Origin of the sequence: Dyella nitratireducens, assembly GCF_014642835.1 — a bacterium.
GTDB classification, from domain to species: Bacteria; Pseudomonadota; Gammaproteobacteria; order Xanthomonadales; family Rhodanobacteraceae; genus Dyella_B; species Dyella_B nitratireducens.
Genome location: NZ_BMJA01000002.1, coordinates 553776 through 608505 on the forward strand (window position 1 = coordinate 553776; position 54730 = coordinate 608505).

Annotated in this window: 61 protein-coding genes (1 of these 61 running past the window's edge); 37 read left to right on the forward strand and 24 right to left on the reverse strand. The window is 61.2% G+C overall.

All coding sequences use genetic code 11. The features are described 5' to 3' along the window. The first annotated feature begins 146 nt into the window (after positions 1-146). The gene (locus IEX75_RS13450; protein ID WP_188794808.1) at positions 147-521 is read left to right on the forward strand and encodes a YkgJ family cysteine cluster protein; all 375 of its coding nucleotides are present in this window, start codon (positions 147-149) and stop codon (positions 519-521) included. On the opposite strand, the gene IEX75_RS13455 is transcribed toward IEX75_RS13450, so the two are convergent. Continuing rightward, positions 502-1278 carry an anti-sigma factor family protein gene (locus IEX75_RS13455; RefSeq protein WP_188794809.1) on the reverse strand — a complete coding sequence of 259 codons (777 nt, stop codon included), beginning with the start codon at positions 1276-1278 and terminating at the stop codon, positions 502-504. The two genes, IEX75_RS13450 and IEX75_RS13455, sit on opposite strands and share 20 nt — an antisense overlap. Beyond that, positions 1265-1828 carry a sigma-70 family RNA polymerase sigma factor gene (locus IEX75_RS13460; RefSeq protein ID WP_188794810.1) on the reverse strand — a complete coding sequence of 188 codons (564 nt, stop codon included), beginning with the start codon at positions 1826-1828 and terminating at the stop codon, positions 1265-1267. The genes IEX75_RS13455 and IEX75_RS13460 overlap by 14 nt, the downstream gene beginning before the upstream one ends. A 124-nt stretch (positions 1829-1952) precedes the next feature. Here IEX75_RS13460 and IEX75_RS13465 point away from each other — a divergent pair, with 124 nt between their 5' ends. Beyond that, complete coding sequence (locus IEX75_RS13465; protein WP_188794811.1) at positions 1953-2900, forward strand: metallophosphoesterase family protein; 948 nt, start codon at positions 1953-1955, stop codon at positions 2898-2900. Further along, positions 2897-3244, forward strand: coding sequence for a cupredoxin domain-containing protein (locus IEX75_RS13470; protein ID WP_188794812.1), 348 nt, complete (start codon positions 2897-2899; stop codon positions 3242-3244). The genes IEX75_RS13465 and IEX75_RS13470 overlap by 4 nt, the downstream gene beginning before the upstream one ends. Here the strand turns inward: IEX75_RS13470 and IEX75_RS13475 are convergent. After that, a complete protein-coding gene (locus tag IEX75_RS13475; RefSeq protein ID WP_188794813.1) occupies positions 3231-4040 on the reverse strand; it encodes a DODA-type extradiol aromatic ring-opening family dioxygenase in 810 nt (269 codons plus the stop codon). The genes IEX75_RS13470 and IEX75_RS13475 overlap by 14 nt on opposite strands. A 185-nt stretch (positions 4041-4225) precedes the next feature. Continuing rightward, positions 4226-6073, reverse strand: coding sequence for a DEAD/DEAH box helicase (locus IEX75_RS13480; protein WP_188794814.1), 1848 nt, complete (start codon positions 6071-6073; stop codon positions 4226-4228). A 109-nt stretch (positions 6074-6182) separates the two neighbouring features. On the opposite strand from IEX75_RS13480, the gene IEX75_RS13485 reads away from it, so the two are divergent. Together IEX75_RS13485 and IEX75_RS13490 are read left to right on the forward strand one after the other, a co-directional pair. Further along, positions 6183-6932 (forward strand): SDR family NAD(P)-dependent oxidoreductase, encoded by a 750-nt coding sequence (locus IEX75_RS13485; protein ID WP_188794815.1) that lies wholly within the window; start codon positions 6183-6185, stop codon positions 6930-6932. A 5-nt stretch (positions 6933-6937) separates the two neighbouring features. Further along, positions 6938-7492, forward strand: a complete 555-nt coding sequence (locus IEX75_RS13490) for a GNAT family N-acetyltransferase (RefSeq protein WP_188795682.1) — start codon at positions 6938-6940, stop codon at positions 7490-7492. A gap of 111 nt (positions 7493-7603) precedes the next feature. On the opposite strand, the gene IEX75_RS13495 is transcribed toward IEX75_RS13490, so the two are convergent. Then, the gene (locus tag IEX75_RS13495) at positions 7604-8926 is read right to left on the reverse strand and encodes a DEAD/DEAH box helicase (protein WP_188794816.1); all 1323 of its coding nucleotides are present in this window, start codon (positions 8924-8926) and stop codon (positions 7604-7606) included. Between the two features lie 168 nt (positions 8927-9094). Here IEX75_RS13495 and IEX75_RS13500 point away from each other — a divergent pair, with 168 nt between their 5' ends. Both IEX75_RS13500 and IEX75_RS13505 read left to right on the forward strand, forming a co-directional pair. Then, positions 9095-10315 (forward strand): MFS transporter, encoded by a 1221-nt coding sequence (locus tag IEX75_RS13500; protein WP_188794817.1) that lies wholly within the window; start codon positions 9095-9097, stop codon positions 10313-10315. 37 nt (positions 10316-10352) lie between these two features. Next, positions 10353-10838 carry an FKBP-type peptidyl-prolyl cis-trans isomerase gene (locus IEX75_RS13505; RefSeq protein WP_188794818.1) on the forward strand — a complete coding sequence of 162 codons (486 nt, stop codon included), beginning with the start codon at positions 10353-10355 and terminating at the stop codon, positions 10836-10838. Between the two features lie 142 nt (positions 10839-10980). Here IEX75_RS13505 and IEX75_RS13510 read toward each other — a convergent pair whose 3' ends face one another. From IEX75_RS13510 to IEX75_RS13530, 5 genes are all read right to left on the reverse strand, one after another. Then, positions 10981-11412 (reverse strand): organic hydroperoxide resistance protein, encoded by a 432-nt coding sequence (locus IEX75_RS13510; protein WP_188794819.1) that lies wholly within the window; start codon positions 11410-11412, stop codon positions 10981-10983. A 5-nt stretch (positions 11413-11417) separates the two neighbouring features. Further along, positions 11418-11876, reverse strand: a complete 459-nt coding sequence (locus tag IEX75_RS13515; RefSeq protein ID WP_188794820.1) for a MarR family winged helix-turn-helix transcriptional regulator — start codon at positions 11874-11876, stop codon at positions 11418-11420. Positions 11877-12017: 141 nt separating this feature from the next. After that, positions 12018-12563, reverse strand: a complete 546-nt coding sequence (locus IEX75_RS13520; RefSeq protein ID WP_188794821.1) for a C40 family peptidase — start codon at positions 12561-12563, stop codon at positions 12018-12020. An 88-nt stretch (positions 12564-12651) separates the two neighbouring features. After that, positions 12652-13164 carry an energy transducer TonB gene (locus IEX75_RS13525; RefSeq protein WP_188794822.1) on the reverse strand — a complete coding sequence of 171 codons (513 nt, stop codon included), beginning with the start codon at positions 13162-13164 and terminating at the stop codon, positions 12652-12654. A gap of 194 nt (positions 13165-13358) precedes the next feature. Further along, positions 13359-14708, reverse strand: coding sequence for a hypothetical protein (locus IEX75_RS13530; RefSeq protein ID WP_188795684.1), 1350 nt, complete (start codon positions 14706-14708; stop codon positions 13359-13361). A gap of 94 nt (positions 14709-14802) precedes the next feature. Here IEX75_RS13530 and IEX75_RS13535 point away from each other — a divergent pair, with 94 nt between their 5' ends. From IEX75_RS13535 to IEX75_RS13550, 4 genes are all read left to right on the forward strand, one after another. Then, complete coding sequence (locus IEX75_RS13535) at positions 14803-16062, forward strand: NAD(P)/FAD-dependent oxidoreductase (protein ID WP_188794823.1); 1260 nt, start codon at positions 14803-14805, stop codon at positions 16060-16062. 167 nt (positions 16063-16229) lie between these two features. Further along, entirely contained in the window at positions 16230-17576 is a 1347-nt protein-coding gene (gene gorA, locus IEX75_RS13540) for a glutathione-disulfide reductase (protein WP_188794824.1), read from the forward strand. Positions 17577-17600: 24 nt separating this feature from the next. Further along, the gene (gene hutG, locus IEX75_RS13545) at positions 17601-18380 is read left to right on the forward strand and encodes an N-formylglutamate deformylase (protein WP_188794825.1); all 780 of its coding nucleotides are present in this window, start codon (positions 17601-17603) and stop codon (positions 18378-18380) included. A 197-nt stretch (positions 18381-18577) separates the two neighbouring features. After that, a complete protein-coding gene (locus IEX75_RS13550) occupies positions 18578-18802 on the forward strand; it encodes a hypothetical protein (RefSeq protein WP_188794826.1) in 225 nt (74 codons plus the stop codon). Positions 18803-18883: 81 nt separating this feature from the next. Here IEX75_RS13550 and IEX75_RS13555 read toward each other — a convergent pair whose 3' ends face one another. From IEX75_RS13555 to asnS, 7 genes are all read right to left on the reverse strand, one after another. After that, complete coding sequence (locus IEX75_RS13555) at positions 18884-19312, reverse strand: RidA family protein (protein WP_188794827.1); 429 nt, start codon at positions 19310-19312, stop codon at positions 18884-18886. Beyond that, positions 19309-19977 carry a carbonate dehydratase gene (can, locus tag IEX75_RS13560; RefSeq protein WP_188794828.1) on the reverse strand — a complete coding sequence of 223 codons (669 nt, stop codon included), beginning with the start codon at positions 19975-19977 and terminating at the stop codon, positions 19309-19311. Before can ends, IEX75_RS13555 begins: the two co-directional genes overlap by 4 nt. 10 nt (positions 19978-19987) lie before the next feature. Next, the gene (locus IEX75_RS13565; protein WP_188794829.1) at positions 19988-21439 is read right to left on the reverse strand and encodes an aldehyde dehydrogenase; all 1452 of its coding nucleotides are present in this window, start codon (positions 21437-21439) and stop codon (positions 19988-19990) included. Between the two features lie 74 nt (positions 21440-21513). After that, positions 21514-22305: an SDR family oxidoreductase gene (locus IEX75_RS13570; protein ID WP_188794830.1), complete on the reverse strand. Its 792-nt coding sequence runs from the start codon at positions 22303-22305 to the stop codon at positions 21514-21516. A gap of 13 nt (positions 22306-22318) precedes the next feature. After that, positions 22319-22645 (reverse strand): hypothetical protein, encoded by a 327-nt coding sequence (locus IEX75_RS13575; protein ID WP_188794831.1) that lies wholly within the window; start codon positions 22643-22645, stop codon positions 22319-22321. Further along, on the reverse strand, positions 22642-23439 hold the full coding sequence (locus tag IEX75_RS13580; protein WP_188794832.1) for a MalM family protein: 798 nt from the start codon (positions 23437-23439) through the stop codon (positions 22642-22644). Before IEX75_RS13580 ends, IEX75_RS13575 begins: the two co-directional genes overlap by 4 nt. A 14-nt stretch (positions 23440-23453) precedes the next feature. After that, entirely contained in the window at positions 23454-24854 is a 1401-nt protein-coding gene (gene asnS / locus IEX75_RS13585) for an asparagine--tRNA ligase (protein WP_188794833.1), read from the reverse strand. 129 nt (positions 24855-24983) lie between these two features. Between asnS and IEX75_RS13590 the strand changes: the two genes are divergently transcribed. The 7 genes from IEX75_RS13590 to radA all read left to right on the forward strand — a co-directional run bounded on the left by IEX75_RS13590 (position 24984) and on the right by radA (position 31019). Beyond that, positions 24984-25310: a HesB/IscA family protein gene (locus IEX75_RS13590; RefSeq protein WP_188794834.1), complete on the forward strand. Its 327-nt coding sequence runs from the start codon at positions 24984-24986 to the stop codon at positions 25308-25310. Positions 25311-25475: 165 nt separating this feature from the next. Beyond that, positions 25476-25904, forward strand: coding sequence for a 30S ribosomal protein S6 (gene rpsF, locus IEX75_RS13595; RefSeq protein ID WP_188794835.1), 429 nt, complete (start codon positions 25476-25478; stop codon positions 25902-25904). Between the two features lie 17 nt (positions 25905-25921). Next, positions 25922-26152 carry a 30S ribosomal protein S18 gene (rpsR, locus tag IEX75_RS13600; RefSeq protein WP_074552179.1) on the forward strand — a complete coding sequence of 77 codons (231 nt, stop codon included), beginning with the start codon at positions 25922-25924 and terminating at the stop codon, positions 26150-26152. A 106-nt stretch (positions 26153-26258) separates the two neighbouring features. Then, positions 26259-26711: a 50S ribosomal protein L9 gene (gene rplI / locus IEX75_RS13605; RefSeq protein ID WP_188794836.1), complete on the forward strand. Its 453-nt coding sequence runs from the start codon at positions 26259-26261 to the stop codon at positions 26709-26711. Between the two features lie 234 nt (positions 26712-26945). After that, positions 26946-28337 (forward strand): replicative DNA helicase, encoded by a 1392-nt coding sequence (locus IEX75_RS13610; protein ID WP_188794837.1) that lies wholly within the window; start codon positions 26946-26948, stop codon positions 28335-28337. 144 nt (positions 28338-28481) lie between these two features. Beyond that, positions 28482-29570 (forward strand): alanine racemase, encoded by a 1089-nt coding sequence (alr, locus tag IEX75_RS13615; RefSeq protein ID WP_188794838.1) that lies wholly within the window; start codon positions 28482-28484, stop codon positions 29568-29570. Positions 29571-29639: 69 nt separating this feature from the next. Then, the gene (gene radA, locus IEX75_RS13620) at positions 29640-31019 is read left to right on the forward strand and encodes a DNA repair protein RadA (protein ID WP_188794839.1); all 1380 of its coding nucleotides are present in this window, start codon (positions 29640-29642) and stop codon (positions 31017-31019) included. A 7-nt stretch (positions 31020-31026) separates the two neighbouring features. Here radA and IEX75_RS13625 read toward each other — a convergent pair whose 3' ends face one another. Next, on the reverse strand, positions 31027-31836 hold the full coding sequence (locus IEX75_RS13625) for a cytochrome C assembly family protein (protein WP_188794840.1): 810 nt from the start codon (positions 31834-31836) through the stop codon (positions 31027-31029). A gap of 277 nt (positions 31837-32113) precedes the next feature. Between IEX75_RS13625 and ffh the strand changes: the two genes are divergently transcribed. From ffh to rplS, 5 genes are all read left to right on the forward strand, one after another. After that, positions 32114-33496 (forward strand): signal recognition particle protein, encoded by a 1383-nt coding sequence (gene ffh, locus IEX75_RS13630; protein WP_188794841.1) that lies wholly within the window; start codon positions 32114-32116, stop codon positions 33494-33496. Between the two features lie 116 nt (positions 33497-33612). Continuing rightward, positions 33613-33864 carry a 30S ribosomal protein S16 gene (gene rpsP / locus IEX75_RS13635; protein ID WP_188794842.1) on the forward strand — a complete coding sequence of 84 codons (252 nt, stop codon included), beginning with the start codon at positions 33613-33615 and terminating at the stop codon, positions 33862-33864. Positions 33865-33866: 2 nt separating this feature from the next. Next, positions 33867-34379, forward strand: a complete 513-nt coding sequence (gene rimM / locus IEX75_RS13640) for a ribosome maturation factor RimM (protein ID WP_188795686.1) — start codon at positions 33867-33869, stop codon at positions 34377-34379. Between the two features lie 7 nt (positions 34380-34386). Next, positions 34387-35172, forward strand: coding sequence for a tRNA (guanosine(37)-N1)-methyltransferase TrmD (trmD, locus tag IEX75_RS13645; protein WP_188794843.1), 786 nt, complete (start codon positions 34387-34389; stop codon positions 35170-35172). Positions 35173-35190: 18 nt separating this feature from the next. Further along, positions 35191-35556: a 50S ribosomal protein L19 gene (gene rplS / locus IEX75_RS13650; protein WP_188794844.1), complete on the forward strand. Its 366-nt coding sequence runs from the start codon at positions 35191-35193 to the stop codon at positions 35554-35556. Positions 35557-35982: 426 nt separating this feature from the next. Here the strand turns inward: rplS and IEX75_RS13655 are convergent, their stop codons facing one another. Together IEX75_RS13655 and epmB are read right to left on the reverse strand one after the other, a co-directional pair. Then, entirely contained in the window at positions 35983-38040 is a 2058-nt protein-coding gene (locus tag IEX75_RS13655) for an EAL domain-containing response regulator (RefSeq protein ID WP_188794845.1), read from the reverse strand. Between the two features lie 211 nt (positions 38041-38251). Beyond that, a complete protein-coding gene (gene epmB, locus IEX75_RS13660) occupies positions 38252-39262 on the reverse strand; it encodes an EF-P beta-lysylation protein EpmB (protein ID WP_188794846.1) in 1011 nt (336 codons plus the stop codon). 84 nt (positions 39263-39346) lie between these two features. On the opposite strand from epmB, the gene efp reads away from it, so the two are divergent. The 8 genes from efp (at position 39347) to IEX75_RS13700 (ending at position 45463) form a co-directional block, all read left to right on the forward strand. Next, the gene (gene efp, locus IEX75_RS13665) at positions 39347-39916 is read left to right on the forward strand and encodes an elongation factor P (RefSeq protein ID WP_188794847.1); all 570 of its coding nucleotides are present in this window, start codon (positions 39347-39349) and stop codon (positions 39914-39916) included. Between the two features lie 97 nt (positions 39917-40013). Then, positions 40014-41357 carry a TRZ/ATZ family hydrolase gene (locus IEX75_RS13670; protein ID WP_188794848.1) on the forward strand — a complete coding sequence of 448 codons (1344 nt, stop codon included), beginning with the start codon at positions 40014-40016 and terminating at the stop codon, positions 41355-41357. After that, positions 41354-41608 (forward strand): YciI family protein, encoded by a 255-nt coding sequence (locus tag IEX75_RS13675; protein WP_188794849.1) that lies wholly within the window; start codon positions 41354-41356, stop codon positions 41606-41608. Before IEX75_RS13670 ends, IEX75_RS13675 begins: the two co-directional genes overlap by 4 nt. Positions 41609-41659: 51 nt before the next feature. Next, complete coding sequence (ubiG, locus tag IEX75_RS13680) at positions 41660-42367, forward strand: bifunctional 2-polyprenyl-6-hydroxyphenol methylase/3-demethylubiquinol 3-O-methyltransferase UbiG (RefSeq protein ID WP_188794850.1); 708 nt, start codon at positions 41660-41662, stop codon at positions 42365-42367. Then, positions 42364-43038: a phosphoglycolate phosphatase gene (gph, locus tag IEX75_RS13685; RefSeq protein ID WP_188794851.1), complete on the forward strand. Its 675-nt coding sequence runs from the start codon at positions 42364-42366 to the stop codon at positions 43036-43038. The genes ubiG and gph overlap by 4 nt, the downstream gene beginning before the upstream one ends. Further along, positions 43035-43892 (forward strand): squalene/phytoene synthase family protein, encoded by an 858-nt coding sequence (locus IEX75_RS13690; RefSeq protein WP_188794852.1) that lies wholly within the window; start codon positions 43035-43037, stop codon positions 43890-43892. The genes gph and IEX75_RS13690 overlap by 4 nt, the downstream gene beginning before the upstream one ends. A 132-nt stretch (positions 43893-44024) precedes the next feature. Further along, complete coding sequence (folE2, locus tag IEX75_RS13695) at positions 44025-44975, forward strand: GTP cyclohydrolase FolE2 (RefSeq protein ID WP_188794853.1); 951 nt, start codon at positions 44025-44027, stop codon at positions 44973-44975. A 59-nt stretch (positions 44976-45034) separates the two neighbouring features. Further along, positions 45035-45463: a YbaY family lipoprotein gene (locus IEX75_RS13700; protein WP_188794854.1), complete on the forward strand. Its 429-nt coding sequence runs from the start codon at positions 45035-45037 to the stop codon at positions 45461-45463. A gap of 55 nt (positions 45464-45518) precedes the next feature. Here the strand turns inward: IEX75_RS13700 and IEX75_RS13705 are convergent, their stop codons facing one another. Both IEX75_RS13705 and yidD read right to left on the reverse strand, forming a co-directional pair. Next, positions 45519-46856, reverse strand: a complete 1338-nt coding sequence (locus IEX75_RS13705; RefSeq protein ID WP_188794855.1) for a dihydroorotase — start codon at positions 46854-46856, stop codon at positions 45519-45521. 54 nt (positions 46857-46910) lie between these two features. Then, complete coding sequence (gene yidD / locus IEX75_RS13710) at positions 46911-47189, reverse strand: membrane protein insertion efficiency factor YidD (RefSeq protein ID WP_425490560.1); 279 nt, start codon at positions 47187-47189, stop codon at positions 46911-46913. A gap of 115 nt (positions 47190-47304) precedes the next feature. Between yidD and dksA the strand changes: the two genes are divergently transcribed. Next, complete coding sequence (dksA, locus tag IEX75_RS24175; protein WP_229720818.1) at positions 47305-48384, forward strand: RNA polymerase-binding protein DksA; 1080 nt, start codon at positions 47305-47307, stop codon at positions 48382-48384. A gap of 118 nt (positions 48385-48502) precedes the next feature. Here the strand turns inward: dksA and IEX75_RS13720 are convergent, their stop codons facing one another. Beyond that, a complete protein-coding gene (locus IEX75_RS13720; protein ID WP_188794857.1) occupies positions 48503-48931 on the reverse strand; it encodes a SufE family protein in 429 nt (142 codons plus the stop codon). 49 nt (positions 48932-48980) lie between these two features. Continuing rightward, positions 48981-50357, reverse strand: coding sequence for a cysteine--tRNA ligase (cysS, locus tag IEX75_RS13725; protein ID WP_188794858.1), 1377 nt, complete (start codon positions 50355-50357; stop codon positions 48981-48983). Positions 50358-50560: 203 nt separating this feature from the next. Here cysS and IEX75_RS13730 point away from each other — a divergent pair, with 203 nt between their 5' ends. The 5 genes from IEX75_RS13730 to IEX75_RS13750 all read left to right on the forward strand — a co-directional run. Next, a complete protein-coding gene (locus tag IEX75_RS13730; protein WP_229720819.1) occupies positions 50561-51127 on the forward strand; it encodes a glycine zipper 2TM domain-containing protein in 567 nt (188 codons plus the stop codon). A gap of 314 nt (positions 51128-51441) precedes the next feature. Beyond that, complete coding sequence (locus IEX75_RS13735; RefSeq protein WP_188794859.1) at positions 51442-52449, forward strand: N-acetylornithine carbamoyltransferase; 1008 nt, start codon at positions 51442-51444, stop codon at positions 52447-52449. Between the two features lie 7 nt (positions 52450-52456). Beyond that, complete coding sequence (locus tag IEX75_RS13740) at positions 52457-53086, forward strand: FMN-binding negative transcriptional regulator (protein WP_188794860.1); 630 nt, start codon at positions 52457-52459, stop codon at positions 53084-53086. Continuing rightward, positions 53079-53555 (forward strand): OsmC family protein, encoded by a 477-nt coding sequence (locus tag IEX75_RS13745; RefSeq protein ID WP_188794861.1) that lies wholly within the window; start codon positions 53079-53081, stop codon positions 53553-53555. The genes IEX75_RS13740 and IEX75_RS13745 overlap by 8 nt, the downstream gene beginning before the upstream one ends. 24 nt (positions 53556-53579) lie before the next feature. Continuing rightward, positions 53580-54730, forward strand: the 5' portion of a protein-coding gene (locus IEX75_RS13750) for an argininosuccinate synthase (RefSeq protein WP_188795691.1). The gene runs 43 nt beyond the window's last position; only the first 1151 of its 1194 coding nucleotides appear in the window; it begins with the start codon at positions 53580-53582; its stop codon lies beyond the right edge, outside the window.

Consider the following 54730-nt stretch of genomic DNA (forward strand, 5'->3'; position numbering starts at 1 on the left):
TGTGCGAATCACGCAAACGTGTTGTCCCTCAAGTGCTCGTTACTTTTTTCGCAAAATTTCCCCAGACAGCGATGGGCTTTCGCGGGAATGACGGCCTTCCATGATTGACGATTCCGGATACGCGCTGTGCATTTCTTCAATCCGCCATGACACACCCATGCCTACGCTGCGGCGCGTGCTGCGCCAATTTCCGGGTCGCCTTCCACTGGAGCGAGGCCGAGCCCTCCATGGGTGGCCAGGTGCCATCCAAACTCACCGAAAAGTTCGACCCGCATCGTTTGGTCATGCGCGGCACGCAGGCTTACCAGCCGCGTTGTATTGCGTTGGAGGGCAGCGTTGGTGTGACGACCCGGTGCAGCATTCATCCGCAACGCCCATCGATATGCAGAGAAGTGCTGCCGTCGTGGGAGTCAGGCGAACCCTATCCGCAATGCGACAAGGCGCGCATCGCCCACGGCTTGTCGCCACTTGCGCCGGAAGACTGGATCCGCTTCAAGGACGCTAACGCATCGGCGGCGTAACGCTGTCGTTCTGGAAGGCCAGCACGAACTCGTGAAGCTCGCTTTCGTTGACATTGGATACGGCCACGAAATGCATGTGGCCGGTCGTCCATTGAATCGCGTTATAGCCATGCCACTGCGTCGTGATTTGCACGGCATCGTCGGATGACACCGGCCACTGATACAGATTGATGATGTGCAGATGCCGCTTGAAGATCAGGGCGGCAACGCTGCGCCCGCCGAGCGCGTCGAGCCGGCCGCCGACCAGTGGGAAACCCTCGCCAGCCAAATCTTTCACGCGCGGCGAAAAATCCAGCTTGCCATCGAACCATGGCTTGACGGTGTGCTGATCAGTCGACACCACATCCATCAGATGCTGCGGCTGCATCGAACGGATATGGCTGGAAATGGCTTCGTCCGCCCATTGACTTGCATCGCCGGTACGGTGCGTGGAGGTCAGCCAGAGCGGCGTGGCGATGATCACTGCGGCTGCAAAGCCTGCGGCCATGGCCAGCGCAAGCGGTGCGCGGCGTGTCCTGGCGGGTGGTGTGGTGGAGGCCACCGGCTTTTCGGTTTGCCATGTTTTCCGCAAGGTGTCGGGTGCGCGGCGATACAAGGATGCACGCCCCATGCCCTCGCGAAGTTGCCCGTAATCGGCATAACTTGCCGCGCAGCTCGGGCAGGCTTGCATATGCCGGACGATCGCCACGCTTTGTGCGGCATCCAGTTCGTTATCGAGATAGGCGTGCAGAAGCAGCCTTGCGTCATCGCACATCATGACGGCGTGCCTCCGTGGAAGATGAAGATAGTTCGGCCTTCAGCCGTTCGCGTGCGCGGGCCAGTCGCGACATGACGGTGCCGATTTTCTGGCCGGTGATGTTGGCAATCTCCTTGTAGGAGCATTCTTCCAGTTCGCGCAGCACGATGACTTCACGCAAAGGATGTGGAAGGTTTTCCAACGCGGCTTGCAATGCCTGGATGTCGACGGATATCAAGGCACGTGCTTCGGGAGAAGGTGCCTCGTCGATCAGCGTGTGGGCTTCATCGTCGAAGGTTTCATGCTTGGCATCGGCAGCTGCTTTTGAGCGCAGCGAGTAGAACGTGTTGCGCACGATGGCGAGCAGCCATACGCGTGCATCATCGCCGTGGAAGCTGTGGAAATAGCGAAACGCACGCAGCATGGATTCCTGCACCACGTCCTGTGCATCGGTATCGTCGCGTGCCAGCCAGCGGGCCAGGTTGTACGCAGCATCCAGGTACGGCACCACGCAAGCTTCGAAGCTGGTGCGGTTGAAGGCGGCTGCAGGATGGTGGATGTCGGAGGGCATAAAACCTCTTACCGCGTCCCGGACGACTTTATTCCCGCGCCCCGGAACACGGAATAGGCCGGTTGGCCAAGCAGTAGACGAGGATGAGGGCGGCGTTGGGCGGCCCATTCAAGCGGAGCTAGTGATGGACACCGATGACAGCCGTGCCGACGGCCGGCGGCAATTTCTCAAATGCATGGCCTGGGCCGGAGCCGGCACCCTGTGGCTGATGAAAAGCGGGGTGCTGCACGCGCAGCCGCTGGGTCAATCCGGTACGGGCCAATCCGTTATCAGCAAGGACGCCACTTTCAGCTTCGTGCAGATCAGTGACTCGCACATCGGTTTTCATAAGGCGCCCAATCCGGACGTCGTAGGCACCTTGCGCCGTTCGCTGGCGATGATCAACGCACAATCAACGCGGCCGGCCTTTCTGCTGCATACGGGCGATCTGACACACCTGTCCAAGCCCGAGGAGTTCGACACGCTGGCCGGCGTGATGCAGGAGGCACGTGTTGGCCGCAGCTTCTATGTACCCGGTGAGCACGATGTGATCGGCGACAACGGTGCCGAATTCTTTCGACGCTTTGGCGAGAAACAGCAGGATGGCGGCTGGTACAGCTTCGATCAGGATGGCGTGCATTTCGTGGGGCTGATCAATGTGCTGAACCTCAAAGCCGGTGGCTTGGGTTCGCTTGGTACTGATCAATTGGCGTGGTTGAAGAAGGATCTGGCGGGACTGTCGGCAGAAACGCCGATCGTCGTGTTTGCGCATATGCCGCTGTGGCCGCTGTATCCGCAGTGGGGCTGGGGGACGGATGACAGTGCAGAGGCCTTGGGTTATTTGAAGCGCTTCGGTTCGGTGACGGTGCTCAACGGGCATATCCACCAGATCCAGCAAAAAGTGGAAGGCAGCATCACTTTCTACACCGCGCGTTCCACCGCTTATCCGCAACCTGCGCCGGGTGAAGCACCGGCGCCAGGGCCGTTGCAGAGCGTGAAGCCGGATGCATTGCACCGCTATCTGGGCATCCGCGATGTGCGGCACGTGCGAGTCGGCGGCGCCCTGGCTGTGACCGACGAGGTGCTGACATGAAGCATGCGATACGACTGCGAGCGATCGGCATGATGGCGCTTGGCGGCATGGTTTTTTCGTGCATGGCGGCGGATGCCATACCGGCCAAGAGTAAAACCTATCAGGTGGCGATCCAGAACTTCGCGTTTGCGCCGAAGACGGTCACCGTGCCGGCAGGTACACGCGTGACATGGACCAATCGCGACGAGGAGCCTCACGTGATCACCAGCGCTGGTGCGCTGTTTACATCATCGAAGGCGCTGGATTCGGGTGACACCTATGCCGTGACGTTCGCCAAGCCCGGCACGTATGCGTATTACTGCTCGATCCATCCCATGATGGTCGGCACGATCATTGTGCAGTGAGGGCAACCGGCGCGCTGTCGAAGCGATAGATATCCATGGCAAAAAGCCCCAAGTCGATACCTGCGTCGATGCGCTGTCCGTCGACTTGTTCGCCGGCAGCGCCGAGCGCTACGTACAGCGGCAACAGATGCTCGTCGGTGGGATGCGCGCGCTCCGCTCCCGGCGCCTGGCGGCGGTAGTCGAGCAGTGCGTTGACGTCGCCGTCTTTGATCTTCTGTTCGACCCAGCCGATGAACGGGCGCACATACGGCGCTTCGTTCGTCTCGCTGTAGCCCGCGCGAAAGTCGTGCAGGTTATGCGTGATGCTGCCGGAGCCGATCACCAGCACGCCTCGCTCGCGCAGCGGTGCCAGTGCGCGGCCTACGGCGTACTGGTGCGCCGGACCGAGATTCGGCTGGATCGACAGCGGTACCACCGGGATGTCCGCTTGCGGGTACAGCAGACGCAGCGGTACCCAGGCGCCATGGTCGAGGCCTTGTGTGGTGTCGAGCCGTGGCTTCAGCCCTGCGTGGTCGAGCAACTGCATGACCTGTGCGGCAACGCCCGGCGCGCCGGGCGCCGGGTACTGGACCTCGAAAAGCTCGCGCGGGAAACCATAGAAGTCGTGGATGGTTTCCGGCTGCGCCGCACCACCCACGCTCGGTTGGTGCGCCAACCAATGAGCGGTGGCGATCACCACGGCCTTCGGGCGAGGCAATTGGGCGGCGATTTCAGCTAGCCGTTTGCCGACCTTGCCCGGGTGCAGGGCGGTCATGGGCGAGCCGTGGGAGATGTAGAGGCTGGGAAGGGTGTTCATGGCGGCGTAGGTTGGGGTGCAAACCCCAACATAAGGATGTTCATGGCGATCAAGTATGGCCGCATGGACATGTTTGCAGCGGTAGGCGGCCAGAAACGCAGTGTTGCTCTGGGTGCAACGACGTTGTGTGCTCTCAACGCATGACACGCATGGCGATGTTGGGGTTTGCACCCCAACCTACGCGCTCATTTGCGGCGCACCGGCTTGTCACCACCACGCCCATGCTTCGGCTTGCCCGTATGCCCACGCGCATGCGCCGGCTTGAAGCCCGGCTTGCGCGGCGCACGTGTGCCTCCCTCGGCGTCATTGCCATCCCATTCGCTGATGCGCAATTGCTGCTGATTCACCCACACCTTCTTCAGGTGCTGGAAGACTTCCTGAGGCATGCCATCGGGTAGGTCGATCAGGCTGTAGTCGTCGCGGATGCTGAGGCGGCCGATGAACTGACTCTCCAGGCCGGCTTCATTGGCGATGGCGCCGATGATGTTGCCGGGCTTCACGCCGTGTTCGTGGCCCACTTCGATGCGATAGGTGCGCTTGCCGGTCTCAGTGGCATGCGGGCGTTGCTGACGCGGCGCGGCGTCACGCGGATGATCGTCGCGCTGACGCGATTCGCGTTGAGGACGTCGTGTTTCGCCATCGTGTGCGCGGGCGGGACGCGGTTCGCGCTCCTGCGCACGTTCACGCTTGGGCGGTGCTTCCAGCAATAACGGACGATCGCCCTGGGCGATGCGCGCCAGGGCGGCGGCAATTTCGATGGCCGGTATGTTGTGTTCCTGTTCGAATTGCTCGATGAGCTGCTGGAATTGTGCCAGTCCACCCATGGCCAGCGTATCGCTGATGTTCTGCTTGAAGCGGGAAATGCGACGATCGTTCACGGCTTCCACCGTGGGCAGCTTCATTTCCTCGATCGGCTGGCGCGTGGCGCGTTCGATCGCGCGCAGCATGCCTTTTTCGCGCGGGGTGACGAACAGAATCGCTTCACCGCTGCGACCCGCGCGGCCGGTGCGGCCGATGCGGTGCACGTAGCTTTCCGTGTCGTACGGAATGTCGTAGTTCAGCACGTGGCTGATGCGCTCCACGTCCAGGCCACGCGCGGCGACGTCGGTGGCAACGAGAATGTCGAGCTTGCCTTCCTTGAGTTGCTGGATCACGCGCTCACGCTGCGGCTGCGCAATGTCGCCGTTGATGGCGGCAGCGGCAAGACCGCGCGCCTGCAGTTTCTCGGCGAGTTCCTCGGTCGCTTGCTTGGTGCGCGCGAAGATGATCATCGCGTCGAAGGGTTCGGCTTCCAGGATGCGCGTCATCGCATCCAGCTTGTGCATGCCGCTTACCCACCAGTAACGCTGGCGGATGTTCGCCGCCGTGGTGGTAGCCGCCTTGATGGTGACTTCCACCGGATTTTTCAGATGCTGCTGGGCGATCTTGCGGATCGGCGGCGGCATGGTGGCGGAGAACAACGCCACCTGGCGCTCCGGCGGGGTGGCTTGCAGCACTTTCTCGACGTCGTCGATAAAGCCCATGCGCAGCATTTCATCCGCTTCGTCGAGCACGATGAAACGCAGTTCGGAAAGGTCAAGCGTGCCGCGCTCCAGGTGATCGATCACGCGGCCGGGTGTGCCGACCACGATGTGCACGCCACGGCGCAAGGCATGTAACTGCGGTCCGTAGCTCTGGCCGCCGTAGATCGGCAAGACCTGGAAGCCCGGCATGTGCGCGGCATAGCGCTGGAAGGCTTCGGCCACCTGGATGGCCAGTTCACGCGTCGGCGCCAGTACCAGCGCCTGCGGCTTGCCCGGGCGCATTTCAATGCGCGAAAGGATGGGCAATGCAAAGGCCGCCGTCTTGCCGGTGCCGGTCTGCGCTTGGCCCAGCACGTCGCGGCCTTCGAGCAGGGACGGGATGGTGGCGGCCTGGATCGGCGACGGCGATTCGTATCCCACATCGGCCAGTGCGCGCAGCACTTCCGGCGTGAGGGCAAGCGCAGAGAAACCAGCGGTGGCCGGAGCAGAGTCGGAAGACGGGGACGACATGGGGGGAACCTCGACGTGGCATGCGCGGGGCATGCGGGAGAAAGGCCACTATTGTAACAGCCCGTGGCGGACATACTCTTGATGAATTGCGTGGTTACAAGGAGCCGTCATGAAGAACCGCCTGAAAGATCGCATTGCCTTGGTTACGGGAGCGTCCTCGGGGATCGGCGAGTCGACCGCGCTGGCTTTGGCGGAGCAGGGCGCCAAGGTGGCGATTGCCGCCCGGCGCCAGGATCGGCTGGAACAGCTGGCTGCCAAGTTGGCCGAACTGGGCGCGGAACCGCTGGTGCTGGTGGCTGATCTCGCTTCGGAGGTGGAGGCTCAACGCATCGTGAAGGAAACCGAGGCGCATTACGGCCGTCTCGACATCCTTATCAACAATGCCGGCGTGATGTACCTGGAGCCGGTTGCCGAAGCGGATCTGGGGCGCTGGCGCAGGATGCTCGAATTGAACGTTCTCAGCTTGATTGCTTCTTCGCAAGCTGCACTGGCCGGTATGCGTGCGCGGCGTGAGGGGCACATCGTCAACATCGCTTCGGTGGCGGGTCGTGTGGCCAATCCCAATGCAGCAGCTTATGCAGCGACGAAGTTCGGCGTGGTGGGCTTTTCCGAATCGCTGCGGCGCGAGGTGTACAAGGACAACATCCGCGTCAGCGTGATCGAACCGGGCATGGTGGATACCGAATTGCGCGAGCACGTCGGGCATGAAGCCAGCCGACGCGCCGTCAATGCACGTGCCGGTGAAATGCGCCAGCTGCAGGCCGAGGATATTGCCGACACCATTCTGTTTTGCGTGACACGTCCGGATTACGTGTGCATCAACGAAGTGCTGATGCGCCCCACGGATCAGGAACGTTGAACACCGTGGTGGCCTTGCCGGTGTTGGAAACACCACGCGCACGCATTCGTGTTGCTGACGTCACGGATGCAAGCAAGATGCTGCGCTATCGCGTGCAGAATCGCACCCACCTTTCACCGTGGGAGCCGCTGCGCGACACGGCGCACTACACGGTGGAGCATTGCATTCAGACGATTGCGCAAAGCCGCCAGAATGCTCAGCAGGATCGTGGTTATCCCCTGATGGTGTTCGATCGTCACGAACAGGCGATCCTCGGAACCTTCACGTTCGCCAATATCGTGCGCGGTGCGTTCCAGGCATGTCATCTCGGCTATGGCATAGCCGCCCCTATGCAGGGGCAGGGCTTGATGCGCGAGGTGCTGGAGGTTGGCATCGCCTGGGCCTTCGGCGAATTGCGCTTGCACCGGATCATGGCCAATTACATGCCGAGCAATGAGCGCAGTGCGAGGTTGTTGGCGTCGTTCGGATTTGAGCGGGAAGGGTATGCGAAGCGGTACCTGCAGATTGCAGGGGAGTGGGAGGATCACGTGCTTACGGCGTTGGTTGCGCCAGGTGGGTGAAACGCAGAACTCACGTAGGTTGGGGTGCAAACCCCAACATTGCCATGTTTGTCGAGGCCATGATGTTGGGGTTTGCACCCCAACCTACGCGCTGGGTAGAAAGCTGGTTTATTACGCCTTCGCTGCCGGCCTACGACCACGCGATCGCTGGCGCTTGCGATTCCCCATCGCATGCTCGCCGGCAGCATTGTTCTGCTGCGCATGCCCATGCGGCCGATGCCCATTGCCACCTTGCCGCGGCGGACGTGCCTGCCGCTGCCCTTGCTTCGGACGTGGTGCATGCGCATCCAGCCGCAGCGGCGTGGATAGCTCAAAACCAGGCACTTCGCTGACCGCAATGTCCTGGTTCAACAGTTTGCGGATATCGCGCAGCAGGCCGGATTCTTCATGGCACACCAGCGACAGGGCGATGCCGCTGGCGCCGGCACGGCCGGTGCGGCCGATGCGGTGCACATAGTCTTCGGCCACCATCGGCAGGTCGTAGTTGATCACGATCGGCAACTGGTCGATATCGATGCCGCGTGCGGCGATATCCGTTGCCACCAGCACGGTGATGCGGCCGTTCTTGAAATCGGCCAACGCTTTCGTGCGGGCGTTCTGGCTCTTGTTGCCGTGGATGGCCGCGGCGCGTAAACCGGATTGCTCCAGGTAACGCACCAGCTTGTCGGCGCCATGCTTGGTGCGGCTGAACACCAGCGTCTGACGGCGGCTGTCCTGGCTGAGCACGTGCAGCAGTAGATCGCGCTTGCGCGTGCCATCGACCGGATGCACTTGATGGCTGACGGTGGTGGCCACGCTGTTGGCCGGCGTCACGGACACCTCTTGCGGCGATTGCATGAACTGCATCGCCAGCGCTTTGATCTCCGGTGCGAACGTGGCCGAGAACAGCAGCGTCTGACGTTGCTTCGGCAAGATGCTGATGATGCGCTTGAGCGAGGGCAGAAAGCCCATGTCGAGCATGCGGTCGGCTTCATCCAGCACCAGCACTTCCACGCCGGAGAGGTCGATCGTGCGCTGCTGCATGTGATCCACCAGCCGGCCCGGTGTGGCGATGACGATATCAGTGCCGCGACGCAGCGCCTGCACCTGCGGACCCATGCTCACGCCGCCGAAGATCACCGCGCTGCTGACGCGCAGATGTTTGCCATAAGCGCGAACGTTATCGTTGATCTGCGCGGCGAGTTCGCGCGTTGGCGTCAGCACCAGTGCGCGCGGACGCTTCTTGCTGGCAGGTTCGGTCGTGGACAAATGCTGCAGCAAAGGCAGCGAGAAAGCAGCGGTTTTGCCGGTGCCGGTCTGTGCGGCGGCCAGCAGGTCGTGACCTTCCAGCACCACCGGAATAGCACCGGCCTGGATCGGGGTGGGTTCGGTATAGCCTTGCTCGGCAAGCGCACGCAGCAACGCAGGGGCGAGGCCCAGCGATTCGAAAGACATGATTAGCTCCTGTTGCAACCCGGAGCCTTCATCTAGAACCGCGTTGCCGTATATGGGGATGGAAGAGGAATGCGCCGCCAAAACGCGTGCGAATTCGAATACCCATTATACATGAAGGCCGTTGCTGCATCGTGGTAGCCTCGCGCAGCCGTCTATCGGGAGCCTTGCATGTCCGTCCTGTCTGCCCTTCGCGAGTTGAATCATGAGCAGCGGCATACCGTGCTGGCGAGTTTTCTGGGATGGACGTTGGATGCGTTCGACTATTTTCTCTTCACCTTCGTGATCGTCGGTATCGCGAATGAATTCCATGTGGATCGCACCGAGGTCACGCTGGGTGTGTTCCTGACCTTGGCGGCGCGTCCGGTGGGGGCTTTGATATTTGGGCGACTGGCGGATCGCTTCGGTCGCCGGCCGGTGTTGATGGTCGACGTGCTGCTGTTTTCGGTATTCGAGCTGGCCACGGCGTTTTCCACGTCGATGACGATGCTGCTCGCCTTGCGTTTCCTGTTCGGCGTGGCGATGGGTGGCGAATGGGGCATCGGTGCGTCGTTGGCGATGGAGTCGATTCCACCCAAATCGCGGGGCCTGGTGTCGGGCCTGCTGCAAAGCGGCTATCCGTGCGGCTTTTTCTTGGGGGCGCTGGCGAACTGGCTGTTGATCGACCACATCGGTTGGCGCGGCCTGTTCATCGTTGGCACGATCCCGGCGCTGCTGGTGCTCTACATCCGACGCAAGGTACCCGAGTCGCCGGCGTGGGAAGCAAGTCAGGCGGTACATGGCAAGCGCAGCCTGGTCGATGCGATGCGCGGTCACTGGAAGTTGGCGATCTACCTGATGTGCCTGATGGCTGCCTTCAACATGTTCAGCCATGGCTCGCAGGACATGTACCACACCTTCGAAGAAGTGAATCTGCATTTGCCGACCGGTTCGAGTGCGGCGTTTGTACTGGTGGCCTTGCTCAATCTCGGCGCGTTGGTAGGTGGCATCTTCTTCGGCGGATGGTCGGAGAAAGTGGGGCGCCGCCGCGCCATGATCATCGCGGCCTTGCTTGCCATTCCGGTGATTCCGCTGTGGACGTATGGCGGTTCGTTGTTGCTGCTGGGGCTGGGGGCGTTCCTGATCCAGGTGATGGTGCAAGGTGCCTGGGGTGTGGTGCCGACGCATCTGAACGAGCTATCGCCGGATGCCGTACGCGGCACCTTGCCGGGTTTTGCCTATCAGATGGGCAACCTCATAGCTGCCGGCACCGCCACGGCCCAGTCCTGGCTGGCAGCGCAAGGGGCGGGGTTGCCGCTGGTGATGTCGTTGTGGATTGCTGCGGTGGCTGTATTACTGGCGCTGCTGCTGTGGCTGGGGCCTGAAGCCCGCGGCGTACGCTTCGGTAGCTGATAGAATCGTCGTCTTTGGTTCACTCAAGAGACAGGCAATGAAGGCTGGCAAGGACAAGGTCATCGCGTTCCACTACACGCTCACCGTGGAAGGCGAGAAGGTTGAAAGCTCGCACGACGGCGGCGAGCCGCTGTGGATTCTGCTTGGCCATGGCCAGCTGATTCCGGGCCTGGAAAAGGCGCTGGAAGATCATGGCGCCGGCGACACGCTGCAGGTGGAAATTCCGGCGGCCGAAGGTTACGGCGAGCGCCAGGAAGGCCAGATCCAGCGCGTGCCGAAGAAGTATTTCCAGCAGGGCAATCGCTTGAAGCCGGGCATGACGACGGTGTTGTCGCTCAAGCAAGGCGGCCAGCGCGTGGTGACCGTGCATAAGGTCGGCATGAGCACCATCGACGTGGATCTCAACCATCCGATGGCGGGCAAGACGCTGAACTTCGACGTTGCGATTCAGGAAGTGCGCGACGGGACGGAGGAGGAGATTCAGCACGGCCACGCGCATCCGCCGGGTGCTGAAGCACACTGAAGCAGCAGCATCGTAGGTTGGGTTAGCGCAGCGTAACCCAACAATGTCGCACGGATACGTTGGGTTACGCTGCGCTAACCCAACCTACGATGCTACGAAGCAACGGCGCCTTTCGGCGCCGTTGCTTTATCGGCCGGTTGCATCAAACCAGGCTGATCTGCACATCCACATTGCCGCGCGTGGCATGCGAGTACGGGCAGATATCGCGGTGCGCAACGTCGATCAGTTCCTGTGCCACCGCGGGATCGATGCCCGGCAGGCTCACTTCCAGCTTCACCGTGATGGCGAAACCGGCGGGGTCACGCGGACCAATGCCGACGTGGCCGGTCACCGAGGCATCCTTCAGCGCAACCTTCTTCTCGCGCGCGACGTAACGCACGGCACCTTCAAAGCAGGCGGAATAACCGGCGGCAAACAGCTGTTCCGGGTTGCTGCCGTGGCCGCCTGGGCCGCCGAGTTCCTTCGGCACTTTCAGATCGAAATCCAGCACGCCATCGCTGCTGTGGATATGGCCTTCGCGGCCGCCCTTGGCAGTGGCAGTGGCGGTATAGAGAACTTTGGTCGGGTTGCTCATGACGTTTACTCTCGTTGGTCGGTGGGGGAGGCGAGCTGTGTCGCCAGGTTTTTCAATTCGTCGCGCAGGCGCGTGAATGCGTCCACGGACATGCAAAGTTTTTCGGCCAGGCAGCGCGGCACCTCGGCGGCGCGTTCGCGCAGCTTGTCGCCGGCTTCGGTCAGGGTGATTTCCACTTCGCGCTCGTCGCTTTGACGACGGCGCCGGCCTAGCAGGCCGGCTTGCTGCAGCCGCTTCAACAGCGGGGTGAGCGTGCCGGAATCCAGCTGCAGTCGGTCGCCAAGCTCGCTCACGGTGAGCCCGTCCCGCTCCCACAGCACCAGCATCACCAGATATTGCGGATAGGTGAGGTCCAATGCTTCAAGCAGGGGCCGGTACGTCGCCGTCATGCGGCGCGAGGCGGCGTACAGCGCGAAGCAGAGCTGTTCGTCCAGGAGCAAAGAGGGGGTAAGCGGCTTGTTCATGGTGAGAACATTAGCATCAAATTTAATTGTGCACAATATATTTCTTGTGAAGATCCCCACTCCTAAGCAAAGTCGCTGGGTCCCGGCTTTCGCCGGGACGACGGAGATAAGCTTCTTTATGTGATCGGAGGGACGGGCGGGTTAGTCCAGCAGTCGCTTCCCGTACTCGAAGTGATCTCGCCAATACGGCCCATCGATATCGTCGAGACGTACCGTGCCGCCGCTATTGGGCGCGTGCACGAAGCGGCCTTTGCCGACATAGACGCCGACGTGGCTGATACCGCGGCCGCTGCCGAAAAACACCAGGTCGCCACTCACCAAGTCGTCCATGCGCTTGATCTTCTCGCCGTTCATCGATGCCATGTCGCGTGAGCTGTGCGGCAGATCCATGTTGGCGGCGTTGCGATAGATGTATTCGACCAAGCCGCTGCAATCGAAGCCGCCGGAGGGTGTGTTGCCGCCCCAGCGGTAGGGCGTGCCGACCAGGGCCATGGCGCGGAACAGCACGTCATTGGCCGTGCCGACGGCGTTTTCCGGTGCGCGCGCCGGTTCGTTGGCGAGGACGGAGTCCGATGGCTTGAAGGTGGCCTCGCGACGGGGGGAGCTGGCGCACGCGACCAGCAACAGCAGCACGCCCGCCAGCGCACTCAAACGCAGCGCGCGGGCGAGCGATCTGTGTTTGTCCATATCCCCTGTAGTGGCCAGGCCCATCTGCAAACCTCGGCGGCGATGCTGCGTTGAGGTTATAGCAAATCAATGGCTTGCCGGGAAGTTCTCAGGAATTGGGAGAGCTCGGCTGAGCTGGCTGGCCGGTAGGCGGCGGGGGCATTGGGGTACCCGGCGGTGGTGGCATGTCGCCGTGCGGCGGACCGGGAGGGTGCGGTGGCAGCAAGGCCAGGCTGAAGAGCACCGGCACCTTGATCCACGCTTCGGTTGCCGTGCTGTTGTCCTGCTTCGGCGGGTAATGCCACTTGCCGGCGGCATCGCTGGCGGCCTTGGTCAGTTCGGGCGAAGCCTTGTTGTCCGGATCAGCTTCGACTTTGCGTGCGGCACCGTCAGCGCCTACCAGCACTTTGAGCAATACCACGCCTTGTTCGTGGTTCTTGTTGGCGCATGTGCATGGTGGTGCAAAGGCGGGATCGTGATGCATGTCAGGGCCGGCATCGCCGCCCTCGAACGGAGCATCCGGAGGGTTTTGCGCCAGCACGGCAGTGCTAGCCAGCAACACCAACAGCGTTACGCAGCCGAGCTGGCGGGGTCGGGCCTTGAACGAATAACGGCCAATCATGATGAGGTGCTCCTTAGGTTTTCGGCTCGGTGAGCCGGGGGATCATGACGCTCACGTATCGCGCCGGTGTCGTGCGTCCGGCGGCGGGGCACGAGCACGTCGCGCTGCGTGGCATCGCGGTAGTTGTTGCAGTGGTATCCGGTAAAAAAGCTACCCGTGTGCTTGGAAGAGCAACAAGAGCAGCAGAGGGCCAATCAATTTGACGGCACGTCGACGTCCTGTTGTTGCAGGGTTTTGCCGGTGGCGTCCCAGGCGCGCAGCCGATAGTGGCCGGGGTAGAGGTAAAGGTCGTTGCGCGAGCGACTGTTGTGCAGGAAGGTGTAGCGATCTGCCGGCGTGGCGTTGTCGGGCTCGCCGGGATAATGGGCCTCGACCACACATGGCATCTGGCCTGCACACCATTCGGCGCTGATCGGGTAAGGCACCCGTTTGTCACCGAGCGTCAACCACGACGGCCGCCGGCTGGCATCGAACGGGAGGCGGGGCAGGACCACTTCGCGGCGCAAGACATCGCTTTTCATGATGCCGTGCACGTCCAGGTCGCTATCGAAGGCGGGCGGCAGTATGACGGTGACGTCGTGCTGCTTCGGGTCGGAACTCCAGATCGTGTCGCCGCCGCGTTGGCGCAACACATACGGCACCTCTGACGTGAAGTGGCTGGCGATGGCGTTGTAGAAACCAAAGTCGAGGCCGCCGATGGCGACGTCGCGGAATTGCGTTTGATCCACGCTGAGCGGGTCGTAGCCGCTAAGGCGTTTCAGTTGTATCGCCATGGGTTCGATGCCGCCGCCCAAGTTGCCCACGGCTTTGTCGATATGCGAGTAGCCGGCGTGCACGAACAGCTTGGCCTGTGGATCCTTGGCGAACACTTTGTCGTAGAGCGTGCGCGCTTGCGCAGTATCGCGATCGGCGATGGATGCGTCTTCCGGGTCGTAGGCAACGATGGTGTAGCCGAGGCGGATCGCCTGTCGCACGATCTCGCCATACAAGGGTTCGAGCAGGTATTCGCTGCCCGAAGTATCCGTGACGTAGCCACGGTGCATCAGGTCGGCGTCCTTGGCGCTCAGCGCTTCCACGGCAAAGTATTGGAAGCCGAGTGCGCGCAGGCGCGGAAGCAGGGCCAGTGTCAGCTCGCGGGTGTGGGCGTCGTGATGCGCCTCGTTCACCATCACGATATGGCGCTTGGCGGCAAGTTCGGCCACGGCTTCTGCAGCATCCACGGCTCGCCATTGATCCGGCCCGGGCAGCAGCGTGTTGTGAGGCGGCGCGATGCGGTTGTCGAACGGGAAGGCCATCATCGCCTGGTTATAGAGGCCCAGTTCGCTGTCAACGGTGGCCAGCAATTGCTGCGCCAGCGACTTGTCATCGCCGCTCAGCAAGGGCATCACCGAGCTGAGGTATTCATGGCGCGCCAAGCCGTTGGGCGCACCGCCGAACCGGCTCAGCAATTCCGTGGCGGAAGGCGCAGGCGGCTGCTCATGCGCGCTGATCGAGGCCACCAGCACGGTCGTGCAAAGCAGGCACATCACAGTCGTCAGACGCATCGGCATGGGGAGGCGATGTCGTGGTTGCGACGCCAGCCTGCTCCAGCGATCCATTGCCGCGCAAGTACCAATTCCTGACGGCTACAATGGTCGGATGAATGCTTCCCGCAGTGACGTACTGATCCTCGGTGGTGGTGTCATCGGCCTTGCTTGTGCGCTGCATCTGCTCAAGGGCGGTGCCCGGGTGCGCGTACTGGAGCAAGGCACACCCGGTTGTGGCAGCTCGCATGGCAATTGCGGCACGATCACGCCCAGCCATGCCGCTCCGTTGACCATGCCCGGCACGCTGGGCGTGGCCTTGCGCTCGGTGCTTCGCGCCGACGCACCGCTCTATCTCAATCCTCGCCTGGATGGCCCGCGTCTACGCTGGTTGATGGGTTTTGCGCGACGTTGCACGTGGCATGACTTTGAGCACGCGGCGAAAGCGCGTGCGGCTATTTTGCAGCGCTCGTACCAACTGCTAGCCGAACTGGTCAGCGCGGAAAAGCTGGATTGCGAATTCGTGGAAGAAGGACTGCTCTACGTCTATCGCAGTAGCGGGCAAATGGCGGATGACGAGCATCACCATGCACAGTTGCTGGATCGTTTGGGCATCCCGGTGCAACGGTTGCGAGGGGATGACGTGGCCGCGATGGAGCCGGCACTCAAGCCGGGCGTGTACGGTGGGCTGTTTCATCCCGGCGATGCGCGCTTGCGGCCGGATCGCTATGTCGCCGAACTGGCCAGGTTGGTGCACGAGCACGGCGGCATGATTGAAACCGGCGCGAAGATCGAGCGGATAGCCACGAACGACCAAAGCATTGTCAGCGTTGCGACAACGCTCGGCGATTTCACGGCCGATCGCGTTGTGCTTGCATTGGGCGCATGGTCGCCATTGCTCGGCAAGCAATTGGGCTTGCATCTGCCGATGCAGCCCGGCAAAGGTTATTCGCTGACTTACTCGCGCCCTAAGCTGGCGCCGCGCTATGCCATGGTGCTGCGCGAACCCAAGGTGTGCGTCACCACTTGGGACAGCGGCCTGCGCCTGGGCAGCACCATGGAGTTCTCCGGTTATAAGGAAGGGCTCAACCGCACGCGCATGGAGGCACTGCGGCGCGGCGCGGCGGAAGGTCTGCATGAACCGGAAGGCCCGCAATTGCAGGAAGAATGGTGGGGCTGGCGGCCGATGAGCGTGGATGAAATGCCGATCATTGGACCGAGCACGCGCTGGTCGAATCTGCATCTGGCTACCGGCCACGGCATGCTGGGTGTGAGCATGTCGGCCGCGACGGGAGAGCTGGTTGCTGCGCAGATGCTTGGTACAGCGCCTGCCATCGATCCGGTGCCTTATGCACCGTCACGCTTTCATCTTTGAATACAGATTTAGATACGGCGAGTTGTCATTCCGGCGAAGGCCGGAATCCAGTTTGAATACATTGTGCGAAATTTTTATGTTGAGTGCTTCGCACTACGTGTTTGTACGGGATTCCGGCTTTCGCCGGAATGACATCTGAATAGTTGATAATCCATTCCGGAGGATGCATGAGCGAGCGCTTCGACCTGATCGTCCTGGGGGCAGGTTCCGGCGGACTGAGCGCCGCACAGCATGCGGCGCGACTTGGTGCACGCGTCGCGCTGTTCGATCCGGATGCACTCGGCGGCACCTGCGTGAACCGTGGATGCGTACCGAAGAAGGCGATGTGGTTCGCCGCGCAGATTGCCGACATGCATCGGATTGGCGCCGAAATCGGTTTCGAAACGACATCGCTGCGTCTGGATTGGGCACGCTTTCGCACCTTGCGCGATCAATACATCGCCGGTATCCGGCATCGCTATGCAACGCGCCTGGATATGGCAGACATACGCGTGATGGCTGAAGCAGCGCGGCTTGCTTCAAACGATATGGTGGTGACGGCACAGGGCACGCAGTTCAGTGCGCCGCATATCGTGATCGCCACGGGTGCACGTCCACGCCGGCTCGACATGCAGGGCTTCGAGCTGGGCATGCTGTCCGACCAGATATTCATGCTCGATGCGCCGCCGCAGCACATCGCCATCGTGGGCGGCGGCTACGTAGCGGTGGAGTTTGCTTGCGTGATGCGCAGCTTGGGCTGCCAGGTGGATTTGCTGGTTCGCGAGAATCTGTTGACTGGCTTCGATCTTGAACTGGTTGAGGCGTTGGCTGTGCAAATGCAGTCGCACGGTATTCGCATCGTGCGCAACACGCAGATCAAGGCAGCGCGCGGGCAACCGGGCGAGGTCACGTTGGAGGCGACGGGCGGCGTCGAGCACGGTATTTACGATGCCGTGTTGTGGGCCGTTGGACGCGTTCCCAACAGCGATGACTTAGGCCTCGAACAACTCGGCGTTGAATGCGACGAAGCCGGCCATGTACTGGTCGATGCCTTCCAGAACACCAGCGTGCCTGGCATCTATGCCGTGGGTGACGTGACCGATCGCAGGGCGCTTACCCCCGTGGCGGTTGCGGCGGGGCGCGCTTTGGCGGAGCGGCTGATCGGTGGACACGCCGATGCGAAGTTCGATGACAGCGTCATTCCCAGCGTAGTGTTCTCCGAGCCGCCGCTGGGTTCGGTCGGTCTTACTGAACAACAGGCGCGTGCCCGCTATGGCGATGCAGTGAACGTGCACACCGGCCGCTATACGCCTTTGCTGTGGATGGTGGCGGGTCGTTCCGAGCAAAACGTGGTGAAACTGCTGAGCGTGGGCGAAGAGCGCAAGGTGGTTGGCATCCACGTGCTGGGGCCGGGCAGCGACGAATTGCTGCAAGGTTTTGCGGTGGCGATGCAGAAAGGCCTGACTTGGCAGGACCTCAAGTCGACTATCGCGATCCATCCCACGGCGGCGGAGGAGCTGCTGTTGCTGCACTGAGCGCAGACGGGCGACACTGGAGGAATGGATACCTTCACGCTTACCCGCGGCAATGTGCCGCTACTCATCAGCCTGCCGCATAACGGCACCTTGCTTCCCGACGATCTGGCCGCGCGGATGCAACCCAGCGCGCGCCGCGTCCCAGATACCGACTGGCACGTTGCGCGGCTCTACGAACCGCTGGTGCAAGAGCTGGGGGCCAGCGTGATCAAGCCGGTGGCCTCGCGCTATGTGGTTGATCTCAATCGTCCCGCCGATGGCCATGCCCTGTATCCGGGGCGTCGTGAAACGGGGCTGGCGCCCACGATTGGCTTCGATGGCGAACCGCTCTACCTGGATGGGCAGGAGCCGGATGTGGATGACATCCGCCAACGCGTCGAGACATGGTGGCGCCCCTATCACGAGGCCCTGGCCGGAGAGCTGGCAAGGCTGAAGGCCCTGCACGGCCGAGTGGTGCTGTGGGACGGCCATTCCATCAAGAGCCACGTACCCATGCTGTTCGAAGGGCGCCTGCCGGACTTCAACCTGGGCACCGCCGATGGCGCAAGCTGCAGTGCCGATCTCCAGTGGCAGCTGACCAACGTCCTGGAAGCCCAGCGCCGCTACGATTTCGTGGTCAATGGGCGCTTCAAGGGTGGCTACATCACCCGCCATTACGGGCAGCCGGCGGAGGGTGTGCAGGCGGTGCAGCTGGAACTGGCGCAATGCCAGTACATGGACGAGGAGAGCTTCGCCTGGGATGAGGCCAAGGCCTCTGCAGTCCAGGCCACCCTTCGTGAGTTGTTGCGTTGCTGCCTTGTCTGATGCCTGTCAGACATGGCAGGTAGCAAGAGCCTGCCTGGCATGGTTTGTTTAAATAGCTACCGGTAACTCGAAGTTTTCCTACGCTCGTTCAGTTTCGGTATGCCGAAGTGGTTGCATTGTTAGGGCCGTCACGCCGCCCGCGATAGCCGGGTTCCGGCCGGGTCCGTGGCGACTAAAAAATCTCGAGGCTCATGATCATGATGCGTAAACTTGCGATCGCTTCCCTGCTCGTGGCAGGTGTCGCTCTTTCCGGTTCGGTGCTGGCTCAGGACTCGTCGGCTGCTGCCCCGGCTGCCGCGTCGACGTCGGCCCCCGCCAAGCACACCCATCACACCAAGTCCTCTTCGACCACCCATAAGACCCACAAGTCGAAGAAGGCCAGCAGCAGCGAGCCGGCTTCCAGCGGCACCGCTGGCAAGTAATCTCCTCATCCATTCGGATGAAAGACCCGGTGGGCGAAGGCCCCCGGGTTTTTTTATGGGTTTGATTTTATGGGCTTGGTTTTACGAGCGTGGAGCCGGCAGCGCGGCGATGCACTTCAACTCGATCGCGATCGGTGTCGGCAATGCGGTAATGCCCAGTGTGGTGCGGCAGGCATCTACACCTTGGAAATATTCCGCGTAGAGGCGGTTGTAGATGGGAAAGTCTTGCGCCATGTCGGTGAGGAACACGGTGATGTCGACCAGATCTTCCCAATGTGCCCCGCTTGCTTCGAGCACGGCACGCACGTTCGCGAACACTTGCCGGCACTGCTGTTCGATGTCGTAGCCGATCAGCTTTCCTTCTGCGTCATGGATGTTGCCGGGTATGCGGTTAGTACCGGGCTCACGCGGTCCGACACCAGAAAGAAACAGCAGATCTCCCACGCGGCGCGCATGTGGATAGGCGCCTACCGGGGCAGGGGCCATATCGGTGCGTACGACGTTGCTCATCGCAGTTCCTTTGCGCGGCGCATCAGGAGCTCTAACGCTTGTTCGTAGCTGGGGCGCAGGGATTCGCGCGAGGAAACGTGCATGCCCAGGTCATGCATGTGGCCATTGGAGAGGCTGTAGCACCACGCGTGCACCGAAAGCGGTTGGCCACGATCCCAGGCGTCCATCAGGATGGTGGTCTGGCAGACGTTGACTACCTGCTCGATCGCATTGAGTTCGCACAATCGCATGTTGCGCAGAGGCATGGAATCCAGCGTTGCCAGTTTGTCCACGTGCTTGTGGGCTACATCGCCCACGTGGCGCAGCCAGTTGTCAACCAGGCCGAGCCGGCGCTCGTCCAGGACGGCCTGCACGCCGCCGCAACCGTAATGGCCAACCACGATGATGTGCTCCACTTTAAGGACGTCCACGGCGAACTGGATGGTGCTGAGGCAGTTGAGATCCGTGTGCGACACCACATTGGCGACATTGCGTTGCACGAAGATCTCGCCGGGCGGCAGATCGACGATCTGCGTGGCGGGGACTCGCGAGTCGGAGCAGCCGATCCAGAGGTATTTGGGCGATTGCTGCTTGGCCAGGCGCTCGAAGAATTTCGGATCGGCTTCCGACACCGACGCCGACCAGCGACGGTTGCTGTCGATCAGATCTTGCAGTGGACTGCTCAAGATGTTTTCCTCAGTAGCGAATGCAAATATTGCGCGGCTCGGTGAAGAAGCGCAGCGCTTCTACGCCGCCCTCCCGACCGACACCGGATTGCTTGCTGCCGCCAAAGGGCGTGCGCAGATCGCGCAGCAGCCAGCAGTTGATCCACACGATGCCGAATTCCAACTGTGCACCCAAGCGATGCGCACGCGACAGATCCTGGGTCCATAGTGACGCGGCAAGTCCATAGCCAGTGCCGTTGGCGATGGCGATGGCCTCGGCTTCGTCTTCGAACGGGATCAGCGTGACCACCGGGCCGAAGATTTCTTGCTGATTGGTCGGGGTGTCGTTGGACAACCCTTCGATCACAGTGGGCGCGATAAACCAGCCTTCGGAACAGCGTCCATCGAGCTTCAGCTCGCCACCACCGCAGAGAACGCGCCCGCCTTCCTTGCGTGCCTGCTCAATGCAGTGCATCACCTTGTCGAAATGCTCGCGCGATACCAAGGCGCCGAGATCGGTGGAGGCTTGTTGCGGATCGCCCACTCGCAGTGCTTGTACTTTGGCGAGATAGCGTTCGCGGAAGCTATCGTAGATCGAGTGCTGCACCAGCAGACGCGAGCCGCACAGGCAGATCTCCCCCTGGTTGGCGAAACCTGAGCGCACAATGGTGTCGAGGTTTTCCTCGCTGAGGTCGGCATCGGCGAACACGATGGCCGGGTTCTTGCCGCCCATTTCCAGCGACACTTTCTTGAATCGCGGCGCGGCCGTGGCGGCAATGCTAGCTCCGGTGCGCGTGCTGCCGGTGAACGAAATGGCCTTGATCGCGGGATGCTCGATGATGGCTTGACCTGTCGTGGGGCCACGGCCTTGCACGATGTTCAGTACGCCGGCTGGAAAGCCGGCTTCAATGCTCAACTCACCAAGCAACGCTGCGGTACAAGGCGTGATTTCGGACGGCTTGGCGACCACGGCATTGCCGCTGGCCAACGCGGGTGCGATCTTCCAGGTGAAGAGGTATAGCGGCAGATTCCACGGACTGATGCAGCCGACCACACCAAGCGGATGGCGCAAGGTGTAGTTGATCGCGCCGCCTTCCATCGCGTGCGATTCGCTCTCCCAGCCGATGATGGCGGCGGCGAAGAAGCGTAGATTGGATACGGCGCGCGGAATATCCAGACGCTTGGCAAGCGCTACGGGCTTGCCGCTGTCGCGCGATTCGAGCTCGGCGAATGCGTCGAGTCTGGCTTCGATCAGATCGGCGAGCTTATGCAGCAGACTGGCGCGTGTTTCGACGGGCGTTGCAGCCCAAGTCGGCGCTGCCTTTTGGGCTGCCTTGACGGCGGCATGGATGTCGGCAGCGGTGGAATCAGGGCATTGCGCGAACACCGCGCCGGTGGCGGGTTCGTAGACGTCGAGCCAGTGATCGTCCACCGGAGCCTGCAGGCGACCGTCGATGAGGTTGGCGAGGCGTGTGCTTAGCATCCTTGCAAGCTTAGAACCTGTTCGGGTGGAATGCACCGGACGCGGCCGTACGTATGCATGTCGCCTTACGACAATTAGCTCAACGCTTTCGTACGCCCTCCATCGACCGCAATGCTCACACCATTGACGTAAGCGGCTGCTGGCGTGCAAAGGAACGCAATCACCGCAGCTACTTCGCCAGGTTCACCGAAGCGCCGTGCTGGCACCGCGGCGGCCATTTCCTTCGCCAATTCTTGTTCGTTGCGCCCAGTCTTTTGGGCTTGCATGGTCAGAATGCCGTCCAGCCGGGCCGTGCGAGTGTAACCAGGCAGCACATTGTTGACGGTGATGCCATCTGCAGCCAATTCGATGGCCATCGTCTTGGCCCAGGCAGCCATCGCGGCACGAACGGTATTGGAGACGCCAAGTCCGGGGATCGGTTCTTTCACCGAGGTGGAAATCACGTTCACGACACGCCCGTAGGCACTGTCGCGCATGCCAGGCAATACCGACTGTAGCAGTGTGTGCGCGGCCAGCACGTGTTGGCGAAAGGTATCTGCGAAGGCAACAGTCTCAGCGCTGTGGATAGGGCCACCGGGCGGGCCACCGGTGTTGTTGATCAGGATATGCACCGGGTTGGCTTCGACGATGTCAAAAGCGGCAGCCTTCAGCGCGTTGGTGTCCAGCATGTCTACGCTGTGCCATGTGTGCTTTTGTGAAGCATGCTTGCGCGGCAGGCTCTCAGCCAACATGGTGAGTTGTTCGGCGGAGCGCGCCAGCAGGGTGACATCGGCGCCGAGTTCGGCAAGTTCGATGGCCGTAGCGCGGCCGATGCCTTGCGATGCGCCACACACCAGGGCGTGACGTCCGCTCAGATTCAAATCCATGTGATCTCCTTTTTCAGGAACGGCTGTGCCATTGCATGGCCAACGCGGCGAGCCAGCAGCCCCAAGCCAGCCACTGACTGTAACGCCAGGTACGCCACAGGCGTGTGATCGCGGCATCGTCGATCGCAGCGATGGCTGGTGAGCGCAGCACGCTCTGCATGCGCAGCCACAATTGTGGACCGTGCGCGGCCTGTGCGCCCCCGGTATCCACGATTACTCTCCAGTGTTGCGGATAGTCTTCGCGCAAATGCTTGGCTATGCGGAATGGCAACACGGCATGCGTGATGAAGCAGGCAAGGCCAATCAACAGCAAACCGATGTAGACCACAACGGGAATCAAGGGCTTCTCCGCGTCACGCCTAGATCCGCGCCAATCGAGTTAAGCAGGCCGTTGCCTTGCGGGGCCTTGCCGCAGACGGCCTTGCTCACGGCTTGCTTATAGCTTTTGTCCATCAGGCCGACCCACACCACGCCTTCTGGTCCATGCTGGATCTTGTAGCTGCCGCCCATGGTCGTGGCGGTTGGCGTGGTGCTGCTGGTGGTGGAGAACGTGCTGGCCGATTGTTCCCAGTACGTGTTGTCCGATTGCTGCTTGGCGGAGCTATAGATCACCAGATAGCGCACGCGGGTATCAGTGACTTCAACGCTGCCGAATGCACCGCTGTCGTTATTGGTCCAGCCCATGTATTCGCATAGTTTCACGTCTTGCGAGTCGATCGGCTGGAACGCTTCATCGAGTTGCACCACGGTAGGCGCGAACAGATAGCTGCTGCTGGTGACGGAGCGACCGACCAGCTCCGACTTAATGCCGACCTTGTAAGGCAGTTTCACGTCCTGCGGCAGCGTGAAGCTCAGAAAGTAGCTGCGCGAACCGTTGATGGCCGCTACCTGGCTGCCGGGGCCGAGTTCAAAGCGCTGCGGCTGCCAAGGCAGTCGTGCCTGGTACGAGAAGTCGGCGAAGGTCGTGCAACAGGGCGTGGCGTCGGCGAGTGCCTTCTTGGCATCTGCCAGCGGACGGATCGGCTGACTTTGTGGCAGCAGATCGGTAGGCAGCGGAAACTTGGGCAGCTTGACGCTATGGCAGGCGGCAAGCACCAGGATGGATGCAAATAGGAGTACCAGTTTGAGACGCATAGGTGCTTAAGAAATCAGAATTCGGCGCTTCCTGCCGCACGTGGATAGGGAATGGCATCACGGATATTGGTCAGGCCGCACACGTAAACAAGCAGACGTTCGAAACCAAGACCGAAGCCTGCATGCGGCACGGTGCCGTAACGGCGCAGATCACGGTACCAGCCGTACGTGGCAGGATCGAGACCGAACTTGACCATGCGACGGTCGAGATAATCCAGGCGCTCCTCGCGCTGGCTGCCGCCGATGATCTCGCCGATGCCGGGGGCGAGGACGTCCATGGCGGCGACGGTTTTCTCGTCGTCGTTCAAGCGCATGTAGAACGCCTTGATCTGCTCCGGGTAGTTCATAACGACCACGGGGCGGCCGATATGTTTCTCGGCCAGATAGCGCTCGTGCTCGGTTTGCAGGTCAACGCCCCACACGACCGGGAATTCGAACGTGTGGCCGGATTTCTTGAGGATCTCGATGGCGTCGGTGTAGTCGATGCGCTCGAACGGCTGGCTGATGAAGGTTTCCAGACGTGTAATGGCTTCCGGCAGCACGCGCTCGGCAAAGAACGCCATGTCATCAGCACGTTCTTCCAGCACGGACTTGAAGATCGCCTTGAGGAAGGCTTCCGCGCAATCGGCGTCGGCAGCGAGATCGGCGAACGCGATTTCCGGCTCCACCATCCAGAACTCGGCCAAATGACGTGGCGTGTTGGAGTTCTCGGCTCGAAAGGTGGGGCCGAAGGTATAGACCTTGCTCATTGCCAGGCAGTACGCCTCGACGTTGAGCTGGCCGGACACGGTGAGGAAGGCTTCGCGGCCGAAGAAATCCTTGCGGAAATCGATCTTGCCCTTCTCATCGCGCGGTAGGTTGGCCAGGTCCAGCGTGGACAGGCGGAACATGTCGCCTGCGCCTTCCGCATCGGAGGTGGTGATGATCGGCGTGTTGATCCAGAAGAAGCCCTGTTCGGTGAGATGGCGGTGGATCGCCGTCATCATCGTGTGGCGCACGCGTGTCACGGCGCCGAAGAGGTTGGTGCGCGGGCGCAGGTGGGCTACTTCGCGCAAGAACTCCATCGAGTGCTGCTTGGGCTGAATCGGATATGTGTTCGGATCGTCGACCAGACCGGTGACGGTGACATGGTCCGCCTGCAATTCGAAAGCCTGGCCTTTGCCCTGGGAGGGTGTCAACGTGCCGCTGACGATCAAACCGGCGCCTGTGGTGAGGTGTTTCACCTCGCTCTCATAATTGGCCAGCGTGGCCGGAACTACGGCCTGGATGGGGTCAAAGCAGGAACCGTCAGTGACGTTCACGAACGACAAGCCCGCCTTGGATTCACGCACGGTACGTACCCAGCCGCGCACGGTTATCTTGCTGCCGGCCTCGAGTTTGCCGGAAAGGGCCTGTTTGACGCTGACCACCGTCATGGATTGAAACTCCTGGAAGAGGCGCCCATCTGTTCATGGGCGTGAAGGCAAGCGGGCATGATAATGTAGTCGTGCCGCACTGCGACATGCCCAACGTGCTCAAGTGCCCGATTTAGAACCGTTGTCCCTATGACTATCTCAATCACCCCCTCCGCTCAGCAACGCATGCGCCAGTTCCTCGCGCAGGCGCCGTCTGCCGCTGGCGTCCGTTTCGGCGTGAAGCGCACCGGGTGCTCGGGTTTTGCGTATGTGGTGGATCTGGCCGAGCAACTGGGCGAGGACGACCAGACGTTCCAGATCGAAGGCGTGCCAGTGATCGTCGACGCCAAGAGCCTGCCGCTGGTGGAAGGCACCGAGATCGACTTCCAGCGCCAGGGGCTCAATGCCAGTTTCGTGTTCCGCAACCCCAACGCCACGGGCGAGTGCGGGTGCGGGGAGAGCTTCACCGTCGGCTGAGCTGCACGTAGCCTCAGCTAATTCAGCGACTTGCGTCCGCTCGTTCACCCCGCTTACAATTCCGCTTCTGTCTACGCCAAACAGGCGCCAGGCAGCCCTTGCCTCACCGCATGCCGCGGGAGGCTGCGAGGCCCGTAAGGGTCGCATCCTTAAGGAGTTTTCCCGATGACCTTGCGTCATTACGAAGTTGTATTCCTGGTCCATCCCGACCAGAGCGAACAGGTTCCGGCGATGATCGAGCGTTACAAGACGCTGATCGCCTCCGACGGCGGCAAGATCCACCGTCTGGAAGACTGGGGCCGCCGTCAACTGGCGTACCCGATCGTGAACCTGGCCAAGGCTCACTACGTGATGCTCAACATCGAAGTGAGCCAGAGCGTGCTGAACGAGCTGGAGTCGGGCTTCCGCTTCAACGACGCCGTGCTGCGCCACCTGGTGATCAAGCGCGACGAGGCCGATACCGAGCAGTCCTTCATCCTCAAGAGCAAGGAAAAGGACGACGCCAAGTCCTCCCGCCGTCGTGACGACGACGCCGAGGGTGAAGACCGTCGCGTGGGTCGCGCTGACAGCGACGACGCCGATCTCGAAGACTGATCCAGGAGCCAGAACCCATGTCCAAGTTCTTCCGCCGCCGCAAGTTCTGCCGCTTTACGGCCGAAAATGTCAAAGAGATCGACTACAAGGATCTCAACACGCTGCGCCAGTACATCACCGAAAACGGCAAGATCGTGCCCAGCCGCATCACCGGTACCAAGGCGCGTTACCAGCGTCAGCTGGCTACGGCGATCAAGCGCGCGCGCTTCCTCGCGCTGCTGCCGTACACCGATAACCACGACGTTTAATAGGTTTACCCGCCTCGCCCGCAAGGGCGGGGCGGTTTCATCCCTTCGGACAACCGTCCACGGCTGCATCGGGCCGCTCCGGTGCTAACGAATCGAGGAATCAATCATGGAACTCATTCTTCTTGAGAAGGTGCGCAACCTCGGCAACCTTGGCGACAAGGTCAATGTGAAGCCGGGCTATGGCCGTAACTACCTGCTGCCGCAGGGCAAGGCCGTGCGCGTCAACGCCGAGAATCTCGCCGCCTTCGAGGCACGCCGCGCCGAATACGAAGCTAAGGCCAACAAGCTGCTTTCCGACGCCCAGTCGCGCCACGCCAAGCTGACCGACGTGACGGTGACCATCGCCGCCAACGCCAGCCCAGAAGGTAAACTGTACGGCTCGGTGGGTCCGCGTGAAATTGCTGATGCCCTGCAGGCTGCCGGTCATGACATCCACAAGGGTGAAGTGATCCAGGGCGAAGGCCCGATCCGCCACATCGGCGAATTCGAAGTGGTGATCAGCCTGCACGCTGACGTGCAGAACACGGTCAAGGTGGTTGTGGTTCCCGAGAAGCAGTAAGTCTCGGCGAATCGGTTGCGGCACTCGGTGTGCTGCAACACGACCAAGTAACAAGCAAAGGCACCTCGTGATAACGCGGGTGCCTTTTGTTTTCTCGAGCTCTCGCTTTATCCCCAGCCTCCCACAAGATATCCACAGACTTATTGTCTTACACCGTGAGACAGCACCGCGTATGCTCGCAGCTTATGCCTGCCTACACGGCGCTGCGCGTACCCCTTGCTACAGGGAATGTCCATGTCCTTCGTCCCCGAACGCAAATCCGCCCTTAGCGCCGTCGAAGCCTTGCGCGTACCACCGCACTCCATTGACGCGGAGCAAGCGGTGCTAGGTGGGCTGATGCTGGCTGCCGATGCCTTGGACCGTGTTGCCGACAAACTCGGCGAACAGGATTTCTACCGCAAGGACCATCGCCTGATTTGGCGGGCTATCACCGAGCTTGCCAATAAAGGCATGCCTTGCGATGCGATCACATTGGGCGACTGGTTCGAGGCCAATGGCCTGGCCGAAATGGTGGGCGGCGCCAGCTATCTGGTCGAACTGGCGAACACGACGCCGAGTGCGGCGAACATCATCGCCTATGCCGAAATCGTGCGTGAAAAGTCGGTGCTGCGGCAGTTGATCGATGCCGGTACCGCGATCACGGAAGACGGTTACCGTCCGGAAGGCAAGACCGTGCACGAGGTGCTGGAAACGGCGGAGCAGCGTGTCTTCCACATTGCGGAATCCGGCGCGCGCGGCAAGAAGGACACTGTCTCCATGCGCGAGGCGGTGAAAGATGCCTTTCGCCAGCTGCACGAGCGCTACCAGAATCGCGGCCAGCTCACCGGTATCTCCACCGGCTTTACCGATCTGGACAACCTCACTTCGGGTTTGCAGCCGTCGGACCTGATCATCGTCGCGGCGCGTCCGTCGATGGGCAAGACCGCCTTCTCCGTCAACATTGCCGAAGCCTGTGCCTTGCGGGCCAAGAAGCCGGTTGCGATTTTTTCGATGGAAATGTCCGCATCACAGCTGGCCTTCCGTCTGATCTCTTCGGTGGGCCGCATCCATGCGCAACACCTGCGTACAGGTGATCTGGCCGAAGAGGATTGGCCGCGTGTCACCAATGCCATCGCGCTGCTGTCTGAAGCGAAAATCTTCATCGACGACACGCCCGGCCTTTCGCCAGTAGAAATGCGCTCACGCTCGCGACGCTTGGCGCGCGAGCATGGCGGTCTTGGCCTGATCGTTATCGACTACTTGCAGCTGATGCAGGTGCCGGGCAACAAGGAAAACCGCGCCACTGAAATTTCCGAAATCTCGCGCTCGCTGAAGGGCCTGGCAAAGGAACTCAACGTGCCGGTGATCGCCTTGTCGCAGTTGAACCGCTCACTAGAACAGCGCGCAGACAAGCGGCCGATGATGTCGGACCTGCGTGAATCGGGCGCCATCGAGCAGGACGCGGACGTGATCATGTTCATTTACCGCGACGAGTACTACAACAAGGAGTCAGCGGACAAAGGCCTGGCCGAGATCATCATCGGCAAGCAGCGTAACGGTCCTACGGATACGGTGAAGCTGACCTTCCTCGGCCATTACACCAAGTTCGAGAACTACAGCCCCGACTCCTATACCGGGCATTTCTGAACCGGCGCTGCCCGCGCATCGCCATCTTCTTGTCCTGATCCAGGGCTTGCTTGCCGGTAACCTATGCTGCAGCGAACAGGCGCCGTAGGTTTCCTGCTCGCTTACTTCTTCCTTGAAGGTGCTAACTCTGCCGCAGCCAGGATTATGAGTCGTACCACTGTCGCCACCATCCATCTCGGCGCATTGCGCTACAACCTCGCTCGGATCAAAGAGCTGGCCGCGCCGGCGAAGGTCATGGCGGTGGTCAAAGCCGATGCCTATGGACATGGACTGGAGCGCGTCGCGCGTGCGTTGGATGGTGCCGCGAATGCGTTTGCAGTGGCATCGCTCGGCGACGGTCTACGTTTGCGTGCGGCGGGGCACCGCCAACGTATCGTAGTGTTGTCCGGACCCGATCAGGCCGGTGATATCGCTGAAATGCAACGGCTTGGCCTCGATGCCGCCATCCATCACGAAAGCCAACTGCAGTGGTTGTCGGAGGCATCGCCTGCACGCGGTCGCCTGCACGTCTGGTTGAAGGTGGATAGTGGCATGCACCGGCTCGGCTTTGCTCCCGAGCACGCGGCGGCGGTGCATGCACAGCTGGCAGCGATGGCGGGTATCGATCCAGATATCGGTCTGATGACGCATTTCGCCGAATCCGAAGTTTTTGATGGTGAGCGCACCCTCCAGCAGATCGAGCGGTTTCGGACGGCAACAAACCATCTTTCCGGTCCGCGCTCGCTTTCCAATTCCGCCGCCGTCCTGGGGTGGCCTGAAGCGCGCGGGGATTGGGTGCGTACCGGCGGCCTGCTATATGGGCTATCCGTTGTTGAAGAAAAAAGCGGTGCCGATTTCGGTTTTCGGCCAGTCATGACGTTGGCTACGCGTCTGATCGCCATCAACTCCATCAAGCGCGGTGAGCGCATCGGCTATAACGGCCTGTGGGAGTGCCCGGAAGATATGCCGGTCGGTGTTGCTGCTGTCGGTTACGGTGATGGTTATCCGCGCAGTGCCGCGGCGGGTACGCCCGTGCTAGTCGGCAGCAGGCGCGTGCCGCTGATCGGACGTGTCTCGATGGATCTCATTACGCTGGATTTGCGCGATGCGCCTGACGCCAAAGTGGGCGATCGTGTCGTGCTGTGGGGGCCGGAGCTGCCAGTGGAATTCGTCGCTGCGCAGGCTGGCACCATCAGCTATGACCTGACGTGTGGGATGACTCGGCGCGTCCTGTTCGTGGAAGACGAGCAGTAATCACTTGTCTCGCGGCCTGCGATCGATGCAGGCTAAGCTCTCACCTATCGATTCCACGCAAGTATTGTCATGGCCAAAGCCAAAACCGCCTACGTCTGCACCGATTGCGGCGCCGAACATACGAAATGGCAAGGTCAGTGCATGGAGTGCGGTGCATGGAACACGCTGTCGGAGTTCGTGGTACAGCCGGCACAGAAATCCGTAGGCGCTGCGAGACAAAGCGGTTATGCCGGTGTAGCCAATGGCGCGGCACGAGTCACGCCGCTTACCGACGTGCTGGTGACGGCTGAATCGCGGACGTTGACGGGCATTGGTGAGCTGGATCGCGTGTTGGGCGGTGGTCTGGTGGACGGCTCAGTTGTATTGATTGGTGGTGATCCGGGTATCGGCAAATCGACGCTGCTTTTGCAGATGCTTGGTACCCTTGGCGCAAAGCTGCCCAGCGTGTATGTCACCGGCGAAGAATCGCTCGCCCAGGTCGCTGCACGCGCGCAGCGACTTGATCTGCCACTGCAGCCCTTGCATGCATTAGCCGAGACCGGCATCGAACGCATCCTCGACCAGGTTTCCGCCACGCGGCCGCGCGTGCTGGTGATCGATTCCATTCAAACGATCTGGACCGATCTGCTTACTGCCGCACCCGGTTCGGTAAGCCAGGTGCGCGAATCTGCCGCCAAGCTCACGCGTTTTGCGAAGGAAACCGGCACGTCGGTCTTCCTCGTTGGCCATGTCACCAAGGAAGGTGGCATTGCAGGGCCACGCGTGCTTGAGCATATGGTCGATGCCGTGCTTTATTTCGAGGGCGAATCCGGCAGCCGCTTTCGCGTGCTGCGCGCCTTCAAGAATCGTTTCGGCGCAGTCAATGAACTTGGTGTCTTTGCGATGTCGGAGAAGGGCCTGCGCGAAGTGCCCAATCCATCCGCGATCTTTCTTTCTGCGCACAGTGGACCTACTTCCGGTAGTGCCGTCATGGTTACGCGCGAAGGTACACGCCCGTTGCTGGTGGAGGTGCAGGCGCTGGTCGATCAATCGTCGCTCGGGAATCCTCGTCGCGTAGCACTTGGTCTCGAACAAAACCGTCTGGCCATGCTGCTGGCTGTGTTGCACAGGCACGGCGGTGTGGCGGCGTACGATCAGGATGTCTTCGTCAATGTTGTCGGCGGCATTCGCGTGCAGGAAACGGCTGCCGATCTTCCGGTGCTGCTTGCCGTACTTTCGTCCCTACGCGACCGCCCCTTGCCTGAAAAGACGATTGCCTTCGGCGAAGTCGGCCTTTCGGGTGAAATTCGTCCGGTTCCCAATGGGGAAGAGCGTATGAAAGAAGCGGCACATCATGGGTTCCAGCGTGCCATCGTGCCGAAGGCCAACGCCCCTAAGAAGGGGCGTGTGGGTGACATGGAAGTGATGGGTGTGGAACGCTTGGCGCAGGCGATTGACGCCTGTCGTTGATGTCCACTCAATCCACTGCGCGATGCAGTATTACTTCCAATACGAACTTCGATCCAAAGAATGCAAGTACCAGTACGCTCATACCGATCAGCGTGAGGTTTACCGCGCTGCGTCCTCGCCAGCCATGCCGCCAGCGGCCATAGAGCAACGCGCCAAACACCAGCCACGCAATGATCGACAGCACGGTCTTGTGCACTAGATGCTGGCCGAACAGGTTGTTCACGAACAGGATGCCGGTGAGCAGCGCTATCGTGAGCAGTGCAAAGCCCGCCCCAATCAAGCGAAAAAGCAGGGATTCGGTCAGCGTCAAAGGTGGCAGAGCGCTCAGCCATGGGCCGATATGGCGATGCCGCAGGGCTTTTTCCTGGATGGCGAGCAGAATCGCCATCGCTGCGGCGATCGACAGCACGCTAAAGGCAAGCAGCGCCACGGTGACGTGCAGCTTGATGTGCCAATCCATGGTTATCGGCATCGTCGAGGGGGCAAAAAAGCTATCGACAAGCAACAGCAGTGCGCTGAGTGGAAATACGATAACGCCGAGCGCCACGACGGGGCGAGTGAGATTCACGACCAGCGTGAGTGCCGACACCACGCATGCCACTAGCGAAAGCGCGGCGAAGAAGTGCAAATCCAACGCGCCGCGATGCGCTGCCAGCAACCACGCGGCGTGAGTTAGTACGGCAAGCGTGGCAATGACCAGTGCCGGGCGTGCGACCTTGACCGGCGCAGCAGCGCGGCTATCGAACAGCGGCCACGCCAACAACCCGCTGGCAAGCAGATAGCAGATGACGGCAAAGATGGAGAGGGCGGCAAACATGGCGTGCAAGTGTGGCACAGGGTGGTGATAGGGTGAACGCGAGGCCCTCGGGCATCCTGCGGTGTTGAGGCGACTGTATCGACGTATGAGTGCATGGAGCCGAGTGGCGGTTTTCTGTGCATGAGGTAAGGCGAGGGATCAGTACAAGGACCATTCTCGAGCGCGGATGCGCATCCGATCCCTCGTCAGATAGCCGCAGATGCGCCCCCTTCCCGGGAAGCGCCTCGGCGCGGCTCTGGTATCATTGCCAATCCATTTGCTCTACCTATTCGTCCTTATGTTCGAATCCCTCAGCCAGCGCCTCTCCGCCACCGTCAACCGCCTGCGTGGCCGCGGCCGGTTGACCGAGGAAAACATCCGTGAATCGATGCGCGAGGTGCGTATCGCGTTGCTGGAAGCAGACGTTGCGCTGCCGGTGGTGCAGGCATTGATCGAGCGCGTGAAAGTGCGTGCGGTCGGCCAGGAAGTGCTCCAGAGCCTGTCGCCCGGCCAGGCCTTGGTAAAGGTGGTCAGCGACGAGCTGACTGCAGTCATGGGCACGGCGAATGCCGAACTGAATCTTGCTCAGCAGCCACCGGCCGTGGTGCTGATGGCTGGCCTTCAAGGCGCTGGTAAAACCACAACCGTAGCCAAGCTGGCGCGGTTTCTGACTGAGCGCAAGAAGAAGCGCGTGATGGTGGTGAGCTGCGACGTATACCGTCCTGCCGCTATCGAGCAGTTGCGAACGTTGGCTGAGCAGGTCGGGGTGAAATTCTTCCCGTCCGAGGCTGGGCAGAATCCGGTCGATATCGCCAAGGCGGCCATCAGCGCCGCGCGCAAGGAAGTAGTGGACGTGCTGCTGGTGGACACTGCCGGCCGTCTGCATGTCGACGAAGCGATGATGGCCGAGATCAAGGCACTGTATGCCGCGATCACGCCGATCGAAACCTTGTTCGTGGTCGACTCGATGACCGGTCAGGACGCGGCCAACACCGCCAAGGCCTTTGCCGAAGCGTTGCCGCTCACCGGTGTGGTCCTTACCAAGACTGACGGCGACGCCCGCGGCGGTGCGGCGCTCTCGGTGCGCTACGTCACCGGCCGGCCGATCAAGTTCCTCGGTGCAGGCGAGAAGACGGACGCGCTTGAGCCGTTTTACCCAGACCGCGTTGCGCAGCGCATTCTGGGCATGGGCGACGTGCTATCGCTGGTCGAGGAAGTGGAGCGCAAGGTCGACCAGGAAAAGGCACAAAAGCTGGCCCAAAAGGTGATCAAGGGCAAGCGCTTTGACCTCAATGACATGCGTGACCAGCTTGAGCAGATGAACAACATGGGTGGCTTGGCTGGCCTGATGGACAAGCTGCCTGGCGTCTCTGCGCTGCCTGAGAACGTGAAGTCCAAGGTCGGCGACGGTGAGATCAAGCGCATGATCGCGATCATCAGCTCGATGACCAAAAAAGAGCGTCGTCATCCGGACCTGCTCAACGGGTCCCGCCGTGCTCGCGTGGCGCGCGGCTCTGGCACGCAGCCGGCGGACGTCAATCGTCTGCTGAAACAGTACATGCAGATGGAAAAGATGATGTCCAAGCTCTCCAAGGGCGGCACGAAGGGTCTGCTGCGGCAGATGCGTGGCGCCATGAAGGGTATGGGTGGCATGGGTGGCGGCTTTCCGCCGATGCGTTGAGGCGCTGAACCGCTAACCCCTTCCTTTTTCCACGAATTTCATTAAAATGTCGCGTTTACCGCGTCCAGTCTAGGGCGTGTTTGCCGGGCATGCCGGCAACTCTGGAGCTTTTAACTATGGTCAAGATTCGTCTTTCGCGCGGTGGCGCCAAGGGCCGTCCGTTCTACCACGTCGTTGTCACCGACTCGCGCAGTGCGCGTGATGGCCGCAACATCGAGAGCGTGGGTTTCTACAACCCGGTTGCCGCGGGCAAGGACAAGCGCCTTGAGCTGAACGTTGCGCGCGTGCAGGAATGGGTGGGCAAGGGCGCTCAGTTGAGCGACAAGGTTGCCTCCCTGTTGAAGGAAGCCGCCAAGCAGGCTGCTTGAGCATGACCGCAGCCGGTCGGCGCGTCCTGGTTGGACGCATCGTCGGGTTGTACGGCGTGCAGGGCTGGGTCAAGCTCGAATCCTGGACCGAGCCCCGTGCGCAGATCTTCAAGTACCAGCCCTGGCAGCTCACGGCGCCGGGCCAGGACATGGAGATTAAGGGAGTCAACGGTCGACCCCAGGGTAAGGGCCTCATCGCCAAGTTTCCTGGGGTAGACGATCGGGATGGCGCCGCAGCACTGGTAGGGCTGGACATCTACGTCGCCCGCGAGCTGCTACCGCCGCCCGGCAAGGATGAGTATTACTGGGTCGATCTCGAAGGCCTTGAGGTCGTCACCACCGAAGGTGTGGCGTTGGGACGCGTGAGCCATCTGTTCGCGACCGGTGCCAACGATGTGGTGGTCGTAAGGGATGGCGAGCGCGAGCGGCTGGTTCCTTTCGTCCAAGGTGTGTACGTGTGTTCGGTGGATATTTCCGGCGGCCGCATGGTAGTGGACTGGGATCCCGAGTTCTGAGGGTCCGATGCGCATCGATGTCGTCACGCTGTTCCCAGACTTCATGCGCCAGTGCGCCGCCGTCGGCGTCGTGGGACGCGCGCAGCAGCGTGAGCTGTTGCAGGTGGAAACCTGGAACCCGCGCGATTACGCCACCGACAATTACCGTACCGTGGATGGCCGCACTTGCGGCGGTGGTCCCGGGATGGTGATGCTGATCGAGCCTTTGCGCAAAACCCTTGCGGCGATGCGCGAAGCGGCACCGGAGCCGGTGCATGTGATTTACCTCAGTCCGCAAGGAGCGCGGCTGACGCAGGGTAGGGTAGAAGCGCTGGCCAAGATGCCGCGCCTTGCTTTGCTCTGCGGTCGTTACGAAGGTGTGGACGAGCGTTTGCTGGCGCACGAGGTCGACGAGGAACTGTCCATCGGCGATTATGTGCTGTCCGGCGGCGAGCTGGGTGCCGCAGTGATCATCGATGCGGTGGGCCGCTTGCAGCAAGGCGCGTTGAACGATGCACAATCGGCCGAGCAGGATTCCTTCTCGAACGGTTTGCTGGACTGTCCGCACTACGCAAAACCGGTGCACGATGCACTGGGTGACGTACCGGAGGTGCTGCTTTCCGGCGATCACGCGGCCATCCGCCGCTGGCGTCTGAAGCAGTCGTTGGGACGAACCTGGTTGAGGCGTCCTGATTTATTGGCGCAGCGCGCGCTGGATAAAGAGTCTCGTGCGCTGTTGGATGAATTCCGCCGTGAGCATGCTCAAGCACAGCCACGGCAAAACGATGCGGCCGATGAAGACCGCAGTCATTGAACAAAGACAGGTGTTGTCATGAACAAGATCATCGAACAGTTCGAAGCCGAGCAGATTACCCGCCAGCTGCCGGAGTTCGGCCCTGGCGACACCGTGGTGGTCAACGTCAAGGTGAAGGAAGGCAACCGCGAGCGCGTGCAGGCGTTCGAGGGCGTTGTGATTGCCAAGCGCAGCCGCGGCCTGCATTCGGCCTTCACCGTGCGCAAGATCTCGCACGGAACCGGCGTAGAGCGCGTGTTTCAGGCGCATAGCCCGAGCATCGAGTCGGTGCAGGTGAAGCGCAAGGGCAAGGTGCGTGGCGCCAAGCTGTACTATCTGCGTAACCTTGAAGGTAAGGCAGCGCGCATCAAGGAAGACATTGCTGCTTCTACGTCCGGCGACTGATTCCAGTCGACGCCATAGATAAGCAAAAGCCCGCGGAGTGATCCGCGGGCTTTTTGTTTTTCTCCCGTAGAAAGGGGCGTACTTTGAGGACACCCGGACTTGATCCGAGGGTGCCTCAAAAATCCCGCATGTCTCTCTGTTGGGTTACGTGACGCTAACCCAACCTGCGCTCCGCCTTTCGAATAGTGGATGGAAAACCGTAACCAGCCGAACCTCATGGATTGATCGAGGTTTTGCTGGGACACGTCATGCGGGTGTTCTACCGTTGCGATAACGGGCGGGCTTTACGTGTGCTGGATATTCGCTCAGCAGATCGCGTGCTTGAGGTGGGTTGTGGCGCTGGGCATCTGATTGAAATGCTCAGGGCTTGGCAGGTATTGCGCCCGTCGGCGACAAGGACGTAACCCTGGTCAAGCCCTGACAGCGCTATATATTCACCACCAGCGGCTGCGGTTCCTGCAGGAAGTTGCCTTGCACGAAATCCACGCCGCAGGCGAACAGTAGCGACGTGCTGGCGGCATCTTCCACCCACTCGGCCACGGTCAAACGCTTCATCTCGTGTGCCTGCTGACAGATCTCGGTGATCTTCTTCTGGTTTTCCGGATGCTGCGGCAGGTCGGCCATGAAGCTGCGGTCGATCTTCAGATAGTCCGCATCGATATGGTTGAGCAACTGGAACGAGTTCAGGCCGGAGCCGAACTGCTCCAGCGCGAAGGAGCCGCCGAGCTTCTTCCACGCGTTGATGAATTCCTGTGCGGGACGCAGCATCGTCACCACCTTGCTCTCCGTCATTTCCAGCACTAGGCGACCGTGCTTCAAGCTGGCCTGTTTTAGCGCACGATCCAGCCATGGCAGCAGATTGGCTTGTTGCTGCATCGAATCCGGTGTGAGCTTGACGAAGAAGGTGGTAGGAATGCCATGCCGGTCGCGGGCTTTCAGCGCATTGATGGCTTGGTTGAGCACCCAACGGTCGATCTCGGCATTGAGACCGTGCTTCTCTGCGATCGGCATGAAGAAGCCGGGTGAGACTTCGCCTTGCGGGCCATTCATGCGCAGCAGGATTTCCGAGTAATCGCCCTCGGCGTCCTGCAGACTGATGCTCTGCTGGTGGTACAGCACGAATTCGTTTTGCGTGAGGGCGCGCCGCAACAGATTCAGCCAATTACGCTCGCGTTCGGCGTCAGCTTTTTCTCTGGCGGCCGGATCGTGCAGCTCGCTGCGGTTGCCGCCCTGTCCCTGCGCACTGCGCAGCGCCTGGCCGGCTTGGTTCAGCAGCATCTCGTTGTTGGCGTTCTTCTCGCCCAGCAAGCTGCCGCCGATGCTGGCGGTCAGCGTGATCGACTGCGTGCCCAGGTCGAAGATTCCGCTTGAGATGGCTTTCTGTAGGTCATCGATCCAGGCACGGATGGCTTCGTCGGTTTCCGTATGCAGGATGACACCGACCGTATGCTCGGCGAGCAGGCCGGCGATATCTTCCTGCCCAAGCTGTGCGCTGACGCGACGCGCGAAGGCTGCCAGTAACTCGTCAGCCTTGCCCAGGCCGATGTTGTTGACGATATGCGCCCAGTTATCGGGCTCGATCAGCAACATTGTCTGGCCCTTGCGGCCTTCGCTGGCGACGGCCACCGCATTGTCGATGTATTCCAGCGTACGGGCACGGTTGAACAGGCCGGTGACCGGATCACGTTGCAACTGTTCCACCAGGGCTGGATCGACCTGCTGACGCCGGAAGACGATCTGTAGGCAGGGCTCGCTTTCGAAGGTGGCGTGTGCGAATTCTGCCGTGGCAGGGAAGGTACTGCCGTCGGCACGGCGGGCGTGCAGTTCCAGGCGGTACTCGGCTTTCTCGCCTTTCGACAAGGCGCGCAGCAGATTCTTGAAGGCATCGGCATCGGCCGGGCCGATCAGATCGAGCACCGGCAGGCCTAGCAGGTCGTCAAAATCCTCGTAGCCAAACGTGTCCAGGTAGGAGCGATTGGCGCGCACATGCATGCCTTCGTGCACATAGGCGATGGGGTCGTTGGAGGAGTCCAGCAAGGCATCGCAGCGGCGCTCCGATTCGCGCAAGGCTGCTTCCAGTCGCCGTACCTGACGGCGCGCGTGGAGCGACTCGAATTCGCGTCGGATGACGGTAATGAGCTGCTTGGGCTGGCTGCGCGAACCAACGCCATGCACCACACCGTCCTGGAACATATCCGCGACGCTTTGCTCGTCGATTTTCGCGACACAGGCAATCAGGGCAATGTCGCGGGCACTGGCGTCGATCTGTTGAGCCACGCCGCGCAGCGACAACCCAGTGACGGTCGGGTTGTACAAAACCACGTCAGGACCGAGTTCCTCCAACGCAGCATGCACTTGCTCGGCGGTGGTGGCTCGCGTGGGCCGTACGGCGATACCTGCGTTACGCAACAAGGTATTGATCTGTTCCGCGTCCTCGACCGAATTCTCGATGAAGAGGATCTTGATGACGGAGTCTGTCTTCATGGGCGCGTCGTGCTTTCCTTCGATCAGGGCTGCTTGCGCGGAAGGCATCCGAGCGCTAGCCGGCACTCACTCAATATTAAGGTGTTTTAACGGATTCCTTGCCGACCCGCCAGCATCAATGCACGCATTGGTGACGAAGCGCAGGCATAGGGTTGCCGGTGGCCTGTTTTTCATCAAGGGCATGTCGGCCAAACTGGCCTGCCAAGACAGGTCAAAGCGGCCGTTTGGACGGATCGCCACCGACCTCACGTACCAGTTTGGGTACCAGGTAACCGGGCAAGCGGCTGCGCATGCGCTCGATCAGCGCTTGCGCCTGGGCGTCGGTTACCTCGAAATGCGCCGCGCCCTGCACACGGTCAAGCTGATGCAGGTAATAGGGCAGCACCCCTGCGGTAAACATGCGTTCCGACAATGCTATCAGCGTATCGGCTTCGTCATTGATTCCCTTTAGCAGCACGGCTTGGTTGAGTAGCGTGGCTCCGGCTTCGCGCAGGCGTGCGCATGCCTTGTCCACGGAGTCATCGAACTCGTTGGCATGATTGGCGTGCAAGACCACCACCTTCTGCAGCGGCAGCGCCTTCAGCCATTCGACGAAAGACGTATCGATACGCTCAGGCAGCACTACCGGCAAGCGGGTGTGGATGCGCAGGCGGCTGACATGGGGAATATCCGCCAGGCCACGGCTGAGCTCTTCCAGCTTGCCGGTGGCCAGTGCCAGCGGGTCGCCACCGGACAGGATCAGTTCGCTAATGGATTCATCCTGTCGAACATGCTCCAGTGCCTGATGCCATTGGCCGGCTGCCGCCATTTCGTCGCCGTAAGGGAAATGGCGGCGGAAGCAATAGCGGCAGTTCACCGCGCAGCTGCCACTTGCAATCAACAAGGCACGCCCTTGGTATTTGTGCAGCACGCCCTTGGCCGAGCGGGCCGCCATGTCATCCACGGCATCCGTGCTGAAGCCCGGCACTTCATGTGTTTCCGCCAGTTGCGGCAGCACTTGCAGCAGCAGCGGGTCGTGTGGATCACCGGCACGCATGCGGGCGACGAAACCACGGGGCACACGCAGGTTGAAGCCGGCGTCATCAGCGGGCAGGGCATCAGCAAGATGCTCCAGGCTCACATATGCCAATAATTCACGGGCATCGGTAATGGCTTCGCGCCATAGCGTGCGCCAGTCGGCTTCGGGCGGTGATAGGCGGGCGGCGGGGCTTGCGGTTATCATAGTGAGTCTTCAACCGGGTTCAGTGCCCGGGAAGCGCCTATTCTAGCCGCCTGCTGGCGGCATCACATCTGGAGCACAAAGCGCATGGCCACCGTCGGTCTCAACGACGTCAAGAAGGGTATGAAGATCCTTCACAACAATGACCCGTGGGTCATCACCGACGCCGATTTCATCAAGCCCGGCAAAGGTCAGGCGTTCACCCGCATCTTCATTCGCAACCTGAAGAATGGCCGCACCACCGAACAGACGATGAAGTCCAGCGACAGCTTCGAGGTCGCGGACGTTGTCGATACCGATATGCAGTATCTGTATTCCGATGGCGAATACTGGCACTTCATGCATCAGGAAAGCTTCGAGCAGCACCAGGCCAGCAAGGTGGGCATGGGCGATGCGGCCAAGTGGCTCAAGGGTGAAGAGGAGTGTGTGGTTACGCTGTTCAACGGCGAGATCATCGCGGTGCAGCCGCCGAACTTCGTGGAGCTCAAGATTACCGAAACCGACCCGGGCCTGCGTGGCGACACTTCCGGTGGCGGTGGTAAGCCGGCGACGCTGGAAACCGGCGCCGTGGTGCGTGTGCCGTTGTTCGTCAATACGGATGAAGTGATCAAGGTGGACACCCGCACCGGTGAATACGTCAGCCGCGTCGGCAAGTGACCTATCGCCCCGCGCTTAGCGTGGCCACAAGCAATCCCGCGGGGCGGTCATCGTAAGATGTACCGCCCCGTTTCATATCCCCACACAAAGAATCCTCATGACGACCCAGACCGTGCCACAGCCTGTGGATGTACTCATCGAAGCCCGCTGGGTCGTACCGGTCGAACCGCGTGGCGTGGTGCTGGAACATCATGCAGTTGCAGTTCATGCCGATCGCATCGTGGCCATCCTCCCGATCGCTGAGGCCCGCAGCGCCTATATGCCGCGCGAACGCGTTGAACTAGGCGAGCACGTGCTGATCCCCGGTTTGATCAACTCGCACGCGCACAACCCGATGACGCTGATGCGTGGTCTCGCGGACGATCTGCCGCTGATGGTCTGGTTGCAGCAGCACATCTGGCCGGTGGAAGCGCAGGTGATCGGCCCCGAATTCGTGCGCGATGGCGTGGAGCTGGCGATCGCCGAGATGCTGCGTGGCGGAACCACCTGCACCAACGAAAACTATTTTTTCCCGGATGCCATCGGCGCGACTTACCGCAAACATGGTTTCCGTGCCGTCATCGCCTTGCCGGTGATTCAGTTCCCCACGGCATGGGCGCGCACGCAGGACGAATATTTCGAGCGCGCCGGCGAAACGCATGACAGCTTCCGTAACGATCCGCTGATTAGCACTGCCTTTGGGCCGCATGCGCCGTACACCGTGTCCGACGAATCGTTCGAGCGCATTCGCGTGTTGGCCGATCAGCTTGATATTCCTGTGCATCTGCATCTGCATGAAACCGCGCACGAGGTGGATGAGGAACGCAAGAAGAGCGGCCTGCGTCCCTTTCGGCGTTTGCAGAAGCTCGGGCTGATCAACGATCGCCTGATCGCCGTGCACATGACGCAACTCACTGACAGCGAAATTGCCGCCTGCGCCGAAGCCGGCGTGTCAGTGGTGCATTGCCCGGAATCCAACTTGAAATTGGCTTCCGGTTTCTGCCCCGCAGAAAAGTTGCGCAAGGCCGGTGTGAACGTTGCCTTGGGCACCGATGGCACCGCGTCCAACAACGATCTGGACATGTTTGGGGAAATGCGTACCGCAGCGCTGTTGGCCAAGGCGGTGGCTGAAGATGCCGCCGCGTTCGATGCGGAATTTGCGTTGCGCACAGCTACCATCCAGGCCGCCAAGGCGCTGGGCCTGGAAGCCGAGATCGGCTCGATCGAAACCGGCAAGCAGGCGGACCTGGCCGCTGTTCGGTTAAGTGATTTGGAAACGCAGCCCTTGTTCCACATTGTGTCGCAGCTCATCTACGCCACTGGCCGCCATCAGGTCACCGACGTATGGGTCGCCGGCAGGCGCAAGCTGGCTGCGCGCGAACTGGTGGACATGGATCTCGGTGGCATCATGGTGCGCACCCATGCTTGGCGTGAGCGCATCGCGGCACTCGACCCGGTATGAAGCGCTTTCTCGTCATGCTGATGCGTAAGCCGCAACTCGACCCTGCGGTCATACCTCTGCATCAAGCATTCCTGGCTGCACTGCGCGAGCAGGGGCGCAACGAAATGTCCGGCGGTTTCGCCGATAAATCTGGCGGCGCCTATCTGTTACGTGCCGAATCGCTGGAAGATGCGCTGGAGATCGCCCATAGCGACCCGGCGCATACTAGCGGCGGCTGGGATGTCACGGTTTACGAATGGAACACCCACTAAATTTAACGATGGTCAGGTCATCCTTAAGCGGGTCCACGGGAGTTGTTCACCATGCAAGCCACGCAAAACGTCAGTCATAAGGAAATCGCGCGCTTCGACAAACTGGCCGCGCGCTGGTGGGATCCGGACGGCGAGTCGCGGCCGTTGCACGATCTCAATCCCGTGCGCCTCGACTATGTCGCCAAACGCGTCGCCTTGCGTGACGCACGCGTTGCCGATGTGGGTTGCGGCGGCGGTCTGCTGAGCGAAGCGCTGGCACGTGCCGGCGCAGATGTCGTCGGCATCGACATGGGGCTGAAGGTCATCGAGATCGCGCGGCTGCATCTGCACGAATCAAATGTGCAGGTCGATTACCGCAAGCAATCATCGGCGGAACTTGCTGCAGCCGAACCGGCCAGCTTTGATGCCGTGTGCTGCATGGAGCTGATCGAGCACGTCCCCGATCCGGCTGCACTCGTGCACGACCTGGCGGTGATGTTGAAGCCCGGTGCGCCGTTGTTCATGTCCACCCTTAACCGTACGCCGGCTTCGTTTGGCGCCGCGATCATCGGTGCCGAATACATTGCAGGTCTATTGCCGCGCGGTACACATCACTACGCCCAATTCCTCAAGCCTTCCGAACTCGCACGCCTGTTCCGCCAGGAAGGCCTGGAGCTGGAGGACATCAGCGGCCTGGGCTACAACCCGATCACGCGCAAGGCGTGGCTAGGCCGTATCACTGCCGTCAACTATCTTGTCTGCGCACGTAAACCTGCATGAAATCGCTACCTGTATCTCCCCAAGGCGTGTTGTTCGACCTGGATGGCACTTTGCTGGATAGCGCGCCGGATCTGCACGCTGCATTGGCCGTTTATTGCAATGAAGTCGGTGCAGCCGTGCCATCGTATGCGGCGGTGCGCACGGTGGTGTCGCGTGGTTCGCGCGCCATCCTGCGCTGCGCGTTTGATGAAAGCGACGAAGCGCTGCTTGAACGTATGCCGCGCTATCTTGAGCTGTATCACAGTATGATGTCGCGCCACACGCGGCCGTTCGAGGGCATCGAACTGCTGCTCGATGCTCTTGAAGCCGGCGGCATCGCCTGGGGCATTGTTACCAACAAGCCTGGCTACCTCACCGACGATTTGGTGAAACAGATCGGCTGGAGCGAGCGTGTGTGCGCGGTGGTATCCGGCGACACGCTGTCGGTGCGCAAGCCCGATCCTGCTCCCGTGCTGCTGGCATGCGAACGTGCCGGACTGGAACCCGCCCGTTGCCTTTTTGTGGGTGACGATCGCCGTGACGTGCAGGCTGGACGCGACGCCGGGCTCTACACCGTGGCTGTGCAGTGGGGCTATCTCGACGGTGGCGATCCGCATGCGTGGGGCGCTGATGTGGTCGTGGCGCACCCGCGCGACCTGATCGAGCTGCTCACATTGAAGGTTCCCGCGTGAGTGAAGAGGTTTCTCTGCACGGCGCCCTGCAAAGCTACGTCGACAAATGGCTGGCCGTGCAGCCCCAGCAACGGACGGCGCTGGTATTCGTCGACCCGGGCAAGTATCCGGGACATATTGCGCTGGCGGCGTGGGAGCAGGAATTGCTATCGGCTGCCTATGGCATCCGGGAACCGCATGTCGCTGCCACCAAGCTCAATTGGTGGGCGGAAGAATTGAGCGGTGCCGCCGCCAGTGGTGGCAGGCACCCGTTGACCCGCGTGTTATTCGACGACGAGCGAGCCCATGCGATGCCGCAGGAACGCTGGCTCGCTCCTATACTGGCTGCGATGGCGCAATTGGAAGAGGGTACGGCGGTGGATTTCAGCGCCCAACTCAATGCCGCCTCCGCCTTGCATGGTGCGCTGGCTGCGCTGGAAACTGCCTGGTGGTACGGCGAAAGCGCATCGCCGGAACGCACCACACGCGTGGCAACGCTGAACCATCTGCTGTTTGCCCTGCGTCGCCTGCAAGACGATGCGGAACGGGACCGCCTGCCGCTCCCCATGGCGCGTTTGGCGCGCTTCGGCCTGAGCCGAGCCGGCCTGCGCCAGCACAGCGACGCACGAAACCAGGCAATCAAGGCCCAACTGGACGATCTGCGTTCGGCCTGGCGAGAGGCTTCCCGGCTTGATGGTCCACTCAGCGTCTTCCGGGCGCTGGAAACGGGAGAGGGCGAGCGTCTGGTGCGCCAGGCCAGTCGCGCCGACGAACCCTTGAAGGTGTTGCAAAAAGGCGTGCCTGACAGCGGCTTCATGGCGACGTTGCGCGCCTGGCGGGCGGCCCAGCGTTGGCAGCAACGGCTAGCCGGTTAAACGCACTGTTCTCAATGTGAGACTTGTTGCGGCGCGGCGAGCTGCCTCAACATTAGCGCCGTTGCCGCATCCCGGCGGCCTGAGCAAAATCAGCCTTCCTTCGAGCCGAGAGGGGAGGATCGAGGAATTTCCATGCATACCCATGAAAATACCGTTCGCTTGATGCCCGACGTCGCCAGCCAGGCACAGCCGCATCTGGCTGGTGCACTGGATTGGGTCGGCATGGACGGTATCGAGGTGCCGGTGCTGTTTGACGCCGGTGACGGTTCGGTGCAGCGTTCCAGCGCCCAGGTGGGCGCTTTCGTGAATCTCACCCGGCCGGACAAACGCGGCATCCATATGTCGCGCCTGTATCTGCTGGTCGACGAATACCTGAGCACCAGGCCGGTCGACCCCAGCGTGCTGGAATCATTGCTGCGTGGCTTTCTCGAGTCGCACAAGGAGCTGGCCGATCGCGCGCGTATCAGCATTCGTTTCGACCAACTTGTGCGCCGCGCCGCCTTGCGCAGTAGCAACAGCGGCTGGCGTGCGTATCCGGTCTCCATCGAAGCCCATTTGTGCAAGGACGGGTTTCGCCTGGAAGTGGGTACGGAAGTGGTCTACTCCTCGACCTGTCCTGCATCGGCTGCGTTGTCACGTCAGTTAATCCAGGATCAGTTCGCCAAGGATTTCGATGCCGGCAAGCCGCTGGACCGCGCCGCGGTACTGGCTTGGCTGGGTAGCGAGAAGGGCATCGTGGCGACACCGCATGCGCAGCGCAGCGTGGCTCGCTTGCTGGTGCGCTTCCATGATGGTGCGCCGCTGAACTTGATCCACCTGCTCGATTGCGTCGAACAGGTCCTAGGTACACCCGTGCAGACAGCCGTGAAGCGCGAAGACGAACAAGCCTTCGCCCTCGCCAACGGCAGCAACCTGATGTTCTGCGAAGACGCCGCACGCCGCATCCAGCGTGCACTCGATGCCGATGACAGCATCGCCGATTTCCACGTACGCCTCGAGCATCAGGAAAGCCTGCATCCGCACGATGCCGTGGCTTATGCCAGCAAAGGCGTGACCGATGGTTACGGAAACAGGCGGGGCTAATTCAACGCCGGTGAGCGCGCGGTTGTTATCATCCGCCTGTTCGCAGATGAGGAGTTCCCATGAAGATCCGCTACGGAGTGCTTTTGGCCGGCACATGCGCACTTGCCGGCTGCAGTTGGATGCCGCACTTCGGCAAACATGAGACGCTGCCACAACAGCAGACGCTGATGAAGTCGTTGGCTGGTGAAGTTGACTATCACCTCACGCACGACCTGCCGCCCGATGCCTATCTGGTTGTCACACTCAATCGGCACGATGCGCCCGCGGGTGTGATCGCAACCGATCGCATTGCGCCGATCGGCTCGTCGCCGGTCCCGTTCGTGTTGAGCTACGAACCGCGCGACGTCGCCAACGGGACGGATTTCAGGATATCGGCGAGCATCAAGCAGGGTGACCGTACGCTTGCGACCAACGATACGGAGACCAGAGTACTTGGCAACTCTGGCAACGATGGACCGGTGTTGGTAATGATTTCCGAATTGCAATGATGACTGCGTGCGCCACACCCGCCTAGGCGGGTGTAGCAGCATGGCCACGCGCCATTCAACGATCAAACGCCAAACGCTCGCCTCGCACGCTTTCGTCCACGCGCGTGCCATCCCATACGCGTCGTCCATTGACGAACGTTGCCGCAATGGAATGGCTGAAGGTGTAGCCTTCGAATGGCGACCAGCCGCACTTCGACAGCACTTCTTCGCGGCTCACGGTGTGCGGCTTGCGTGGATCGACCAGCACCAGGTCGGCTGCATAGCCTTCGCGCAGAAAACCGCGTTCGTGCACACTGAACAGCGTAGTCGGTGCGTGGCTGACGGCTTCCACCACGCGTTCCAGCGTAAGCTTGCCTTCGGTCACGCGCTGCAGGGCCGCCTGCAGGGCAAATTGCACCAGCGGCAGGCCGGAAGGAGCCTTGTCGTAGAGCTGCGCCTTCTCTTCCAGTAGATGTGGTGCGTGGTCGGTGGCCAGCACGTCGATACGGCTTTCTGCCACGGCCTTGGTAATCGCTTCGCGATCCGCAGCCGTCTTGATGGCCGGATTGCACTTGATCAGAAAGCCCAGCCGTTCGTAATCCGCATCACTGAAATGCAGGAAATGCACACAGGTTTCAGCCGTGATCTGCTTGCCCTTGAGCGGGCCGGGTTGGAACAGAGCCAACTCATCGGCCGTGGAAATATGCAGCACGTGCAGACGTGTGCCGTGCTTTTGCGCCAGCGAGATTGCCAGCCGGGTGGACTTGATGCAGGCCTCGCGCGAGCGGATCAGCGGATGTTCGCGTGCTGGGATGTTGTCGCCGTATTTTTCGCGCGCCTTGGCATGCAGCGCATCGATCATTGGCGTGTCTTCGCAATGCGTAATGATTGGCGTGGGCGCTTCGCGGAAGATGCCGTCCAACGTGTCGGGATTGTCCACCAGCATGTTGCCGGTGGAGGCGCCCATGAACACCTTGATACCCGGCGCGGCTTTCGGATCCAGACTACGAATCGCCTCGAGGTTGTCGTTGCTGGCGCCGAGATAGAACGCGTAGTTCACGGCCGAGGTTTCCGCGGCGCGTGCGTACTTGGCTTCCAGCGATTCGCGATCCAGCGCCGGTGGCTTGGTATTGGGCATCTCCATGAAGCTGGTGATGCCGCCTGCGGCGCAGGCGCGCGACTCGTGCGCGATATCCGCCTTGTGAGTAAGCCCTGGTTCGCGGAAGTGCACCTGGTCGTCGACCATGCCAGGCAGCAGCCACAGGCCGGTGGCATCGATCACCTGTTCGCCAGGGCGCTCGCTCAGGCTGTCGCCGATAGCATCGATGCGGCCGTGCTTGACGCGCAGGTCAGCGTGGAAGCGGCGGCCTTCATTGACCAGTTCGGCGTTCTTGATCAGCCAGTCGGTGGACATGCGAACTCCTCAAAGAAAGGGAAACTTAGAAAGGCCTTTGGACTTGTGCCGCGCTCAAGGAGCCCCATCTTTCGGGACCTTGCCTGAGGCATGACAGCCAGGAAAATGGAAATGCTCGGGCACCGGATCGTTACCGCCCGGGCACAGCGGCTGACAGCGTACTATCCGCCATCCGGCCAGCAAGCCACCTCGCCATGGACCGAAGCGGGAGACAGCAATGCGTGCATAATCCGAGCAACTGGGGTAAAAGCGACAACGCTGTCCTAACAGCGGGCTCACGAAGCGTTTGTAGAGATTGAGCAGGAAGATAATCAATCGACTCACGGCGTTCACATGGCTGCATACCGCTTTGAGACCCAAGAATGTAAGTATCCCAGAAGGACGGTTGCCGGTGTGAAGGGTATTGGGCTATAACAGCCGGCCGCCAAGGCCAAAACGGTGAAGGTAAATGGCGAAAACCACGCATAATTCGACCGCCGCCAAGAAAGCAGTAAAAGGGAAGGCTGCGGGCAAGAGCAACGACACCAAGGTCAGTACGGCCAAGGTCGCTGCCCCCAAGTCCGCGAAAAAGGCGGCACCGGCCAAGAAGGCCGAGGCTAAGAAAGCACCGGCCAAGGCGGTTGCCAAGAAAGCAGCGCCGGCTAAGAAAGCCGTGGCCAAGCCAGTCGCCAAGCCACATCCGAAACAGGCCGAGCCGGCCAAGGCAGTGAAAAAGGCAGCCAAGCCCGAGGTCAAGAAGCCCGAACCCAAGCACGCTGCGCCTGCCCCCAAACCGGCGCCGGCGCCCGCCAAAAAACCGGCGGAAAAAACCGTTGCCAAGCCTGCGGCCTCGAAACCAGCTCCGGCTCCTGCCACGCCGGCCCCGGTATCAAAGGCGGCAACAGCTACACAAACTGCAACACCTCAGGTCGTATCATCACCTGTCGTCCGGCCCATTACAGGCAAGGTGGCCAGTGCCGTGGGACACGCCCCGGTACCGCGCGTAGCGAATGCCACTGCGCAAAACTCCTCCAGCAAGAAGCAGAAAACCACGCAGTCATCAATGAACAGCTCCGCTACAACGCTCGATAATGGTGTAACCCGCGAAGACGGCCGTTACGCCCTGCCCATCACCACGAATATCGATCTGCCTCCGGGCTATCGTCCTTCGTCCGACGAGGAGTACATGAATCCCCGTCATCTTGCGTACTTCCGCAACAAGCTGCGCACCTGGCGTGAGCAGTTGGTGGAAGAGTCGCGCCAGACCATGGAAAACCTCCGTGACGAGGTGCGTGACGTCGGCGATGAAGCCGAGCGCGCCACCCGCGAGACGGAAAACTCCCTGGAGCTGCGCACCCGCGACCGCTACCGCAAGTTGATTTCCAAGATCGACAAGGCGCTCCGCCGCATCGAGGAAGGCCGTTACGGCTACTGCGAAGAGACCGATGAGGAAATCGGCCTCGAGCGCCTGGATGCCCGCCCGATCGCCACGCTGTCGCTGGATGCGCAGGAGCGTCGCGAGCATCTGCAGAAGCAGATGGGTGACTGATCCGTTAGGTATCAACACATGAAAAGCCCCGCCTGGTGCGGGGCTTTTCGTAGATTGGGGTGCAAGCCCCAACATTGCCATGCAGGCAAGGCCGTGACGTTGGGGTTTGCATCCCAACCTACAGCTTTGCAGCCGCGTATGCCTTCAGCTTCACCAACATCGCCGCCAAGCCATTCGAACGCGTCGGCGACAAATGCTTGGCCAGCCCGATTTCCTGGATGAACGCTGGTTCCGTCGCGACGATCTCGGCCGCTGGCCGATCGGAATACACGCGCAGCACCAGAGCGATCAGACCGGAAACGATGGCCGAGTCGCTGGTGGCGTCGAAGTGCATGTTCGAAGCATCGCCGCTGGGCACCAGCCAGACCATCGACTGGCAACCGTGCACGCGGTATTCCTCGGTCTTCCCGTCTTCCGGAAACGGCGGGAGCTGTTTGCCGAGATCGATCAGGTATTGGTAGCGCTCGGTCCAGTCGCCGAAGAAGGCGAACTCGTCGGCGATGTCCTGTTGAGCCTGGGCGGCGCTGGCGGGGGCAAGAGTGTTCATGGATAAATTATGGCGCGGTTGGCCTTAGCTCGGGCCAAACCGCAGTATTTCAATGCTTCGCTACGCTCCAGCGTGTGCCCTGGACGCCGTCTTCGATCACCACGCCCATGGCGGTCAATTCGCCGCGGATCGCATCAGCCCGCGCAAAATCGCGTGCGGCGCGTGCGGCGCGGCGTTCTTCCAGCAATGCCTCGACGCGCTCGGCATTTACCTCACTGCCTCCGGCCTGTTTGAACCACGTTTCGGGATCCTGCTGCAACAGGCCAAGCACCGCGCCACCGCCGAGCAAGGCGGCCTTGGCGGCGGCGCTGGGCATTTGCCGAGCGGCATCGGCCAATAGCGACAGCTCCGCGAGAGCTTGTGGGGTGTTGAGGTCGTCGCAAAGAGCTGCTTCCAGGCGCCCTGGTACCGGCAGCGGCTGCGTCGTATCGACGGTGATGTCACTTAGTTCGCGCAGCACGCGATACCATCCATCCAGCGTACTGATGGCCTGGGCGATGGCCGCCTCCGACCAGTCCAGCGGTTGGCGGTAGTGGCCGCGCAACAGCAGCAGGCGCAGCGCTTCGTGCGGATGCATCTTGAGCAACTCATGCACGTGCAGCACGTTGCCCAGTGATTTGGACATCTTGCGCCCTTCAAAGGTGAGCATGCCGTTGTGCAGCCACCAGCGCGCGAACGTTTTGCCGCCGTGTGCGCACGTCGATTGGGCGATTTCGTTTTCGTGATGCGGAAACTGCAAGTCCACGCCACCGGCATGGATGTCGATGGTTTCGCCCAGATGCGCCGCACTCATTGCCGAGCATTCGATATGCCAGCCGGGCCGGCCGCGACCCCAGGGACTGTCCCAACCAGGCAGTTCCGGAGTGGAGGGCTTCCACAACACGAAGTCGGTAGAGCTCTTCTTATAAGGTGCCACTTCCACGCGCGCACCGGCGATCAGTTCGTCGGTGTCGCGGCCGGACAACTCACCGTAGGCGGGATAGGAGTCCACGTCGAAAAGAACATGCCCCTCGGCCTCGTAGGCGTGACCGTTGCCGATCAGCGTCTGGATCATCTCGATGATCTCGCCGATGTGCGCGGTGGCATACGGCTCGACGTCCGGCGTGGCGATGCCCAACCCAGCCATGTCCTCACGGTAGGCCTGGGCGAAACGGCTGGTGATCTGACCGATCGGCACACCTTGTTCGAGGGCGGCGGCGTTGATCTTGTCGTCTACGTCGGTGATGTTGCGGGCATAGACAACCTGGGGATAATGCCGGCGCAGCAACTTCACCAGCACGTCGAACACCACTGGGCCGCGCGCATTGCCGATGTGGACATAGTTGTAGACCGTGGGCCCGCACAGATACACCGTCACCCGGCTCGGATCGAGCGGCGAGAAAGGCTCGATGCGGCGGCTGAGGCTGTTGTAGAGCGAGATCGGCATGGCGGGCGGCACGGTCGAGTTAGTAAGCCCACCATCTTATCAAGCTCTTACGGCGGTACTGTCGGGAAATGTCTTAAAAGTTTCGAAAACCGGCCTGGAACAAGGCACTAAGTTGCGGTAGTTCTAAGCGTGGATTCAGAGTGAATTTGCTGGAATTTCAACATACGCGCAGTGCGCCCTCATTCCTCTTCTGGAGGTTGTCCATGAATAACAAGATGCTGTTGATCCCCCTGCTTGGGTTAGCCGTGATGTCCACGGGCGCGATGGCGCAGGACGGCGGATATCCGCCACCCCCGCCGCCTTCGCAGGGCGCTCCCGGAGCCGGGGCCGACAATGCGCACTACGCATGGGCTGACGTGCTGCGTGTCGATCCGGTCTATGGCGTCGCCCGTACGGCTGCGCCGAGTACGCAGTGCTATGACCAGCAGGTGGTACAGCAGACGCCGGGTAACAAAGGCGTCGGCACCGTGCTCGGTGCCGTAGTCGGTGGCGTGCTCGGCAGCACCATCGGCCATGGCCGCGGCAATACGGCGGCCATCGTGGGTGGCGCGGTGGCGGGCGGTGCAGTCGGTAATGCTGTTTCCAGCAATGGCCAGACCTACACCAGCAACCAGACGGTCTGCCAGCCTGTGACCCAGGTCAGCGAGCAACGCCAGATCATCGGCTACGACGTGGAATATCGCTATCACGGCGACGTCTATATGTCTCGCCTAAGCTACGACCCAGGCGAGCGCCTGCGGGTGCGGGTCAGCGTCTCACCCGCTGACTAACCGGCGTCACGGCTTCATCAAGGCGACCGCTGCCTCCGGCACGGTCGCCTTTCTTTTGTGAAAAATTTTCTGTTGCATGGCAACGAAAATCCCGTCATGATTGAGATTCAACCACCCGGAAACCTCATGTCTTCAGCCGTCTATACCGCTACCGTGCTTACCAGCGCCCGCATGGCTGCTGGCATGACGTCGCGTGCGCGCCGACCGCTGAATCGACATTCAGCCGGGTAGGCTGTCGCCACGTTGCATGTGTAATACGACGACGAAACCCGGCCCTTGTGCCGGGTTTTTTGTTTTTTCGACGGGAGTTAACGATGTCGCTTCGTCATTTCCTTACCACCCAGGACTACAGCCGCACCGAGATCGACGCGCTGCTTGAACAGGCTGCGGCCTTCAAGCGTTCGCCGCGTGGCCAGCAACTGGCCGGCAAATCGGTGGCGCTGCTGTTCTTCAATCCATCGATGCGTACGCGTACGAGCTTCGAGCTGGGTGCGTTCCACCTCGGTGGCCATGCCATCGTGCTGTCGCCCGGCAAGGACGCATGGCCGATCGAATTCCGCCCCAACGTAGTGATGGATGGCGAAGCGGAAGAACACATCGCCGAAGTGGCGCGCGTGCTTAGCCGTTATGTCGATCTGATTGCAGTGCGCGCTTTTCCGAAATTCCAGGACTGGTCGGTGGATCGCGAAGATGCGGTGATCAAGGCGTTCGCCCAGTACGCCACCGTGCCGGTGATCAACATGGAAACCATCACGCATCCGTGCCAGGAGCTTGCACATGCGCTGGCGCTGAAAGAGCGCTTTGGTGACCTTGCCGGCCGCAAGTACGTACTTACGTGGACTTATCACCCGAAGCCTCTGAACACCGCCGTGGCCAACTCGGCACTGCTGATCGCCACCAAGATGGGCATGAACGTCACGCTGCTGTGTCCCACGTCTGATTACGTGCTGGACGAGCGCTACATGGCGTTTGGCGAGCAGAATGCCAAAGAGAACGGTGGCTCACTCACCGTCAGCCACAACATCGAAGAGGCCTATCGCGGTGCCGATGTGGTGTACGCAAAGAGCTGGGGCGCACTGCCGTTCTTCGGTCGCTGGGAAGGAGAAAAGCCAATTCGCGACGCGCATAAGCATTTCATCGTCGACGAAGCGAAGATGGCGCTCACCAACCATGGGGTGTTCAGTCACTGCCTGCCGCTGCGCCGAAACATCAAGGCTACCGATGCCGTCATGGATTCGCCTGCCTGCATCGCCATCGACGAAGCCGAGAACCGCCTGCACGTGCAAAAAGCGGTCATGACGTCATTGATCGCACAACGCTGAGCTGCGCATGTATCTGCCCAAGTCCTTCCAAGAAACGCGTAGCGATGTACTGCATGCGCTGATTCGCGACTATCCGTTTGCCACCATCGTCATGCATGGCGACAACGGCTTGGCGGCGAATCATGTGCCGCTGGAGCTGGTGGGCGATGCATCGCTGCACGGACACGTTGCGCGTGGCAATGAGCTGTCGAAGGCCGATGGCGCACAGGTGCTGGTGATCTTCCACGGTGCGGATGGCTACGTCAGCCCTAACTGGTATCCCAGCAAGCACGAGACCGGGCGCGAAGTTCCTACCTGGAATTATGCAGTGGTACACGCCCATGGCCGCTTGCGCGTGGTGGAAGATCACACCTGGTTGCGCGGCCTGTTGGAGCGGCTGACCGATCGTCACGAAGCTTCGCAGCCGAAGCCGTGGCATGTCGGTGATGCACCGGAAGATCACATCGAAAAGATGCTGCGTCTGATCGTGGGTATCGACATCGCGATCGAGCGCATCGAAGGCAAATTCAAGCTGAGCCAGAACCATCCGGATGCCAATCGCGCTGGCGTGCTGCGCGGTTTGGCCGAACGCGACGGCCGGCGTGATGCCGAGCTGGCCGCACTGATGCAACAAGCCGAGGAGCGTCGACATGGGTGATCGGCAGCACCAGTATCCTGTTCAAGTGCTATGGACAGGCAACCACGGCAGCGGCACCAAGACCTATCAAGGTTACGGCCGGGAGCATGAAGTGCATGTCGCCGGCAAACCGGTGATCGCTGGCTCGTCCGACGCTGCCTTTCGCGGCGACGGCAGCAAGCACAATCCCGAAGACATGCTGGTGGCCGCGCTGTCGAGCTGCCACATGCTTTGGTATCTGCATCTTGCCGCTGTGGCAGGCGTGGTGGTAACCGAGTACGTCGACGATGCCGTCGGTACGCTACTGGAGTGCGGTAACGATGGGCGCTTCACCGAAGTCGTGTTGCGCCCGCGCGTCACCATCACCGCCCATAGCGATCCCGAAGCCGCAAAACGCGTGCACGACGATGCACACCACGCCTGTTTCATCGCCAATTCCGTCAATTTTCCGGTGCGCTGCGAACCACGCATTGTCATCGAATCCGTGTAAACCACCTTTCTTTTTGGATCTCGCATCATGAGCAAAGACATCGTTCTGGCCTTCTCCGGTGGTCTCGACACCAGCTTCTGCATCCCCTATCTGCAGGAGCGCGGCTGGGCCGTGCACACCGTGTTCGCTGATACTGGCGGCGTGGATGCCGAGGAACGCGCCTATATCGAAGCGCGTGCCAAGGAATTGAAGGCGGCCAGCCACGTCACCATCGATGGCGGTCCGGCAATCTGGAACGGCTTCGTCAAGCCCTTCGTGTGGGCCGGCGAGGGGTACCAGGGCCAGTACCCGCTGCTGGTGTCCGACCGCTACCTGATCGTGGATGCCGCGCTCGAGCGTTGCGCGCAACTGGGCACCAAGGCGATCGCACACGGCTGCACCGGCATGGGTAACGACCAGGTACGTTTCGACCTCGCCGTGAAAGCGCAGGGCGATTACGAAATCGTGGCGCCGATCCGCGAAATCCAGAAAGAACACACCGAAGTGCGCGCCTATGAGCAGAAATATCTGGAAGCCAAGGGCTTCGGTGTGCGCGCGAAGCAGAAGGCCTACACCATCAATGAGAACCTGCTCGGCGTGACCATGTCCGGTGGCGAGATCGATCGCTGGCAGACGCCGGGCGAAGGCGCCGTCGGCTGGTGCAAGCCGCGTTCCGAATGGCCGTCCAAATCATTGCGACTGACGCTGAGCTTTGTCCATGGTGAAGCCGTAGCGCTGGACGGCGAAAAGATCGACGGCCATAAACTGCTCGCCAAGCTCAACGGCCTGCTCGCGTCGTATGGCGTGGGCCGCGGCATCTACACCGGCGACACCACCATTGGCCTCAAGGGCCGCATCATTTTCGAGGCGCCTGGCCTCACCGCCTTGCTGGTGGCGCATCGCGCGTTGGAAGAAGCGGTGCTGACCAAGCAGCAGAACCGCTTCAAGCCGGACGTGGCGCGCAAGTGGGTGGAACTGGTCTACGAAGGTTTCTTCCACGACCCGCTGAAAACCGACCTGGAAGCCTTCCTCGCGTCGAGCCAGTCGACCGTCAATGGCGACGTTACCTTGGAAACCAGCGGCGGCATCATCAATGCAGTCGCGGTGGAATCCAAGCACATCCTCAACGCCAAGGGTGCCACTTACGCGCAGGCGGCAGACTGGGGCGTGGCGGAAGCGGAAGGCTTCATCAAGCT

Excerpts from the sequence above, each read along its gene's own strand:
- IEX75_RS13555 (WP_188794827.1), bottom strand. The coding sequence starts at position 19,312 with ATGAGCAACGTCGTACGCACCGATATGGCCCCTGCCCCGGTAGGCGCC.
- IEX75_RS13515 (WP_188794820.1), bottom strand. The coding sequence starts at position 11,876 with ATGAACAAGCCGCTTACCCCCTCTTTGCTCCTGGACGAACAGCTCTGC.
- IEX75_RS13450 (WP_188794808.1), top strand. The coding sequence starts at position 147 with ATGACACACCCATGCCTACGCTGCGGCGCGTGCTGCGCCAATTTCCGG.
- IEX75_RS13720 (WP_188794857.1), bottom strand. The coding sequence starts at position 48,931 with ATGAACACTCTTGCCCCCGCCAGCGCCGCCCAGGCTCAACAGGACATC.
- ubiG (WP_188794850.1), top strand. The coding sequence starts at position 41,660 with ATGCAAGCCACGCAAAACGTCAGTCATAAGGAAATCGCGCGCTTCGAC.
- cysS (WP_188794858.1), bottom strand. The coding sequence starts at position 50,357 with ATGCCGATCTCGCTCTACAACAGCCTCAGCCGCCGCATCGAGCCTTTC.
- rplS (WP_188794844.1), top strand. The coding sequence starts at position 35,191 with ATGAACAAGATCATCGAACAGTTCGAAGCCGAGCAGATTACCCGCCAG.
- IEX75_RS13470 (WP_188794812.1), top strand. The coding sequence starts at position 2,897 with ATGAAGCATGCGATACGACTGCGAGCGATCGGCATGATGGCGCTTGGC.
- rimM (WP_188795686.1), top strand. The coding sequence starts at position 33,867 with ATGACCGCAGCCGGTCGGCGCGTCCTGGTTGGACGCATCGTCGGGTTG.
- IEX75_RS13625 (WP_188794840.1), bottom strand. The coding sequence starts at position 31,836 with ATGTTTGCCGCCCTCTCCATCTTTGCCGTCATCTGCTATCTGCTTGCC.
- IEX75_RS13700 (WP_188794854.1), top strand. The coding sequence starts at position 45,035 with ATGAAGATCCGCTACGGAGTGCTTTTGGCCGGCACATGCGCACTTGCC.
- IEX75_RS13655 (WP_188794845.1), bottom strand. The coding sequence starts at position 38,040 with ATGAAGACAGACTCCGTCATCAAGATCCTCTTCATCGAGAATTCGGTC.
- ffh (WP_188794841.1), top strand. The coding sequence starts at position 32,114 with ATGTTCGAATCCCTCAGCCAGCGCCTCTCCGCCACCGTCAACCGCCTG.
- rpsF (WP_188794835.1), top strand. The coding sequence starts at position 25,476 with ATGACCTTGCGTCATTACGAAGTTGTATTCCTGGTCCATCCCGACCAG.
- IEX75_RS13735 (WP_188794859.1), top strand. The coding sequence starts at position 51,442 with ATGTCGCTTCGTCATTTCCTTACCACCCAGGACTACAGCCGCACCGAG.
- folE2 (WP_188794853.1), top strand. The coding sequence starts at position 44,025 with ATGCATACCCATGAAAATACCGTTCGCTTGATGCCCGACGTCGCCAGC.
- IEX75_RS13740 (WP_188794860.1), top strand. The coding sequence starts at position 52,457 with ATGTATCTGCCCAAGTCCTTCCAAGAAACGCGTAGCGATGTACTGCAT.
- IEX75_RS13550 (WP_188794826.1), top strand. The coding sequence starts at position 18,578 with ATGATGCGTAAACTTGCGATCGCTTCCCTGCTCGTGGCAGGTGTCGCT.
- IEX75_RS13480 (WP_188794814.1), bottom strand. The coding sequence starts at position 6,073 with ATGTCGTCCCCGTCTTCCGACTCTGCTCCGGCCACCGCTGGTTTCTCT.
- IEX75_RS13500 (WP_188794817.1), top strand. The coding sequence starts at position 9,095 with ATGTCCGTCCTGTCTGCCCTTCGCGAGTTGAATCATGAGCAGCGGCAT.
- IEX75_RS13670 (WP_188794848.1), top strand. The coding sequence starts at position 40,014 with ATGACGACCCAGACCGTGCCACAGCCTGTGGATGTACTCATCGAAGCC.
- IEX75_RS13730 (WP_229720819.1), top strand. The coding sequence starts at position 50,561 with ATGAATAACAAGATGCTGTTGATCCCCCTGCTTGGGTTAGCCGTGATG.
- rplI (WP_188794836.1), top strand. The coding sequence starts at position 26,259 with ATGGAACTCATTCTTCTTGAGAAGGTGCGCAACCTCGGCAACCTTGGC.
- alr (WP_188794838.1), top strand. The coding sequence starts at position 28,482 with ATGAGTCGTACCACTGTCGCCACCATCCATCTCGGCGCATTGCGCTAC.
- IEX75_RS13530 (WP_188795684.1), bottom strand. The coding sequence starts at position 14,708 with ATGCGTCTGACGACTGTGATGTGCCTGCTTTGCACGACCGTGCTGGTG.
- IEX75_RS13675 (WP_188794849.1), top strand. The coding sequence starts at position 41,354 with ATGAAGCGCTTTCTCGTCATGCTGATGCGTAAGCCGCAACTCGACCCT.
- IEX75_RS13495 (WP_188794816.1), bottom strand. The coding sequence starts at position 8,926 with ATGTCTTTCGAATCGCTGGGCCTCGCCCCTGCGTTGCTGCGTGCGCTT.
- IEX75_RS13510 (WP_188794819.1), bottom strand. The coding sequence starts at position 11,412 with ATGAGCAACCCGACCAAAGTTCTCTATACCGCCACTGCCACTGCCAAG.
- IEX75_RS13580 (WP_188794832.1), bottom strand. The coding sequence starts at position 23,439 with ATGCGTCTCAAACTGGTACTCCTATTTGCATCCATCCTGGTGCTTGCC.
- IEX75_RS13705 (WP_188794855.1), bottom strand. The coding sequence starts at position 46,856 with ATGTCCACCGACTGGCTGATCAAGAACGCCGAACTGGTCAATGAAGGC.
- hutG (WP_188794825.1), top strand. The coding sequence starts at position 17,601 with ATGGATACCTTCACGCTTACCCGCGGCAATGTGCCGCTACTCATCAGC.
- IEX75_RS13570 (WP_188794830.1), bottom strand. The coding sequence starts at position 22,305 with ATGGATTTGAATCTGAGCGGACGTCACGCCCTGGTGTGTGGCGCATCG.
- IEX75_RS13520 (WP_188794821.1), bottom strand. The coding sequence starts at position 12,563 with ATGGACAAACACAGATCGCTCGCCCGCGCGCTGCGTTTGAGTGCGCTG.
- IEX75_RS13745 (WP_188794861.1), top strand. The coding sequence starts at position 53,079 with ATGGGTGATCGGCAGCACCAGTATCCTGTTCAAGTGCTATGGACAGGC.
- dksA (WP_229720818.1), top strand. The coding sequence starts at position 47,305 with ATGGCGAAAACCACGCATAATTCGACCGCCGCCAAGAAAGCAGTAAAA.
- IEX75_RS13610 (WP_188794837.1), top strand. The coding sequence starts at position 26,946 with ATGTCCTTCGTCCCCGAACGCAAATCCGCCCTTAGCGCCGTCGAAGCC.
- rpsP (WP_188794842.1), top strand. The coding sequence starts at position 33,613 with ATGGTCAAGATTCGTCTTTCGCGCGGTGGCGCCAAGGGCCGTCCGTTC.
- asnS (WP_188794833.1), bottom strand. The coding sequence starts at position 24,854 with ATGACGGTGGTCAGCGTCAAACAGGCCCTTTCCGGCAAACTCGAGGCC.
- IEX75_RS13505 (WP_188794818.1), top strand. The coding sequence starts at position 10,353 with ATGAAGGCTGGCAAGGACAAGGTCATCGCGTTCCACTACACGCTCACC.
- IEX75_RS13465 (WP_188794811.1), top strand. The coding sequence starts at position 1,953 with ATGGACACCGATGACAGCCGTGCCGACGGCCGGCGGCAATTTCTCAAA.
- IEX75_RS13525 (WP_188794822.1), bottom strand. The coding sequence starts at position 13,164 with ATGATTGGCCGTTATTCGTTCAAGGCCCGACCCCGCCAGCTCGGCTGC.
- trmD (WP_188794843.1), top strand. The coding sequence starts at position 34,387 with ATGCGCATCGATGTCGTCACGCTGTTCCCAGACTTCATGCGCCAGTGC.
- IEX75_RS13460 (WP_188794810.1), bottom strand. The coding sequence starts at position 1,828 with ATGCCCTCCGACATCCACCATCCTGCAGCCGCCTTCAACCGCACCAGC.
- rpsR (WP_074552179.1), top strand. The coding sequence starts at position 25,922 with ATGTCCAAGTTCTTCCGCCGCCGCAAGTTCTGCCGCTTTACGGCCGAA.
- epmB (WP_188794846.1), bottom strand. The coding sequence starts at position 39,262 with ATGATAACCGCAAGCCCCGCCGCCCGCCTATCACCGCCCGAAGCCGAC.
- IEX75_RS13565 (WP_188794829.1), bottom strand. The coding sequence starts at position 21,439 with ATGCTAAGCACACGCCTCGCCAACCTCATCGACGGTCGCCTGCAGGCT.
- IEX75_RS13455 (WP_188794809.1), bottom strand. The coding sequence starts at position 1,278 with ATGATGTGCGATGACGCAAGGCTGCTTCTGCACGCCTATCTCGATAAC.
- IEX75_RS13590 (WP_188794834.1), top strand. The coding sequence starts at position 24,984 with ATGACTATCTCAATCACCCCCTCCGCTCAGCAACGCATGCGCCAGTTC.
- IEX75_RS13485 (WP_188794815.1), top strand. The coding sequence starts at position 6,183 with ATGAAGAACCGCCTGAAAGATCGCATTGCCTTGGTTACGGGAGCGTCC.
- IEX75_RS13535 (WP_188794823.1), top strand. The coding sequence starts at position 14,803 with ATGAATGCTTCCCGCAGTGACGTACTGATCCTCGGTGGTGGTGTCATC.
- IEX75_RS13475 (WP_188794813.1), bottom strand. The coding sequence starts at position 4,040 with ATGAACACCCTTCCCAGCCTCTACATCTCCCACGGCTCGCCCATGACC.
- radA (WP_188794839.1), top strand. The coding sequence starts at position 29,640 with ATGGCCAAAGCCAAAACCGCCTACGTCTGCACCGATTGCGGCGCCGAA.
- efp (WP_188794847.1), top strand. The coding sequence starts at position 39,347 with ATGGCCACCGTCGGTCTCAACGACGTCAAGAAGGGTATGAAGATCCTT.
- gorA (WP_188794824.1), top strand. The coding sequence starts at position 16,230 with ATGAGCGAGCGCTTCGACCTGATCGTCCTGGGGGCAGGTTCCGGCGGA.
- gph (WP_188794851.1), top strand. The coding sequence starts at position 42,364 with ATGAAATCGCTACCTGTATCTCCCCAAGGCGTGTTGTTCGACCTGGAT.